Here is a 56,396-nt window from a genome sequence, read left to right as displayed (position 1 = left end):
TCGGAAGCCCCGCATCACGCCATTCGACTGCCTGCATGATCTTGTTGCCGAAAGACGAATGCTTCCATGACTCAGTCGCATATTCGCCTATGACAAGATACCCAGTCTTTTGCGTCAGCGATCCGCAGATAGCTCCCAAGGCTGATGCCGCCGCCTCGCATTCCTTGCGGGTTCCAAAGGTGAAGGTGCCAGTAAAGCATAGGCGCTTGCCCGCATGTTCCATAGTTGGAAGCGGATCGCACAGCGGAAGAGTCGAAGATTTCAGCACCTCGCCAAGTTCGAAGTCATTAAGAGTCAGGGCCTGCATAGTTGAAACGAGATCTGCACGTTCCTCGGCATCAATCACTCCATCCGCCAGCGCAGCATCCAATCGGGCCACCAGCCGAGAAACCAGAGGATTGGCCCTTGCGCTGTCGTTGGCGGCAAGCCAGCGGTGCAGGAAATTGATCTCGTCGTCGTTCAGAGATCCATCAGCCAGAAGACCGCGCGCGAGGCCCATAAGCTCATGGACCTGTTTCTCTCCCATCCGCTGGCCTAGAAACTGGCCAGATCGTGCTGCGTCGGACATGATTCCCTCCCTTTTATCCAAACGTCCTGCAGCGTTACGCAAGCAGGCTTGGAGTCAATCTACGACAGTATCGGCCGAGGAAATTGTCCGGTCCTCGAGGGAGGATGCCTGCCGCTGCTACTGGCCAGCCTTATACCGTGCCCTTGAGGATCCCCGCACCCCTCTCTCGCTTGCTGCGATCAGGGAGGATCATCGTCCCTACGGGGAGGTTGGGGATGATATGGGGTGCGGGGGCCGGTCTTGAAAAATCACGGGGTTAGGGGGCGGATGGGGAGTATAGGGAGCATGGGGAGCATAAATGCCGACCTCCGCACATGCGCGCGCGCGTCAGTAGGGGGTCAGGGGGAAAGCCTCTCATGTGCGGTGGTTGGGAATTATCATCCCTATCCTCCCTAACCATCTCAACTCTCTGATCTTTCTCCCTTTATCTTCCCTAACCATCCTCCCTCTAACCTCCCTTTATCTCTGCCATCCTCCCTATGGTCCCTGAACTGAAACGTAAGAAAACAACGGATAGAATAATGAAAGAACAGGGCCACAAGATGTTGATTTCTGCCAAGCAGTTTGAAAAGACCGAGGCCCTTCGTTTGCATGCGATCAAAGCTGCAGCGGCTATCCCGGAAGAATGCGGTCCTGACATTGCCCCTTCTCCTGCCAGGGGCGGCTTTGTCCTGCAGCGCAACATCGAACTTCTGCCGGTTGGGACGGACAAGGTTGAGGCCGTCCATCGGGGTTTCGGTGGCCGCGCCGCTATCCGGCGGGCGGATGTGTTCGACGCCATGATCGCCGCCGCTCTGCGTGCCAAGCGGCCTGTGCCCCTGACGCCGGGCCAGATCGCGGTCGGCCGGCGTTATCATGACCTTGTCGAGCTGCTGACCGCAGACGGCACAAAGCTGTCCAGCCTTCAGTCGTCGTTCGGCGGCGGGGCGGGGCGCGACTGGATGGATCGGCGCATAGAATTCTCTGCCGAGCTGGAAGGCATGCGCCGCCGCATTGGCATCGGCCCGGCGATCGTGCTCCGTCGTGTCCGGCCATCGCAGCGCCACCGTCATCTGCAGCCCGGCGAACGCGCCCCGCACATCTTCACGCGGCGCGATCTGGTCGATGCTGTGTGTCTCAAGGGCAAGACCATCAAGCAGGCGCTCGTGCTGTTCGATTGGCAGGACAATGGGCGCAACAGCAAGGCCGCACTGGAGGCTCTCAGCGGGACGCTGGATGCCATGATCGGTTATCGGGGTTAGAAAAAGTTCTTGACGCCTTAGGGCGCTCTGTGAGAACAGAATCACTATTATCCGGAATTGCGCCCGCAGGGATCAGATGCCCTCGCGGGCGCTTCCTATCTCAGGACATCGCATGGCACGGATGAAGCAGCTCGCACCGCGCGGGCGGCAACTGAAGCCGCGCGGCCAGTCTGGTCTTGGGCCGGGTAGGGCGCGGGATCGTGTTGATACCTGGCGCGCCTGGTACAAGACGGCAGAGTGGCGGGCGATCCGATGGGAAGCCCTGGTCTCGGCCTACTTCACCTGCGTCCGGTGCGGGCTGGTCTATGACAGCGCGAACCTGGTCGGGGACCACAAGCGCCCGCACCGTGGAAACCGTGAGCTATTCTTCGACCGGACTAACGTCCAGTGCATGTGCGCCGACTGCCACAACCGGCACAAGCAGCGAGAGGAGAGGGCCAATGCTTATCGCGGCGATTGAGGGTGTGACCCGCATCATCGGCAAGTCGCAGGGCTATCTGGGCCTGCCGTTGCGCGACGAGGTGATGAACTGTGCCGTCACAGGCGAGGGCACCCCGGCCATGGTGTCGGCATGGCAGCCGACGCCGGACGAACTAGCCCGCCTCAACGCGGGCGCCTCGGTGCATCTGCGGGTGATCGGTACCCAGCACCCGCCTGTGATGCTCGAAGTCGGGCAGCCGCCCGCCTGATCCCGCGGGTCGGGCGCGGCACCCCCGAAAATCCAGCGGTTCACCTCGATCCGGCCTCGAAATCGACGCGGATCGGCCTGAAATGCCCGAAAACCGGGCAGATCGGCCCCTCGGACCCCGGAAAGGGGGGGTGGGTCGAAAGTCAGAGGGCCTGTCCGGCCCGGACCCGCGTCCCCCTCAGTCGGAGATTTTTTTCCTGTGGATCACGAAAATTCCCCGGCCGGACAGGAGGTTGACCTGTTCGGCCAGCCGCTGTCGCCGATGCGGGATCGTCGCGGCCGCAAGTCGTTCAAGAAAGACAAGGAAAACCAAGCGTTTGTGTCGCGCCGTGCGGCTGACGGCTGGACGCACGAGATGATCGCTGAGGATATGGGGATCGATCCGAAGACGTTGCGCAAGCATTTTTCCCGTGAGCTGTCTTCGGGCCGGGTCTTCATGGTCGGCGAGATGCTGGACATCCTGCACCGTCGCGCCCGTGAGGGGCACGTGCCTTCGGTCAAGGTCCTTCTCGATCGCTACGAGGACACCGCGCCGACGGCGCCGCGCAATCGTGGCGCGGTCGAGGAGGACGACGACGACCCTGCGCAGGACGCTCCGCTCGGCAAGAAAGAGCAGGCCGTCCTGGAGGCGCAGAAGGTGCCCGACAATTACGGCGACATCTTCAGCCGGTTGAAGGGCCGACACTGATGCCGCTCGACGGCGTGTCCTTTGCCTGCCCGGACTGGGCCGACAAGCTGCGCCAGGGACAGACGCCTATCCCGGCTCTACCGCTTGATGATGTGGTCGCGAATGCGGCTGTCGATCTGTTCAACCTGCTGCGGGTGCCGGACATCCCGGGCCAGCCGACAATGGCGGAGGCAGGGGGCGACTGGATCCGGGATATCGTGCGGGCCGCCTTCGGCTCGATCGACCCGGTAACTGGCAAGCGCTTCGTGGGTGAGATCTTCAACCTCATCCCGAAGAAGAACTCAAAGACGACCAATGCGGCGGCCCTGGGGCTGATTGCGCTCCTGATGAATTGCCGCCCGAACATCGATGGCGTGATCATCGGGCCGACGCAGGAAGTGGCCGAGAAGTGCTTTGCGCAGGCGGCCGGTATGATCGATGCCGATCCCTACCTGCGCAAACGCTTCAAGGTCATCGAGCACAAGAAGACTATCCTCGACCTGCACAAGGACGAGGAGACCGGCGTTCGCATGAACGCCAAGCTGAAGATCAAGAGCTTCGACCCGAAGGTTGTGACCGGCTCCATCCCGGCCTTCGCGATCATTGACGAGCTGCACCTGATGGCCGAGATGAACCACGCCTCTCGCGTGATCGGGCAGATCAGGGGCGGGATGATCACTAATGATGAAAGCCTGCTGATCATCATCACCACGCAGTCGGAGATCGCGCCGGCCGGCGTGTTCAAGGCCGAGCTGCAGTATGCCCGCGGGGTGCGGGACGGCTCGATCACCAACGGCGTGCGCATGCTGCCGATCCTCTACGAGTTCCCGGAGGAGATGCAGCGGTCCGAGGCCAAGGTCTGGCGTGATCCGAAGGTCTGGCCGATGGTCCTGCCCAATCTCGGGCGGTCGGTGACTATCGACCGCCTGGTGCAGGACTACCAGGGCGCGGTTGAAAAGGGGATCGAAGAGGAAATCCGCTGGGCCTCCCAGCACCTCAACATCGAGATCGGGCTGGGGCTGCATGCCAACCGGTGGCCTGGGGCAGATCACTGGACGAAATGCGGCGACAGGACGCTGACGCTGGACGCTCTGATCGAGCGGTCCGAGGTCTGCGTCGTCGGGGTGGACGGCGGCGGCCTGGATGACCTCTTCGGCTTGGCCGTAATCGGCCGAGAGCGCGAGACGCGAAAGTGGCTTCACTGGGCGCACGTCTGGGCCTTCGACGAGGTCTTCGAGCAGCGCAAGGACATCGCGCCGCGCCTGCTGGACTTCGAGAAGGCGGGCGATCTGACACGCTGCAAGGCTGTGGGAGACGATGTCGCCGGCGCCGTTGCGATCATCGAGCGGCTTGAGGAGGCGAGCCTGCTGCCCACGGAGAGCCCAGCAATCGGGTTGGACGCTGCCGGCATCGACGAACTGCTGGACGGCCTCGATCTCGCGGGCTTCGACGAGAGCCGCTGGATCAGCATCGGGCAGGGCTGGAAGCTGCAGCAGGCAGTCGTGAGCCTGCCCCGCCGGCTTAAGGACGGCAGGATGGCGCACGGAGCCAGCGAAATGATGGCGTGGAACGTCGGCAACGCCAAAACAGAGCTCAAGGGAAGCATATACGTCGTGACAAAGCAGGTAGCCGGAAGCGCGAAGATCGACGCCCTGATGGCGACCTTCAACGCCTCGATGTTGATGTCGGGCAATCCTGAAGCCCAAGGCCCGTCCGTCTATGAGACGCGCGGGATCAGGATGGTGTGATGGGTATCCTTGGCTGGCTAGGCTTTTCGGGTCGGGATGCCGGCACCGGTGCGGTTCCGGTTGCGCAGCCGCAGGCTCTGGATCAGGGTCAACTCTTCGACGGCATCAGCGATCCCTACCTGCTGCAATTCCTGCGCGACGGAGGCGTGACGCAGAGCGGGGCCTCAGTCACGCCCGACTCGGCGTTGAAGAACACGGCGGTCTTCCGGTGCGTGTCGCTGATCTCGTACTCGATCGCCATGCTGCCGCTGCACCTGCACCGGGACGGACAGCAGCTGGAGAAGGCGACGGACCACCCGCTGTTCCGGGTGCTGCACCGCAAGCCGAATGACTGGCAGACAGCGTTCGAGTTTCGGCAGCTGATGCAGACCTGGGCGTTGACCGAGGGCGATGCCTTCGCGGCCAAGGTGCGTCGGGGCGACCAGGTGATTGGCCTCCTGCCGATGGATCCACGCCGAACGGTGGTCGAGCAGCGGGATGATCTGTCGGTCGTTTACAAGTTCACGCCCAAGAACGGTGGGCAACGGACACTGCCTGCCCGCGACGTGTTCCACCTGCGGGGGTTCACGACCGACGGGCTGCGCGGCCGGTCCCTGCTGAAACAGGCAGCCGAAGCGATCGGCTTGGCGTTGCAGATCGAGCGCGCCGCCGCCCGCCTGTTCCGAAACGGCATGATCGTCGGTGGCGAACTGCGGATGGCGCAGGGCAAGAAGCTCTCGCAGGAAGCCTATGAGCGGCTGAAGGCCAGCATGGAAGAGCGGGAGGGTGCCGCAAACGCCCACCGGTGGCTGATCACCGAGGAGGGAATGGAAGCCCATCCCTTCTCGCAGACTGCCCAAGGCAGCCAGCACCACGAGATGCGTGGCCACCAGGTAGAGGAAGTGGCGCGGGTCTTCGGTGTGCCGCGTCCGCTGCTGATGGTCGACGACACGTCCTGGGGTTCCGGCATCGACGTCCTGGGCCAGATGTTCGTCCGGTACGGTCTCAATCCTTGGTTCGAGGCCTGGGAGCAGGCGATCTGGCGCTGCCTGCTCAGCGACCGCGAACAGGACGAGTATTACGCCAAGTTCAATGCGGCGGCCCTCTTGCGGGGCAGCATGAAGGACCAGGCCGAGTTCTTCGCCAAGGGCCTGTCGGTCAACAACCAGCAGCCCTGGCTGCACCAGGACGAGGTTCGCGGCTGGATGGACCTCGCGCCGCGCGATGACCTGCCAAAGCCGATCGGAAAAGGGAACGAGAAAGATGAGCCTGCGCGAACTGCCTGAAATCCGGGCTTTCCATAGGGTCGAAGCGCTCGGCTTCGAACTGCCCTCGGAGGCCGTCCAGTCGTTTGATCCGTCCTTGGTGTCGGCGGAAGACGATGCCGACGCGGTCATCACGATCTACGGCTATATCGGCATCGATCCGATGACGGCCGTCGATAACACGGAACGCCGGATCGGCGGCGCACTGCGCGCGATCGGCCGGCGGGACGTAACGGTCAACCTGAACTCGCCCGGCGGTAACTTCTTCAACGGGCTGGCGATCTACAACCAGCTGCGCCTGCACCCGGCCAAGGTGACCGTCAACATCGTCGGCATGGCTGGCTCGGCTGCTTCGGTCATTGCCATGGCGGGCGACGAGATCCTGATGGGGGACGGCACCTCGATCATGGTGCACAACGCCTCGGCGATCGTCATCGGCAACAAGTTCGACACCCAAGAGGTCGGAGAGATCCTGGCGGAGATCGATGACGCGATGGCGGAGATCTACGCCGCCCGGGCCAAGGTCGAGAAGAAGGTGGCAGCGGACTGGATGGACCGGCACCGCGGCAACGGCACGTCCTTCTATCCCACCACGGCGATTGCCAAGGGTCTGGCGGACGGCAAGCTCGATCCGGCCAAGGTCAAGAACAGGGTCTCGGCCGACGGCCAGAAGCCCGTTGCTGCTGAGCGCGTCATCGAGCGCGCCCTGATGGCTGCCGCAGGAAAGTCCGCCACCGAGGCGAAGGCCCTGATTGCGGAAATGAAGACCGGCAAGCGCGACGCTGCCGGAAACATCATGCGCGATGCTGATGACGATTGGACCGCCCTCGCGCGGTCGCTCACCGAAACGCTCAAGCGGTAGGAGACACCTATGGGCATGATGAAGTTGAATATGTTGGCATCGAGCGCCCCCCTTCTTGCGGTGCGCGCCGATGGCGCCACCGATCCGAAGACGATCCTCGCGGACCTGCAGCGGACCTTCGAGGCGTTCAAGACCGAGCACACCGAGGAACTGAAAGCCCTCAAGAAGGGTCAGGAGGATGTGGTCAAGGCCGAGAAGGTCGAGCGCATCAACGCGGCCCTGGGTGATCTGCAGAAGGCGGTGGACGCGCAGGCCGCGCAGATGACGGCCCTTCAGCTGGGCGGGCCGGGCGTGACCGGGCCGGTAGATGCCGAGTACACTGAGGCCTTCAGCGCGCATTTCCGCAAGGGCGATGTCCAGGCCGCGCTGAACAAGGGCACCGCCGAGGAAGGCGGTTATCTGGCGCCTGTGGAATGGGACCGCACGATCACCGGCAAGCTGGTCGAAATCTCGCCCATGCGCCAGATCGCCTCGACCCAGACCATATCGACCGCCGGGTTCAAGAAGGTCTTCAACAACCGTGGCATGGGCTCCGGCTGGGTCGGCGAGACGGCAGCCCGCCCGCAGACCAACACCCCGGACTTCGGCGTGGTCAACTACGTACCGGGCGAGATTTATGCCAACCCGGCGGCCACGCAGCAGATGCTGGACGACTCCGCCGTCGATCTGGAAGCGTGGATCGGCAACGAGGTCGAGAACGAGTTTGCCTACCAGGAAGGTCTGGCCTTCGTGGCGGGCAACGGCGTCAACAAGCCCACCGGCTTCCTGACCCATGCCGAAGGCGCGGCCAATGCAGCGGCCCATCCGTTCGGGGCGATCCCGACAATCACCGCAGCGTCGGCAACGGAAGTCACCGGCGATGAGCTGATCGACCTGGTCTACAGCCTGCCCGGCTCACTGGCCCAGAACGCCCGCTTCACGCTGAACCGCACATCGCTCGCGCGCGTGCGCAAGCTGAAGGACGGCGAGGGCAACTACCTGTGGCAGCCATCCTTCAGCGCCGGTCAACCGCAGACCCTGCTGGCCTATCCGGTCACCGAAATGGCTGCCATGCCGAACGTCGCGGCGGGGGCCTATCCGATCGCGTTCGGCGACTTCAAGCGCGGCTACCTGATCGTTGACCGCACGGGTGTCCGCGTCCTGCGCGATCCGTTCACCAACAAGCCCTACGTGCACTTCTATACCACGAAGCGCGTCGGCGGCGGTCTGCTCGATCCGCAGGCTCTGCGCACCCTGCGCATGGCTGCGGCCTGATCTATCCTTGGCCTCCCTTGGGGGCCTTGGTTCATCCCTGAAACAGAGGAGCCGTCACCATGGCAAAGAAAAAGGACGAAGCGGCTAAGGCCGCTGCTGCCCCGGCAACCGGGACCAAGGCAGCGGGCGCGACTGCTGGTGAAGCCGCTGCATCCGCCCAGGGCGTGGCTGATCCTGCGCCCGCGACCGAACTGGATCAGCCGTCGGGCGCGATCATCGAGCCGGAGCTCACCAGTGCCGTTGATGTCTCGCATGAGAGCGTCGACGCCAATCCCCGTGGCGGCACGACCAGCGAGCAGAACGCGATCGACTGGAACGACGCCAAGCGCCGCCGACCGGGAGATGCGGATTTTGCGGGTCAGGGCCTCGACGAAACCGTCTATGGCAAAGGGGCAAAAGCCTGATGAGCTGGGTTCTTGTCACGCCGCCTGCAGGCCAGCTGATTGAGCTGAATGAGGCCAAGCAGCAATGCCGCGTGGACGGTGACGACGAGAACCCTGTCCTGCAGCGCGCGATCGATGCCGCAATGTCCTGGTTGGATGGATATCGTGGGGTCCTCGGGCGCTGCATCCTGACCCAATCCTGGCGCCGGACCATCCACGGCGGCGCGGGGACGGTGCGCTTCCCATTCCCAGATGTGTCCAGCATCTCGGCCGAGTTCGCCGACGAAGCGGGCGGGGATGCCACTTATGTCGTTCGTGACACCGACCGAATTGAGTTTCGCAGCGTGCAGGGCCGGCCGGTCAACGTGACGATCACCGCCGGGTTCGGCAACGTGTCGGACGTCCCTCCCGCCATCAAACAGGCCGCGCTGATGCTGGTCGATTTCTATTACAACAACCGAGGTGGCGTCTCCGACGGGCGGGGCGTGCCGCCAGAGGTGGACGCGATGATCTCGCCGTTTCGGGTGTGGCGCGTATGAAAACCGCCCGCCTGCGCGACCGCATCACGATCCAGGAGCCCATCCAGTTGAAGGACGCCAACGGCAAGATCGTGCAGCGCTATGATACGCGAGGCACGGTCTGGGCCGACATCCAGCACCGCCCGGGCAGCGAGCCCTTCCAGCAGGCCCGCATGGAAGCCAAGGACCCGGCAACCATCGCGGTCCGCGCCTCCAAGCTGACCCAACGCATGACGTCGGAATGGCGGGTCGAGACGGCGGATCGTGTCTTCGAGATCAAGGGCAATCCTTGGATGACCGATGACAGGGCGTTCGTAGTCTTTCAGGCCGAGGGGCGGCGGAAATGAGCGGCGGCGAGATCCTGCGCCAGATGATCATTGCGCGCGTCGACGATCAGGTGCCGGCCTTCGAGGGCCGCGTCTATGACCAGGCCTTGGACAGTACGCCCTATCCCTATGCCACACTTGGCGCGTCCTATGGGACGCCTGACTTGTCGCAGGACATCCGGGTGCGTGCCAGGACGGTGCAGATCGACATCTGGACCGACAGCGACAAAGGCACCTGCGAGGCCCTGACCGATGCTGTCTGGGAGGCGCTCGATGGCTGGCACGACACGACCCGGCTGAAGATGCCGCCGCTGCATGTGTCGCTGGCCCGCGTGATGGATGATCCGCACGGCTCGTTTCACGGCATCGTCCAGGTCGAGGGGCGGGTCGAAGATTAAGGTGAGGATCAGTCCGGGAGGCCAATCTCCCAGAAGACGTCCAGGCAGACCTTGTTCGTTATAGTTTCGTCTGGCTGGCGGGCGTAAAGATTGGTGCATGCTTCCTGCAGCCGGGACGCTACGGCCTCTCGGCGTCCGGCTTGCGCGGCTTCAGCTTTATCGCGGAGATCGTCGAGGAGGCGATTTTGCTCGGCTTCTGCCTCCAAGGCTGCTTTGCGTTCTTCAGCTTCAATGAGATCCTTCTCCGCCTGTTCCTCGCGGTCGGAAGGGGATAGGAAGCGCCGGCTCTGTGGATGATAGGTGTAGGCCTCGCCAGTAAAACGGGTCAGGCATTCAATGCCTGCAACCGCATCCTCCCGATTGTACCCTCTGGTCTGGCCTATCAAGCTTTTAGCCATCCGCTCGGCTGTGGCGATATCGCCAGCCTTGTAAGCCTCTGCACACCATTTCGGGAACGATGCGGCAGCGGGGAATGGCAACAAGCTCAGGCCCAATACGTATAGAACACTCTTCATCCAATAATCCTTGGTGACAGCGATGGCCCAGCTTAACCCGCGCATCGTCGCCAAGCTAAAGCAAATTCCGGATGTTGCGGTCAACGCGGCCCGGCAGGCAATGGAAGAGGGTGCCGAGGAGGTCTGCGAATACATCCGCAACCTGGTGCGCGCCACCTTCACCACGGACAGCGGGGACATGCTCCGCTCGATCGGCTGGACCTGGGGCGACCTACCGCCCGGTACCTTCATGATCGACGAGATCCGGAGCGGGCAGAACCAGGGCGAGCAGTACGCAACCCTGCGGATCAGGATTTATGCCGGCGCGGGCGACGGCTTCTATTTCCGGTTCCACGAATTCGGAACCGAACACGGCCTGCCGGCCCGTCCGACCTTCTACCCGGCCTGGAAAGCCAAGCGGGCCGAGTTCCGCAAGAAGATCCGGGACAGAGTTCGCGCTGCAATCAGAGAGGCTTGGAGGAATGGCTAAGGCTATCGTCCATCGAGTTCACGATGCAACCGATACCACCAAAGGGGTCTCGATCCGGCTTTGGCCCGACTCAAAGCCTCAGTGTCGCCCGGAGTGGGTCATTGCCAGTGCCGAAAAGGCCGGCGCCGCCACCCGGGTCGCAAGGAAGCAATCCACCTCGGCCACGGCCGACACCAGCAAGAAGGACGTCTAAACATGGCTGACGAACAGCTTCCCGAGCTGCACTACCGCGGCGATATCATTGTGATGGCCGCACTCGATCCGGAGGCGCCGACTGACTATACGAATTTCTGTGGGGCGACCTCGATCGACCTGTCGATCAATAACGCCATGTCGGAAACGACCGTCGCGCCCTGCAACGACTGGACGCTGCCGCCGCAGGTGGTTCGGGAATACGGGGCGCAGTCGGTCAGCGCGACCATCAATGCCCAGGTGGCCAAGGGCAACCGCGACAAGATCCTTCGCTGGGCCCGGGATCAGCGCAAGATCCCGCTGCGCTTCCACTTCGTCGGCGCCGAGGCGGGCGAGGTCGAATACATCGACGGGATCGCCATGCTGCCAACGCACAACATCACCGGCATCGGCAACACTGATCGCCAGCCGGTGCTGCAGTCGCTGTCGATCCAGTTCCAGAAGGGTGTCCAGTTCACGGACAAGACCTGATGGAAGCGCGTCTTATCATGTGGCCGGGCGGGGAGCATCCTTTCCGCCTCGGCATCGAGCAGCTGCGCACGCTGCAGCAGCGCACCGACTGCGGGGCGGAACACCTGGCCAACAGGATTGCTGCTGGACAGTGGATGGTGGACGATCTGCGCGAGGTTTTCCGCTGCGGCCTGATCGGTGGCGGTATGGGCAAGGTTGAGGCGGTCCAACTCGTTGATCGTGTTCTTGAAGACGGCGTCTTCATCCGCTTCAAGGCTCCCGCGCTCGAGATCCTGGGCGACTGCCTCTATGGGCCGGCGGATGATCCCGTGGGGGAGCCCATGCCGGTGAAGCCGACACCGGGGACCGAACAAACGGCAAGTGGAAGTTCAGCACCTACTACGGACTAGGGGCTGTGATGGGGTTCTCGCCTGCCCAAGTGGGCGAGATGACCCCGTGGGAATTCATGGCATGTCTGGACGGCTATGGCCGCTCGCAGGGCTGGGACACCGGCCCCAAGGACAAGCCCATGAGCATCGAGCGCTTGCGCGAATTGGGGATTGAGGGCTTCTGATGGCGACCGAACCGGACCTTGTCATATCCGCCGGGTTTTCCGACGCGCAGCTGGTCAAGGATGCCAACCGGATCGTGGCCGAGTTCCGCAAGCGCGGGGAGCAAGCGCAGAAGGCGTTCCAGGACGCAGCAGGCCGGGTGACCGATACACAGGCCGCCCGGGCCCATATGCGTGAACTGGACCGCTTGGCGCGGTCCTATGACCCCGTCTACAAGGCTGCCAAGACCTATGAGAAGGCCGTCAAGGACCTTGATCGCGCTCTCGACATCGGGGCGATCTCGCAGCAGCAGTACGTCGACCAGGTCGGTGCCGCGGCGAAGAAGTTCAACTCTGCCTCCAATCAGGTTGAAGAAGCTGGCAGGAAGTTCGCCGGCGGTGGCAACAGCGCGCAGCAGTGGGGCTGGCAGGTTGGTGACTTCGCTGTGCAGGTTCAGGCGGGCACCTCGGCCGCGCAGGCGTTCGCGCAACAGGCGCCGCAGCTGCTGGGGTCGATGGGGGCGTGGGGCGCCATAGCCGGGGCAGGCGTTGCCATTGCCGTGCCGCTTGGTGCCGCTCTCTACCGCGTGGCGACCAACAGCGAGACGCTTGAGGATCGGCTCAAGAAGCTGAACGAGACCACAGACGATTACACCGCCAAGGCCGAAGCGGCAGCTGCTCCGATCGAGGTGCTGCGGCAGCGTTATGGCGATCTGGCCGACGAGGTGCAGCGGGCAAACAGCACCCTTGCACTGATGGCGGGGATTCGCGCCCGTTCGGACGCCTTGGGCGCCGCCCGCGCGCTCGGCGGTGTCCTGGGCGCCGACCTGAACCCGGCCGCTGCGCCTGTTCAGTGGGATGGCACAGTGAACGCGGATCGCCAGCGGATGGCCCTCGAGCAGCAGGAAAGGGCCATGGACCGGCTGCGCGCCAAGACCGGCGCCACGGCCGAACAGGCCGATCGTCTGCGCATGGCGATCAACCGCACGAACAGCGCCAACAGCCTGGACGCGGTGATCCGGGACAGCGAGAACCTGCTGGCGATCCTTGGCGAGATGTCGGGCAACGCCGGCGCGGACCAGGACTTCCTGGCCGGATGGTCCCAGCAGATCCAGGCGGTCATGCAGGCCGCGCAGGATCAGCTGCGGGCCACCCGCAGCGAGATGGAGCGGGTCACCGACCAGTACCAGACCGACACCGACAAGCTGAAGGCGCTGTCGCAAGACCGCGAGGTCGCTCAGAAGGCGCTCGATGAGGCGATCCGCAGCGGCAACGGGGAGGCAGTTCGCGCCTGGAACGATCGGCTGAAGCTAATCGACGCCGAGATCGGCAAGACTCAGCAGCTGGCGCTTGCCAATGACGAGCTGTTCCAGGCGATGCAGAAGCGCCTGCAGGCGCGCTTCCCGCAGCTCTTGGACGGAGCGGTCGAGGCCGCCACGGGGACCAGCCTCACGCAGTGGGGCAAGGATCTGGCCGCATCCCAGAAGGGCATCCTGGACCTGATCGCCAGCCGGGAAAGCGGCGGAGACTACAACGCCACGCTGGACAACGGCCGCTGGACGGGCGGGCCGCAGAACCTGGTCAACATGACCCTGCGCGAGATCCAGGCGCTTCAGGCCCAGATGCGCACCCCGGAGAACCGGGCGCTGTACGGCAACGGGGCGGGATCGTCCGCGCTTGGCCGCTACCAGATCACCGGGCGGACCCTCGAAGGCCTGATGAAGGAACTGGGCCTGACAGGCGACGAACTCTTCTCGCGTGAGATGCAGGACCGCTTGGCGACCCAACTGGTGCGCCGCAGGTTGCCGCAGGGCGTCGAAGGCCTGCGCAACGAATGGGAGGGCCTGCGCGGCGTGTCGCCGGCCGTGATCCAGCAGGCGCTTGGCCAGCAGTCGATCGCGCGCCTTGATCCAGAGCTGCAGCGCGAGGCTGACCAGGCGTTGAAGGACCAGGTCCGCGAGCGCGAGCGCCTGGCAAAGCAGGCGCAGGAATATGGCGCCCAGCTGGCGCAGAACCTGCTCACGCAGCAAGAAGAGGCCAAGCTGACCGCCCGGCAGGCCGAGCAGATCGCGGCGATCAAGGCGCAGCGCCTCTCTGAGGAGGATGAAGCCCGCGCCATCGCCCAGGTGACGGCGGAAGTCGAACAGCAGCGCACGGTGATGATGCTGCTAGCGGATGCCAAGCGGCGCAACGTAGACTTGGACGCCATGCTGGCCGACGGCTCGATGAGCTATCGGCAGGCGATCGAGGCCCTGGGCGAGGCCAAGCGCGCCGACATCATCGCCACCAACGAACACGCGATTGCGGAAGGCCGGGTTGCCGAGTCGCAGCGCCTGATGGCCGACATGCAGGAGCGCACCAAGCAGGGGCTGCTTGATTCGATCGTCGCGGGCAACAGCTTCACCGACGTGCTGGCGAATGTGGCGCAGATGTTCGCCAAGGTGGCGCTCGAGGCCGCGCTCTTCAACACCGGCTCCCTCGCCACCGGTGGCAGCGGCGGCGGGATCCTCGGCGCGGCCTGGTCGGGTTTGCGCGGCCTCCTGGGCTTTCAGTCAGGCGGTTATACCGGATCGGGCAGCCCCTCGCAGATCGGCGGGTTCGTCCATAAAGGCGAATATGTCATGTCAGCTCCGGCTGTGCAGCGGATCGGCCTTCCTGCGCTGGAGGCACTTCACCGGGGCACTTCTACCCAAGGATCGGCAGGCGGCGTCCACGTCACTGTCGGCGTTACGGTGGACAGGAGCGGCAACCTGCAAGCCTACGTCAGGGACGTGGCGGATCAGTCGTCCGCACGGATGGGTGCGCAGATCAACAATTCCATGCCTGCCCGCGTCCAGAAGATCAACGCCAAGCCGAGGCACCGCTAATGGCTTTGTCGCATCCCTACGCTCTGGACTTCCTGGCAAAGTGCCTGCTTGGAGATCGCATTCCGCTGGAACTGCGGCGCTTCGATGAAATGTCCGGTTCCGGCGACGGCCGGTTCTGGGCGGCGCAGATGGCGACCCCGCTTTGGGGGGCGTCCTATGCCTTGACGGCCCACGACGCAGCCCATGCGCGGGAGATCAACGCGAAGGTCTATGCTTTGGACGGGGTCAGCAGGCCTTTCCTCTGGGCTGATCCTTATTACAAGGGGCCAGCATCGGGCGTCACCGCAGGATTGGATAACGTCGCCATCGGCGGCATCAGCCCCGAACGAGGCTCCATCAGCCTGGAAAACCTGCCCGCCGGGTTTGTTCTGTCGGCAGGAGATTATATCTCCATCCGGCATAGCAACGGGCGCATCTATTTCGGGCAATTCGCGGAAGGCGGAAGGGCCAGCGAAACGGGGTTTCTAGGCGGTCGCGAGTTGCGGCCTTATCTGCCGTTCGGCGTTGGGCCGGGATCCCCTGTCGTTTTGATACAGCCCCGTTTCCGCGCAATCGTGGCTGAATACACGCCTTTTGCCAGCTTCAAAGGCAGCTGGGGCGACGGCGCCTCCATCACCATCCTTCAGAAGCCGTAAGCTATGCAGATCCTTCACCCCAACCTGATAACCGCCCTGGCGGCGTCCCGAGACGCGGGCATTGCCCCGGTCTATTTCTTCTGGGTCCGTGGCAAAAACCGCGATACCGGCGCAACAGCAACGATGGGCCTGTGGTCCGGGGACGAGGACATCTCGCAGCAGGTTGAAAGTCCCGAGGGCGGATTTACGACGCGGCCCTACCTGGGCGGGTGCAATCTGCGGGTCGATGGCATCCAGTATGTCGCCGACCTGACGGACAACCCCGTCACCGTGAGCCTGTCGCAGATCGCAGATGCATCGCAGCAGCTCGTGCGGGGCTATGACGTGCGGCTGGCCTATTGCGAGGTCCACGCGACAAGCTGGGTGGGCGGGGCATTTGCCAGTCAGCCGCAACTTCTATGGGTGGGGGTGATCGATGACGTGCTGATCGCCACGCCGGAAGTCGGGGGAGAGGGGCAGATGGGTTTCAGCGTCCGATCGGACCTGATGGCTCAACTGACGGCGGTCAACCCGGCAAAGTCCTCGGACAGCCACCAGAAGCGCCGGCAGTCGGGCGATCGGTTCAGCGAATATTCGGGCGCGATCAAGGCCCGCAGCATCCAGTGGTATAAAGCAGAATGAAGCGTCTTGACGATTGGCGTGCGCGCCTGGCCGCAGAGATGGACCGGCAGCGCCGTGATCCGTTCGTCTGGGGTGAGCATGACTGCGCCATCGGCTTCGCTGCTGGCATCGTGCTGGCCCTGACCGGCGAGGACGTGGCCGCGCCCTATCGGGGCAGGTATCGGACTGCCAAGGGTGCCGCGAGGCTGCTGCGCGATGCCGGGGTGGAAACCTTGGGCGACTTTATGGCGCAGCAATTCCCGGAGGTCCATCCGGTGCAGGCGCGTGTCGGAGATCTTGGCGTTGTCGCCTCTGACGGGGCAGTGGGCGAGGGAGTCTGCATGTTCGATGCATCTGGCCTTGTCGTGATGACCGATCAGGGCCACGGGCGCCTGCCGCGGGATGCGGCTTATCGGGCCTTCCGGGTCGGAGACTGAGATTGAAGAAAATCCTCCTGCTCTCAGCCGCTGTTATTTCAGCGGCCAGTCCAGCCCATGCCGATCCGGTATCGGCAATCGCCACCTGGATTGCGGTCAACGCGAACATCGGCCTTGCAACGGCCTTCGCGATTGCGAACGCGGCAGTTGGCCTGGGGGCTTCTATCATTGGGCAGGTGCTGTTCCGTCCTGAGCAGCAGCGGGTGCAGGCCAACGTCAAGTTCGACGTAGAGATTGGCGACGAACTGCCCCTGCGGTTCATCGTTGGAGAGTATGTCACAGCCGGGCAGCGGAAATACATCGGCTCATGGGGGAAGAACACCCGCTTCATCACGGAAGTCATCGAGTATTCGGCGATACCTCAAGGCCTGGATGCGGTGTGGGTCAACGACGAGAAGGGGGAGTTCGTCCCTGGTCAACGGGCGTTCGTTTATCCGACACGAAGCCCCGAAACCACGACAGGTTTGAGCGAAGGCAGTTCTCTCCCCGGTGGCACAATCGATGCCGGTCGCCCTCTCTCAAACATGAGCGATGACGGCAACCGGATTTATGTCAAGGTTGTCGATGGCACGCAGACGGCGGCAGACCCATACCTGAAGTTCATCTTCGGTGACGACGAAGATTACCCCTGGACTGACGCGATGGTTGGGCGCGGCAAGTCCTATGCAATCATCACAACCCGCTACGACAGCGACTCGCTGACCAGCTACCCGCGCTATCTGTTCCAGCCCGCGCCCCTGCCGCTGTATGACTGGCGCAAGGACAGCACCAACGGCGGGGTAGGGCCTCACCGCTGGGGCAACCGCTCGAAGTATGAGGCGACCCGCAACCCGGCCGTCATCGCCTATAACATCACGCGCGGGATCTATTACGGCGCCGAGTGGGTGTTCGGCGGCAAGAACCTCGCGGCCTGGCGCCTGCCGGTAGCGGAGTGGACCGCAGCGGCAAACGAATGCGATGATACCGTCACGCTGGCTGGAGGCGGCACCCAGCCCCGCTATCGCTGCGGGATGGAGGTCGCAGCCGACATGGAGCCTGCGGGCGTACTGGAGGAACTGGGTAAGGCTGCCAACATGCGCTTCGCCGAGGTTGGCGGGCGTCTGAAACCCATCGTCGGGCTTCCCGGATCGGCGGTCCTGTCCATCACTGACGGCGACATCCTGATCTCCGAAGGTCAGTCGTTCAACCCGTTCTATCCGGTCAGCGAGACCTTCAACGCCATCAGCGCGACCTATCCCGAGCCGGGCGAGAAATGGACTGCCAAGGACGCGCCGGAATACATCGACACGGACGCGCAGGCCGAGGACGGGCAGTATCTGCCGACATCGCTTTCCTACGGCGCCGTGCCTTACGCCCGCCAGGTGCAGCGCCTGATGCGGTCGCAAATGCGGGACTTCCGCCGGATGCGCCGGCATCAGTTCCACCTGCCGCCGGACGCTTATGGCCTTGAGCCGGGCATCGACCTGATCTCCTGGACCAGCGACCGCAACGGTTACGGCAACAAGCTGTTCATGGTAGAGAGCGTCAGCAAGACGCCGGGGATGAACGTCGCTGTCAGCTTGCGGGAAGTGAACCCTGCGGATTACGACTGGTCGTCGGACTTCGAGAAGCCGGTCGTCATCACGCCGCCGAAGAACCCACGCCCGTTCGTGCAGGATGCAGAGGGGTTCAATGTCGCGCCTGCGGTCATCACCGATCAGGCGACGAAAGCACGGCGTCCTGATGTGCTGGCGACTTATACCGGAGAAGAAGCCGGCGTCACGCACATCCATATCCGGGCGCGGGTTCAAGGACAGACGGCGATTGTCGTGGACACGGAACGGGCTTGGAACGAGGCGCAGCAATGGCGTTCGTTCAATGTCCTGCCTGCCATCGCTTATGAGTTTCAGGCCCGGCTTTTCTCGAAGCTGACGCCCAAGTCGGGTTGGTCCGCATGGAAGGCCGTCACCACCCCGGATGTCGGCTTTTCGTGGGAGGATTGGGACGCCGATCTGCGCGAACAGATCGAGAGCGATCTCGCCCTGATCCCGGCGGCGCAGAAAGCTGCTGCGGATGCTCTCGACCGAGCTGATGAGGTTCGGTCAGATCACGACGCGCTTGTTGAAGGCTTCGTCGGGAAGCTGACGGATTTGACGGCGGCGGATCAGGGCATTCAGCAGCGGATGAACCTGCTGGAACTGTCCGTCAGCAACACCAGCTACATCCGCAAGACAGACGGCGCGGACAGCAGCTTGGGGGGATGGACGCCCCTGACTGGGGCACCCGCCCCTATCACCGGAACGGCCGTTCCGTCAGGCCAAACTGGGCGCAGCATCACGATCAGCGCACCGGGCGCATATGAACTGCCTGCCTACACCGGAGCAGACCTTGAAGGATCCACGTTCCGCATCCGGGGCTGGGTATGGGTCAGCACGGGCGCTACGGCCCGCATGGCGTTCGTCAGCGACACACAGGCGGTCCTGGCGCAGTCAGCCCCGATCACGGGCGGCTGGCAACAGATTGACCTCAAGTTCGAGGTGTCGGTTGCCACCGGAGACTGGGCGCCAGCTTGGCTGGTGACGACGGGCGGCACGATGAGGTTCTTCCGCGTGCGCCTGGAGGATTATTCCGCTGCCGCCGACCTTGAGGCGTCGATCTCCCTGAATGCTCAGGCGATCGTTGACGAAACCGCTGCACGGGCTGCTCAAATCGGGACGCTGACGGCGCGGGCAAACAGCCTTGCCGGCCGCATTTTCCCGTCCGATATGCGAAATCAAGCGGAGTTCTGGACGCAGAACACATCGGGAAACCCAGAGACAACAACCGGGCTGCACTCCAGCGTTTCCTACTTGACGGAGACAGGCGTCGGGGATTTTGTCCGCATTCCAACGGGCAATACCGATACGATCCGCATCATGTCCAAGGCGGTGACGGAATACACGCCCGGCAAGACGATCCGCATCACAGTCAAGATGCGCACAAATGGATCGACCCCCGGCAGCTTGCGGGCAAACTTCGCATCTGTTCGCGCTGATTGGACCGCTTCGCGCGGATTGGGGGCGACCCTGCTGACCCCCACGGCGGGCAACCAGTGGCAGACGTTGTCAGTTGACTACACCCTGCCAGCGGCGCTGTCCGATGAAGTGTGGCTGCGGGTCGGGGTCTACTCGAACCCCGCAGATCTGCCGGACAGATCAACCGATGTGGCTTTCGTCCGCATTGACGACATCACGGCAGCGAAAGGCCTGACGGGTGAACTGTCCGGTGAAATCACGTCGATCAAGGGGCTGGATGTGGACGCCCTTGCAGGCACGGCGTTCGGCGTCCTGCTGGAACAGTTGGAAGTCGGGGCAGACGGCACTTCTGCTGCGATCCGCACGCAGGGATCAGCCCTTGTGGACCTCAAGGGCAACGCAAGCGCAGGCTATCTGATCGAAGCCAAGGCCGGCGGTCAGGTGGCGCTGATTGATCTAATTGCGGCAGATGGATCGGGTAAACGCCCGACATCCATCATCAAGCTGGACGCCCGGGAGGTCATTGCCCCCGGCACGCTTTATGCAGGCGCCGTGGCTGTTGTCGGGCTTCCCACGATGGTCCCAGATCCGACATACAAGGATCTAGACAATTCATGGGTCGCCACGTCCGGCATTCTTGGAACCACCACTGCCACGACCAGCGGCATAGGCGTATCTGGCTGGGGTGGTGAGCATATCCTGACCTTGGGTGCCAACAATCAACAATACGCGCGCACTCTTACCCGCAAGGTCGCTGTTCCGCCCGGCAAGCGTGTCAAGCTTGAAGTCACGGCTCGGTCATTGACAAATGGGCGTGAGGCGGGGGCGCGACTGTTCTTCTATGAGACGGAAGGCCAAGCGGCGGGATCCCCGACCGCAACGGCGCAGACGGATTGGGTCAAAACCACCGCCACCAAACTGACCAGGGAGTTTGACGTTCCATCCGGCTGCTCATGGATGGCGCTGGAACTTGCCAACCGCCGCGTCACGACAGGCGACAATGGCGGCGCATGGTTCGGATACCCGGAACTGCGGGTGATGGATGCGGCCAATCTCGTCGTCGCGGGCGGGGCGGTCGCCGATTGGTTCAGTTCGACGGAAGTGCGGGCGATGCTGGGTCGTTTCAGCAGCTTGCAAGCGGCAAACCTGACGGTCGGCGTCGGTGAAATCACGCGCGCCAATATCAGGGAACTGGCTGTTGACAGGATCAGGATTGCAGGCGAGGCGGTCACGTCCTTCCCCAATTTCTACAGGGCATCGGCATTCCGGGTTTCCTCAACATCGTCGTGGACGAATGTCGGCACCCTTTCTTTCGTGAAAGGGCGCGGCGGGCCGATGCCAGTCTATTTCAGGGCAGACGTTGCCGCTGGAACCTTTACCGATCTGGCGGGCAAGATCCGGCTGCTGCGGGATGGCGTCCAGGCGAGGATGTACTCGCTTTACAGGCAGGCGCCGGGCGAGGAAGTTGCTGGTCCGAACGAGTTCACCTTCATTGACGTGGATACGGGCCCTGGCCCTGTCACCTTCAGGTTGCAGGTCATGCGAAACCCTGTCGCATCGGGAGAATTCATCGACCTGACCCATTGTTTCATCGGAGCGTTCAATGCCCACAAATGACGACAAGATGGTCAGTTTCGCGGTGGTGAGCGCGGAGAATGCCATTGTCATCGGGACCGGGCGCACCGATGCGGAATGTTTGGCACTTCTGGTGGGCGACGATGACGTGGTTTCTCCCGTTCCCGACTGGGTCGAAGACGAAAAATACCGATATGATTGGGCGAGCGGCGAGTGGATAGCACTGCCAGAGAAGCCTGGGCCGTGGGCCAAATGGGACGGCGGTGGGTGGATCGACCCCCGCACGCAGACTGACCTTGCCGCGGAAGTGGAAGGCGCCCAGCAGGCCCGCAGGGCAGGGGCTAGCCTGACTCGGCTGGAGTTCGCAAAACGTGTAAGCCACCCGGAAACCGGGATCATCCAGCCATCGTCGGGGATGATCCTGCTGGATGGTGACGTGCCGCCTGAATTGCAGCCTATGGTCGGAAGCCTGCCGCCGGCGGACCAGTTCGACCTCATCATGGACCTGAAAGGCGCATCGCAGTTCGATCGCCTCAACCCCTTCGTCATCGCCGCCGGCCACTACCTCGGCCTGACGGACGAGCAGATAGACGCCGTGTTCGGCATCTGAACCAAGCCACAACTAGACTTGACCCAACCCGCCGCTGGCGGGCTTTTTCATATGGAGCGACTATGCCCAGCACAGCAACGATCAGCGGCATCTTCAAGGATACCGATGGAAACGCAGTTCAGGGCGGCACAATCGTCGCCACCCTTGTCGGCACTGACGCTTGGGAGGACGGAACGCGCATCGTCACGAGCGAGGAAAGCACCACGACCGACGCAAACGGCCAGTGGTCGCTGAGCCTGATCGTGAATGGCGAAGGACGCAACGCCGCGACCACGTGGACGTTCGCGGGGTATTACCCGGGCGTGAACAAGGTCTTCGATGTGAAGGGCATCTTCATTCCTGTGGCCTTGCCCGCGTTGCTGAACGACCTGGAGGTCACGAGCGCCGATAATATCAAAGCGGCCAAGAACGCCAGCCTGGTGCGGATCATCACTGCGCCCAACTTCGAGGTCTATCTTGCCCTCCCGGCTGGGCAGCGGCGGGACAACGATCACGTTCTGATCGTTCCGGGGAGCCTCTGATATGGCGTACATCGGCACAATCAACCGTGCGCTGCTGGACAGCGCGACGGCCTATTACGTCAACGGTCAGCCCATCACTGTCCTGAACGCACAGGGCCAAGTAGTCATCGGCGCTGCTCCGCCTTCCGCGCCGTCGATCATCGGCACGATTGCGGACCGGGTCTACGAGGTCGGCAGCGGGCCTTACACGATCAACCTTTCCGAGAAGATCAGTGGCGCGGACAGCTATGTCGTGACCCCGGCCAATGCGAACCTTTCGCTGTCCGGCAACACGCTGACGATCACCCCGACCGCCACGCTGAACCAGACCACGATCAGCATCATCGGGCGAAACGGCGGCGGCGATAGCACGCCCTTGACCTTCGCTCTGACGGTCAACGCGGTGGCCCCGACTGTCACGACGCCTCTGCCTGATCGCAACTTGGCTTTCGGCGCAGCGAACGTCGTGATCCCCCTGGACGACTTCTTCGCAGGTGTTGCGTCGTATTCCGTCAGCCCTGCCGCAAACGGGGCGACGATCAGCGGGCGCAACCTCGTTCTGTCGGCGGCCCAGGTCCGCAGCCTCGACATCACCGTTACGGGCACGAACAGCACCGGGCAGTCTGTCAGCGACACGTTCCTGTTCGCTGTGGCGCAGACGACGCAAGCCCCCTCCGTCCAGACGCCCCCCGCCATCACCGGAGGCACTACGGCTGCTGATAGCTGGACCCTGAATATTGGGTCTGCAACGGGCATTCCCACCCCCGGCTCCTCTCGCCTCTGGCGCGTCAATGACGAGGTGCAGGATGGGCAAAGCGGCGGCACGTTTAGCAAGCCTGGACTGGTGGAAGGCGATCAAATCCGAGGCGGCGTCCATTGGTCGAACAGCCAAGGCGAAATCACTGTCTGGTCGGACCCGATCACGGTCACCGTTCAGCCTTCCATCACCGCCACGCCCCCCGCTCTCACCGCAGGCCAGCAGGCCAGCATTACCTTCAACGTCCTCATTGAAGCGCAAGACCTGTCGATCACCCAAAGCGGCTCTACCCTGACCGCTACCCGCGTCGGCACCACAAACGAGTGGCGCTTCACCCCCGCGACCACGCAGCCCGTCAGCATCAGCGCCACCAAGGCAGGGTGGTCCCCCTACAGCGCGGTCATCGAGAACGTGCAGCCTGCGCCGCCTGATCTGGCCGTGACACCGGAGCAGACCTATCGCATCGACAATATGACTGCCGCCACGCAGGACTTTGAAATCATCGAACCCGTGGAAGACGCGGAGACATACGCTATCGACGCGACCGCGCTTGCGGATGGGCCGAAGCCGTATATTGACCCGAAGTATACGCGCGACGGCGATGTGTTCATCATCGACCATGGCGGCTGGGCCAGCGAGATCGGCGCGGTGCAATTCAACTTCCAGCACCTGCGCAACGGGACGCCCATTCCCGGCGCTACGCTTGAGCGCTATACGAAGCAAGCTGCCGATGAAGGAACGACCCTTGCCGGTCGGATCACCGCTATTGACGGACAGAATGAGACGATCCTCACTTTGCCGGGCATGTCGGTTGCAGCCACGCAGCTTCTTCAGGGCATGACCTATCTCGCCGATTACACGAGTCCCAACCAAGGCAATGTAACCCGCGATATTCCCATTGACCTCGGAATTGCTGACCCCGGCAAGGTAATCTACGTGGCGGGCCTGCGCGCGGGGAACTTCTACGACTCCATGTCGATTATCACGGACGGCACAGAATATATTCTGAACAACCACCTAAGCAGGGGCGGGTCGGTTTCGGGCGTCGGCGCGATCCTGTCTGCCGCGATCCCGAAAGGTGGTGCCGCAACCCTTCGCATCAAGTACACGAGCAATTCTTCCGGCGCTCACCATTTCGGGATCTTCGCAGTCAAGGGCATGACGCATTTTGCGCACATGTTCTGGGGCGGTGCGGCTACCACTGCGGGCACGCCAATGACTGTCAAGGCTCTCGATACGCAGCCTGACGATCAGGTCATCCTGCTGGCGCTGATGCAGCCGGGGTCTGATGGCGACTTCGTGTCGGGTGTCTCGGGCGGTTTGACGAAGATCTTCGACAAGCGCGCATCGAACAGAACGGATATGAGCATGTGGCTTGGGGCGTTCAAGGAAACGACCGCTGCTGCGGAAAGGATCTTCGGTGTTACCCCTTCTGTGACCGGGCAGGGGGTTATGGTTATGGCGCATCTTAGAAAGAGTGCATGATGAAAACGATCTATCTGACCCCGCCCACTCGCTGGATTGGCAAGCTCACAAAGGCCCGCCTGCTGCCCAATGGTCCTGTGCGCGAGATTGCTGCGCATGGGGTGCCGCAGGAGGTTGCTGAGTTCGCGGCCTATGGGGCGCGGATTAATATCCTTGAGGCAGAGATCACCGGGCCTTCGGCGGGACGCGCAGCGCCGCGCGGCCCCGGACAGACCACCCTGAACCTGATGGACACTACTACGGCGCAGACCCTATCGGCCGCCATTGCGGGCGGGGGCCAGGCTGAAATCCACGTGCAGGCAGCAGCGCAGAAGCGCGGTCACCCCTCTGGCGAGCATATGTGGCTTCCGTTGGGGGTGGATGACCGTTTCATCTGCGAGCCGGGGGTGAAGCATCGGAAATGGTATCTGTCCAAGTCCCCGACCGCGCTGACCAAGGCGCAAATCGCCGGTGATGCCGGTGTTGCGGAAAGCGTTGTCACGGCACAATGGCTGCTGACTCGCCCTCAGTATGGCGGAACAGAGCAGACCGCCATCAATGCCAACATGCATGAAATGCTGCGAACCGGCATCGGCGTCAATGGTCGATCAGATCACTGGTTCCTTGAGCGCGGCTATGACTATACCAACCTGGACTGGGGTGGTTTTGGCGGTCAGGACGAACTTCACCCTGTCAAGGTTGCTGCATGGGGCACGGGCGCTGACCCGGTTGTCAGGATATGGAGCAACTCCGTAATGTTGCCCTACTCCGTGGTTCAGGACGTAAAGGCTGTCAGGATGTATGCCGGGAACCACCAGTCCCTGCAGGCTTGGTTTGGATACGGCGCCATCTACGACCATATCGACGTAGGCTATAGCGTCGATTTCCAATGGACGACGTTCTTCACAATAAGAGAAGCCACCATCCTTTCAGCCTATAAGGATTTTCCGCTCAAGATTGACAATGGCAAATGGCTGGCCAATGGGAACCACGTTGCCGGTGTTTATGCGTTCGAAACTGACAGCATTCTGATCGACTCCTGCGAGATTGATCATCCGGGCTGGAAAGATGGCTATGACTATAACGGTGATGCGACCATGCCGCATCCCGTCAGCAAGTATTCGCACTGCGTCTATCTTCAAACTGGCACCTTGGATGTAACCGTCCGGTATTGCCTGCTTTCTCGGGCAGCGGCGGGTGGTTTCCAAATGCGATCCGGTCTACAAGCCGAAGGCAACCTGATGGTGGACAACAATGTCCAAGCAGCCATCAACAGCTTCTCCGGCCAGGACCAGTTCAATAACTTCCTCGATAACGTCGCCTTTTCGGCGGGCTATAGGCGCGTAGCCTATGAAGAAGGCGGATTTAACTGGGGATACGACGTTAAAGGCCCACAGTCTTCAATGGTCGGGAATGTAATCGCACACCGAGCCAATCCTGACGACCCGGCAGAGATGGCGGCCAAACCGAATGGAAGCTGGGCCTATGGGGTCAACCTTGAGTTTCCTCATCTGGTTGAAGACACCCAGGCTTGGAAGTGGAGCACGTCTGTCCCTGCCCGCAATGTCGAAGGCATTGATCCTGTGGTCTTGGATCAAACGACAATCCAGCGTTTCACAGGGATCAAGCTGGGCAAGACCTTCGGCACAATCCCCGAACTGGTGGCGCACGTCGCCGCAGCGTCTAGCATCGGCAACATTGTCCGCGAGGCAGTCCGCTGGACCAAAGATCGTTTTGGAACGCCGATCCCCTCACGGACCACACCTGCCGATCTGGTCTTCTATCCTGACCCACGCATCGAAGGCTTCCGTTGGGACAACCGCTACAACTGGTCCACGAAAGACCTGCCCGGTGCCAATATCGCAGATACCGTCGATCTGGGTGGAAACTTCGTGCGGTTCGGAAACACCAATGCGGACATTGCCGCTCTGGAAAGCAATGGCGGATTGCTGGACGTGGTTTCGGGCAAGCTGGAAATCGGCGCCCTGTCTGATGCCGCCGAGATGATCATCCGCAAGGCGGGTCAGGTCTGGGTCGGCGCCTCAGATCAACCCTTGTCCGTCGAAGCGGTGGGCGGCCGGCTTGCCTTGGAAGGTGCAGCCTCCAATCTGGACCTTTACGCTGGCGGGCAGGCGCAGGCTTTGCTGGGGCCGAATTGCACCGTCCTTGTGGGCAAGTCCCTCGTCGTCAGCGGCCAGCGGGCGCGCGTCGGTTGGGACGGCACCGGCACAGCCGCCTTGACTATCGGCGGGAAGCTGGAGTTCCGGCGTGGCGTGGAGGTGACGACCTCGGACGGAGGTCAAGAAAAGATCCGCTTCGTCTATAAGCACATCGGTCAGCAAGTCACTGGCAGCATCAGCGGCTTCACAGGCCGCGTTGCAGCAGTCGAGCGGGCATCAGGACGGGCAGAGACTTACAAGGTCTGGTTTGACGATGTGGTCGGCACGCCTCAAGCAGGCGACGTTTTCACCGTCCAGCCGCTTCGGAAGCCAGATGGAACGGAGACGAAGCACAACATCACCATCGGTTCAGTCAACTCGATGGGCGTGACGCCCCTGCAACCTTTCCGGTCAGGTTCTGTTGGGGACGGCCTGACCGATCCGACCGTGACTGCCACGGTCACGCTTGCGTCCACGGCGCAGATCGTCATCCCGGCCGGCCTGCCGTCGCAAGACCTGACCGGGCCGGGCGTGACTGTGGTCAACGAGGGCGCAACCCTGCCCGGAGGGGTGACGCTGACCGGTGGCAAGCTGATCTATACAGCAGCTTGAGCCTTGCGGCGCCTTCGCGTCAATGCGACGGCGTCGGCTTTGTTAGTATGCCCTGTTGGATAGAAATATAGCAGCCTGCCAAAGTATCGTCATCCGCGTGCTTGAGGATGCCCCGGCTGATTGCTGCGGCTCTCCATGCCGCTCGCATCTGCGGCAATTTCCATCGACGCGATAGGCCATCTTTCAGTGCCTCAGCCAAAAGACGGCGCGACATCAGAAGCGACCAGAGGCGGCGATCTCTTCCTAGATTGGGACTGTGTTTACGAAGTAGGAACGCCGCGTTGCAGATCGAAAGCACAGTCTCCTGTTCGCGCTTGATGCGGCTGGCCGCGATCTCGTGGTGGTAAATCTTGGCATTGCGGGCCACGCAAATGGTGCCTATGCGGCTCAGCCTGTAGGAAATGTCGAAGTCCTCCCCCGGGGAGTAACTGCGGAACGCCGGCTCAAACGGCTCCTGCAACAGCACGCTGCGGCGCGCTGTCATGCGACAGCCAGGAAGCTGGAGTGTTGGAGCCAGATCAAGGCCACGTTCCGCAGTCCAGGAGGGTAAACGTGAACCAGCAGGCCCCGCGTATGGGACGAAATTCACTGCACGGCTCATTAGGAATAGCTCCCGCCAAAGGAACTGCATAAGGCGCGTTTGGCGAAAAGAAGCTAGCCTGCCGTGATTAGCCGAACCGACCTTTCGAGCAACGCTCAACACATCCATTGGCGACGGCCCTTCAACGCCTGCAATGCCAAGTAGCTCCCCATCCACGTCTATCTCGTAGGCCTGCATGATTATCTCAGCGCAGTCCGGGTGCATAAGGCTGTCGTCATCTATCAACATACAGATGTCCGAACTGCACGCTTTAATAGCTGTATTTCGCTGAACAGTCGAAGACCGCTCCGGCGCGGGTAGATATTGTAGAGGAACACGGCCACCGATTAGATGCGCAATTCGGGTGCGGTTCGCTTGCCAGTCTTCGCTGGCATCAACAATTACTATCTCCCTTGGAGGGCGCGTCTGGCTTAGCGCACAAGTAATGCACTTTTCCAACATGTCGATGCGGTTGAGTGTCGCGATACACAGCGCCCAAGTCAAATTACTATTGCCGATCAAAATCTCACTCACAACAAAACGACCCACCAAAAATCGCGAAGAGCCCTAATCCGTAATATACTTGACGCGTTTCCAGCCGGCCCTCAAAAACCCAATCATCATACCGTTCAGATGATCCGCCGCCGGCAGCCGCAAGAAACCCACCGAGTCTCATACTAACCTTCTCAGTGGGGATCAATCACTACCGCGTGAATAATCTGCGCATAACAGGGCTTGAGTCTCCGTGAATATGCACACCGTGCAGCAACCGGCGCGCGAAACCCTTCTCCGAACAGCACGATAGGACCGGGATGATAATGCATCGCCTAAGGACTGCACTCCGATGGATGTAGCGTCTTTCATCAAAGAGGTGGGCGGCGGATTGTCCGGCGTCGTCATCGTCGTCTCCGGCCTGTTCAACTGGATCCAGTACAAGCGCAACAGCGAGCTGCAGGACAAGATGCTCGCGATGGCTGAGACCTCGGTCAGGGAAAGCCGCGACCTGCTGACCGACACCAACAAGACCACTAGTGCTAATACCGAGATCATGCGGCGCGCCGTGCAACTGCTCGAGGACCGCCGGGACGAGCGCCGGCTATTGGAGGACCGGCGATGATGGGGCGGCTCATCAGGCAACTGACCGGCCACGGTCGACGCGAGGCCAAGGCCGAGGAAATCATGCGCGAACACCTGAAGAAGTCCGCTCCGGAAAAGCGCGCCATCAAGGCACGGGTGGCCGCCGTCGAGCGTCTCGTGCAGCAGCTGGAGAAGGAAGTATCGACATGGCACTGACCATTGGCATCATCGCTGTCATCAACGCCATCGGTTACCTCGCCGTGATCTGGGCCTTTCGTGCCAGCTTCCGGGAATTGCGCAGTGCCACCTGGTGGTTCGCCACGGGCTTCATGATCCTCGCCGGTGCGATCATCCTTCGCGGGCTCTATTGGGACGTATTCATGCCTCTGCTGAGGCTCTGGGCGCCAGACGCCGCCGCTTGGCTTGCGGACCATGTCGGCCGCTATGCGAACATCGTCTTCGGGCTGATGAAGGCGGCATCGTTCTTCTGCGCGCTGAAGTGCCGGCAGATGCTGATCCCCGAGGACGAACGGCATTATTGGCCGATCTGGAAGGCCTGGCTGCATCCCACCAAGATCCGGCTGCTGCCGTGGCGATGACAGACGCCGAATTCATGCGGCAGGTCGCCGCCCGGCCCATCACAGGCAGGACCGGGCCAATGCCGGGGTACTGAGGGGAGTTTTCCAGCCGAGCGGCGACACTCGTAAAACAACAACACTGCTGCTCGGCTGTGAGGGTCTTCTAGCCACAGTTAACGCGCACGGAAAAGAACTAATCTCGCACAGCCATTGTGCGGATTTGCAGCAAGCCATCTCGCCCGCCCAGGTCAGCACCTGCGGCGGGCTTTTTCATGGAGAAGAGCATGACGAAAGAAGCCTTCCGGTCGATCCAGACCGCGCTGCACGCGCTTGGCTACACACCGGGCCCGATCGATGGGCTCGATGGGCCGAAGACCCGCGCCGCCGCGTTGGCGTTTGGGCAGGGCGCACCGGGCAAGCCCGCTGCCGGCGTGATCAAGCCCTCGACCACGGCGACGATCTACCAGGGCGCCGCCCGGCACCCCGTGCATGAGATCATCGTGCACTGCAGCGCGACCCGGCACGACTGGATGGCCGGCCGCCCGATCGCAGAGAAGGTCGCCGAGATCCGCCGCTGGCACCTGGCCAATGGCTGGAACGACATCGGCTATCACTGGATCATCGATCGCGACGGCAAGGTTCTCGCCGGCAGGGCAGAGACGGTGATCGGCGCCCACACGGTCGGCAAGAACAGCGGCACGATCGGGATCTGCCTGATCGGCGGCCACGGCTCGGCCGAGACCGACAGCTTCAGCACGCATTTCACGCACCAGCAGGATGTCACCCTCGGTCAGATGATTGATGCGATCAGCTCGCGCACGCAGATCGAGCGAGTCAGCGGCCACAACGAATACGCCGCCAAAGCCTGCCCCGGCTTCAATGTCCCCGCATGGATGAAAGGAAATTGACCATGCTTAGTCTCGCATTGCTTACGATTGCTGTCCTAGCCCTTGTCGTCCTGGCTTTGATCCTGTGGCGGTCAGGGCTGGTCCTGGCACTGGCCTTCCTGGCAGCGGCCGCGCTGCCGGCGGCGGCGCAGACCATCACGCCGGTCGCCAACACCGTGATCGACCAAAGCCAAAGCATCCTTGTCGCCTATCTGAGCGAGATCATCGTGGCAGTCTTCTTCGGCTTCCTTGCCTGGATCGCCAAGACGCTGCGAATCAAGGTGGTAGAATACTTCAACCGGGACGCCATCCTGAAAGCCGTGACGAACTTCGGCAACGCCAACATCGATCTGCTCCAGGCGCGATACCTGAAGTCGTCGAACCCCGATCTGGGTGACCTTGTATCCGAGGGTATCAAGTACGTTCAGACGGGCAGTCCCGATGCTGTCACACAAAGTGGGATGACCAGGGATCGGCTGGCTACCATCGTCGAAGGGGCATTGCGGGCACGGGCGTCCGGGATGGTGCTACCGCTCATTGATGCAGAAGTGCAGCCACGGTGAGGCGCAAGCCTCGGTACTACCGGCGTCGCTGGTCGTTTCGACGGCGCCGAGGCAGCCGCGTTTAGGGCTCCGGGTTGTTCATCTCGAGCGTTTCCCTTAACCTTTGTTCACCACGGAACTGCAGAAGGCCCACCCTGCCAGGTGGGCCTTTATCTTTGCGGGTCGCGGCGGGCCTGCTAGCTTGGGCCTTATGCCTGCGCAACGTGTCACCATCTCCTGTTCTTGCGGCCACCGTGGGACCGTGACGCTGCCTGAGGGGCCATGGCGGCACAGGGATTGGATCCTGCCGCGCGCTAGATGCAGCGAGTGCGGCAGGAAAGGCGCAGAGTGGCTGCAGGTGGCGCAGGATGATGGATCGGTGCCAGGACCGGGCTACAGGCCAGGCAATTGATGTTGCAGTCAACTGACCGTTTGAAAACGTCTGCCGGGCTAGTCTGCGAGGTCGGTGCAGGACGCCCGAATGTCGCGGGCTTCGGCGTTGTCGCCATAGTCGCAATCGCCGCATTTGGTGCAGACATGGACAGGGACAGAACAGGCGCAGTCATCGCCGCATCCGGCATTTGCCCCGCCATGTAATTGCCAATCGTGTCCGTATTCCCTGCACGGCCCTTGCGCGATTTCACGGCGCAGGCGGGCCGCTTCCGCTTCGGCCCGTTCGATCTGGGCGAGAAGGTCTAGAAGGTTTTGCGTCATGATTTCCTCTAAGGCTTAATCAAACGGCCGTTTCTGCGGTGCATGAGGCCTTGTCTTCAGCCAGTCTAACGGCTCACACGAGCCTTGCAGCGGTTTCCAACACCTCCCGTAAGTCATTGAAAAATTATGAGCGGCAAGAGCAGCTATTTCCGATACAACGGTTTGTTTGCGATCAAAAAAGGCTGTTCTTCCGGGATCGCCAGTTTCCTGTGGTGGCAAGCCGATCAAGGCATCCGTTAGGCAGGCCGCACCAGATCCGACATCCTAGCCCGCAGGCTGTCGGTCAGAAAACCGATCACGGCACGTTCCCGGCGCATCGCCCGCACGTCGCGGTGGCAGGTCAGCCAATAGCTGCGGGTCAGCGTTACTTCCTGGGGAAGGATGATCCGCAATTCCGGATACTTGATCGCGATGTAATGCGGCAGGACCGCAATCCCCAGGTTATTGCGAACTGCCGCTAATTGATTGAAGACGCTTGAGCTTTTGATCGAGGCGCGGATGCGCGGCAGCACCTCGCCCAGATAGTCCAGGCCCGGTGCGAAGATCATCTCCTCGATATAGCCGATGATGCGGTGCTGGCGCAGGTCCTCGCGCTGCGTGACGGGCGGGTTCATCGCCAGATAGGCGTCGGTCGCGTAAAGATGCAGGGTATAGTTTGCCAGCCGTTCCGACCGATAGGGCCCGCTGGAGATCGGGTCCAGCGTCACCGTCATATCGGCCTCGCGCCGCGACAGCGACAGGATCTGCGGCATGGTGATCAGTTCCAGCGAGATATGCGGGAACCGGCCGATGAAGTCCGGCCAGAGATGCGTGGAAAACAGGCTGGCAAAGCCTTCTGGCACCGCCAGCCGCAAGGGTCCAGCCTGGCGCGACGCGGCGCCCTGTTTCACGGGAATGTCGTCCGCCGCCTCCTCCATCCGTTCGGCCGTCTCGATCAGGCGGCGTCCGGCCGGTGTCGGCTCGTAGCCGCGGGGGTTGCGTTCGAACAGCCGCGTGTTCAGCGCCTTTTCCAGCCTGTCGATCCGGCGGGATACGGTGACATGGGATGTGCCCAGCACCCGCGCGGCCCGGGATAGTTGCCCTTCGCGCGAGACGGCGAGGAAGAACTGAAGATCGTCCCAACTAAGCGGCATTGTTCGTTTCTGTGCAGAACCTGAACGAAATTAGACTGCATTGAACGCTTGTGTCAAAGTGACTTTGAGGTCATCCTTTCGTCCAACGTCGGCTTGAGGAGAGGCCGCCGTCATTATGGACAGGACATCATCCCGGCCTGCGGCATCTGCACGCAGCGCCAAAGGGTATGCCCAAGGGAGGTTGAATGCGTAAACTGTTGTTGTCGGCCGCGTCCGTCGGCCTGATGGCTGCCCCTGCCGTGGCCGAGATTTCTGACGGCATCGTCAAGATCGGCATCCTGAACGACCAGTCGGGCGTTTATTCGGATTTCGGCGGCAAGAATTCCTATGAAGCCGCCTTGATGGCGGTCGAGGATTTCGGCGGGACCGTTCTGGATGCGCCGATCGAGGTCGTGACCGCCGACCACCAGAACAAGCCCGACATCGCGTCGAACATCGCCCGCCAGTGGTATGACACCGAACAGGTGGACAGCATCATGGAACTGACCACGTCCTCGGTGGCGTTGGCCGTTCAGGCGCTGTCGAACGAGAAGAAAAAGGTCACCATGACCACGGGCGCGGCGACGACGGAACTGACCGGCGCGCAATGCTCGCCCTATGGCTTCCACTGGGCCTATGACACCCACGCCCTGGCCGTGGGCACCGGCGGCGCCCTGGTGCGTGAAGGTGGCGACAGCTGGTTTTTCCTGACTGCTGATTATGCTTTCGGCTATTCGCTGGAGGAACAGACCGGCAGCTTCGTCTCGGAAAACGGCGGAACGATCGCCGGGTCGGTGCGCCATCCGCTGGCGACGACGGATTTCTCGTCCTTCCTGCTGCAGGCGCAGGCCTCGGGTGCGAAGGTGGTCGGGCTGGCCAATGCCGGGGCCGACACGCAGAACGCCATCAAGCAGGCCGCCGAATTCGGCATCACCCAAGGCGGGCAGAAGCTGGCTGCGCTGCTGTTCACGCTGGCCGATGTCCATGGCCTGGGGGCCGAGGCCGCGCAGGGCCTGAATCTGACCGAAAGCTTCTACTGGAAGCGCGATGCCCAGTCCGAGGAATTCGGCCGCCGCTTCTTCGAACGCACCGGGTCGATGCCGAACATGATCCATGCGGGCACCTATTCCACGGTCATGTCCTATCTGAAGGCGATCGAGGCTGCCGGGACGGACGAAACCGAGGCCGTCGCCGCCAAGCTGCATGAACTGCCGGTCAACGACGTCTTCGCCCAGGACGGCAAGGTCGGTGCCAATGGCCGCCTGATCAAGGACGTCTACCTGATGGAGGTGAAGGCCCCCGCCGACATCACCGAGGAATGGGACTATTACAACGTCCTGGCCACCATTCCGGGCGACGAGGCCTATCTTGATCCGGCCGAAAGCGGCTGCCCGCTTGTCACCCAGTAAGGCACGACGATGAATGTTGCGCCTGCCATGACGCAAACCGAACCGCGGGTGGTGCTTTCCGCCCGCGGTCTCGGCAAGGATTTCGCCGGCTTCACCGCCGTCAACGATGTCGACCTGGACGTGGAACATGCGCGCATCCACGCGCTGATCGGCCCCAACGGCGCGGGCAAGACCACGGTCTTCAACCTGCTGACCAAGTTCCTGCAACCCACGCGCGGCAAGATCACGCTGCTGGGCCAGGACATCACCCAGACCAAGCCCGACAAGGTGGCGCGGATGGGGTTGGTGCGGTCCTTCCAGATCTCGGCCGTTTTCCCGCATCTGACGGTTCGCGAGAACGTCAAGGTCGCGCTTCAGCGCCCGGCCGGGCTGGCTGTCCAGTTCTGGAAGCCGCTGTCCTCGCTGGACCGGCTAAACGCCCGCGCCGATCAACTGATCGACCACCTGGGCCTGACGCCCTATCGCGACCACCGTGCCGCCGACCTGTCCTATGGCCGCAAGCGCGTGCTGGAGATCGCCACCACCCTGGCACTGGAGCCAGAGGTGCTGCTGCTGGACGAACCAATGGCCGGCATGGGTCAGGAAGATGTCCGCATGGTGGCCGAGATCATCCGCGACGTGGCGCAGTCCCGTGCCGTGCTGATGGTCGAGCATAACCTGAACGTGGTCGCCGATATCTGCCACCACGTCACGGTGCTGCAACGAGGCGAGATCATCGCGACGGGCGACTATGCCACCGTCTCGGCCGATCCGCGCGTCCGCACCGCCTATATGGGAACCGAATGATGGCGGCTCCGCTTCTGGAAACTGCCGGGCTTCAGGCCTGGTATGGCGAAAGCCATGTGCTGCACGGCGTGGACCTGCACGTCAACGAAGGCGAGATGATCTGCATCCTGGGCCGCAACGGCATGGGAAAGACCACGACCCTGCGCACGATCATGGGCATCCTGCGCAAGCGCACGGGCCGCATCACCTTCGCGGGCCAGGACATGATGTCCGTGCCGCTGCACAAGACCGCCCGCGCCGGCCTGGGCTTCGTCCCCGAGGAACGCGGCATCTTCGCGACCCTGTCGGTCGAGGAAAACCTGATGCTGCCGCCCAAGGTCGCCGATGGCGGCATGTCGGTGGCCGAGATCTATGACTTGTTCCCGAACCTGCAGGAACGCAGGAACAGCCCCGGGACAAAGCTGTCGGGCGGCGAACAGCAGATGCTGGCCATGGCGCGCATCCTGCGGACGGGGGCGCGGTGCCTGTTGCTGGACGAGCCGACCGAGGGGCTGGCCCCGGTCATCATCAATGCCATCGGCGATGTCCTGCGCCAATTGAAACAGCGCGGCATGACCGTGGTGCTGGTGGAACAGAACTTCCGCTTCGCCGCCAAGGTCGCGGACCGCTTCTACCTGATGGACCATGGCACGATGACCGCCGAGTTTCCGGTATCGGACCTGCCGAACCAGATGGACCTGCTGCATCGGGAACTGGGGGTGTGACATGACCATGATCTTCGGAATTCCCGTTGCCGCCCTGATGGGCCAGCTTCTGGTCGGGCTGATCAACGGATCATTCTATGCGCTGCTGTCGCTGGGCCTGGCCGTCATCTTCGGCCTGCTGCGCGTGATCAACTTCGCGCATGGCGCGCAATACATGCTGGGTGCCTTCACGGCGCTGCTGCTGCTGACGGTGGGCGGCGTCAACTATTGGCTGGCGCTGATCGCGGCGCCGCTGATCGTGGGCCTGTTCGGCGCGATCATCGAACGCACCATGCTGTCGCGGCTGTATCAGCTGGACCACCTGTATGGCCTCTTGTTCACCTTTGGCCTGGCCCTGGCGATCGAGGGGACGTTCCGGTATTTCTACGGCGCGTCGGGAATGCCCTATGCGGCACCGGCGGCGCTGACCGGGGCCGTGAACCTGGGCTTCATGTTCCTGCCGATCTATCGTGGCTGGGTCGTGATCGCCTCGCTGATCGCCTGCCTTGCCGTCTGGTTCATGATCGAGAAGACGAAGCTGGGCGCCTATCTGCGGGCGGCCACGGAAAACCCGACCCTCGTGCAAAGCTTCGGCGTGAACGTGCCCTTGCTGCTGACGCTGACCTATGCGCTTGGCGCGGGGCTTGCGGCATTCGCGGGCGTGCTGGCTGCGCCGGTCTATCAGGTCAGCCCGCTGATGGGGTCGAACCTGATCATCATCGTCTTTGCGGTCGTGGTGGTTGGCGGCATGGGGTCCATCCTCGGGGCGATCATCACCGGCTATATGCTGGGCGTTGTCGAGGGATTGACCAAGGTCTTCTACCCCGAAGCGTCCAACATCGTGATCTTCGTCATCATGGCGATCGTCTTGATCCTGCGGCCCGCGGGCCTTTTCGGAAAGGATGCCTGACATGTCCGGCAAGTCCGAACCCATCGCCTCTGAACATATCGCCATCCACCCGAAAGCGGGGACCATCCAGCTTGCGCTGCTGGCGGTCATCCTGGCCGGGCTGCTGCTGGCGCCGCAGTTCCTGTATCCGATCTTCCTGATGAAGCTGCTGGCCTTCGGGCTGTTTGCCGCAGCCTTCAACCTGCTGCTGGGATATACGGGCCTTCTGTCCTTCGGCCATGCGACCTTCTTCGGCGGCGCGGCCTATTTCACGGCCCATGCGGTCAAGGTCTGGGGCTGGCCGCCCGAGGCCGGAATCCTGCTGGGCGTCCTGGGCGCCGCCGCCCTGGGCCTGGTCATGGGCGCCATCGCCATCCGCCGCCAGGGCATCTATTTCGCCATGATCACCCTGGCCCTGTCGCAGATGTTCTTCTTCTTCTGCCTGCAGGCGGGCTTCACCCATGGCGAGGACGGCATCCAGTCGGTGCCGCGCGGCACCCTGTTCGGCATCTTCGACCTGAGCCAGCCGATGACCATGTATTACTTCGTCCTGGCCGTGTTCATCCTGGGAATGCTGATCATCTGGCGCTTCGTTAATTCGCCCTTCGGGATGATCCTCAAGTCGATCCGGGAAAACGAACAGCGCGCGATCTCGCTGGGCTATTCGGTCAGCCGCTACAAGCTGGGGGCATTCGTCATGTCGGCAGCCCTTGCCGGTCTGGCGGGGGGCGTCAAGGCGCTGATCTTCCAGTTCGCCACGCTGACGGACGTGGCCTGGCAGATGTCGGGCGAGGTGATCCTGATGACGCTTCTGGGCGGCATCGGCACCCTGGCCGGACCTGTGGTGGGCGCTGGACTGGTGGTGACGCTGCAGAACTACCTCGCCACCTCCGACTTTCCGGTGACGATCATCACGGGGGTCGTCTTCATGGTCTGCGTGCTGGTCTTCCGGCGCGGCCTGATCGGAGAGTTCTTCGCCTCGAAACTGGGCCGCAGGCTGGGCTTCCGGTCCGAAAGCTGATCCCCGACGGCCCCCATGCGGGGCCGTCCTTCGGAGATTGCCATGGAAAGCTACGACTATATCGTCATCGGCGCGGGCAGCGCCGGATGCGTGCTTGCCAACCGCCTGTCCGCCGATCCCAAGGCCCGTGTCCTGCTGCTGGAGGCGGGGGGCCGCGACAATTACCACTGGATCCACATCCCGGTCGGCTATCTCTACTGCATCGGCAATCCGCGCACCGATTGGGGCTTCAAGACCCAGGCCGAGGCAGGGCTGAACGGGCGGTCGCTGCTGTATCCGCGCGGGCGCGTGCTGGGGGGATGTTCGTCGATCAACGGCATGATCTACATGCGCGGGCAGGCGGCCGATTACGACCACTGGCGCCAGCTTGGCTGCACCGGCTGGGGCTGGGACGACATCCTGCCGCTGTTCAAGGCGCAAGAGGATTTCTATCGCGGCGCCGACGACGCCCATGGCGCCGGCGGCGAATTGCGGGTGGAAACCGCGCGCGTGCGTTGGGCCGTCCTTGACGCCTTCATGGAGGCTGCGGAACAGGCGGGCATCCCGCGCACGACCGACTTCAACCGGGGCGACAACGAGGGCAGCGGCTATTTCGACGTGACCCAACGCGCCGGCTGGCGGTGGAGCGCGGCCAAGGCCTTCCTGCGCCCCGTCCTCAAGCGCCCCAACCTGCGCGTCCTGACCGGCGCCGAGGTCGAGCGCCTGGTCATCGAGGGGGGCGAGGTGCAGGGCGTCGTCTTCCATCACCAGGGCCGCCGCCAGCAGGTCCGCGCCGCGCGCGAGACGGTCCTGTCCGCAGGGGCCATCGGATCGGTCCAGATCCTTGAAAACTCGGGGATCGGACAGGGAGAGGTTCTTCAGGCAGCAGGCATCGCCCCGCAGGTCGAGGTGCCGTCGCTGGGCGAGAACCTTCAGGACCACCTGCAACTGCGGCTGGTCTACAAGGTGCGGGGCGTGCCGACGCTGAACGAGAAGGCATCGCGCCTGATGGGCAGGGCGTCAATCGGGCTTGAATACCTGCTGAAGCGGTCGGGACCCATGTCTATGGCGCCCAGCCAGCTTGGCATCTTCGCGAAATCCCGTCCCGACAAGGCGACGGCGGACCTGGAATTCCACGTCCAGCCGGTCAGCCTGGACAAGTTCGGCGATCCGGTCCACCCGTTCCCGGCCATGACCGCCAGCGTCTGCAACCTGCGCCCGGAAAGCCGCGGCTCGGTCCATGTAACCGGCCCCGATTTCCGCGCGCATCCGGCGATCCGGCCGAATTACCTATCGACCCCCGGCGACCGGGACGTGGCGGTGCGGGCCATCCGCCTGACCCGCAAGATTGCCGCGCAACCGGCCTTCACCCGCTATGACCCCAGCGAACATGTGCCCGGCATCGCCTTCCAGACCGACGACGACCTGGTCAAGGCGGCAGGCGCGGTGGGCACCACCATCTTCCACCCCGTCGGCACCTGCCGGATGGGCACGGATGACGGCGCCGTCGTGGACACCCGGCTGCGGATGCGGGCGTTGGGGCGGTTGCGGATCGCGGATGCCTCGATCATGCCGACGATCACCAGCGGCAACACGAACGCCCCGGTGATGATGATCGCCGAGAAGGCCGCGCGGATGATGCTGGAGGATGCGCGGGCTTGATCCCGCCATCCGCAGCGGCCAAGCTGGCCGTGAACAGCGGAACCCCGGTATGACCCTTTCCTTCACCTGCGAGAAAAGCCCCGCCTCCGGCTCGCGGGGGGTGGTGGTCGCGAATGCGCCGCTTGGCGCGACGGCCGGGTCCGAGGTGCTGGCCATAGGCGGCAACGCCGTGGACGCCGCTGTAGCCGCGCTGCTGACGCTGACGGTCGTCGAGCCGATGATGGTCGGCATCGCGGGCGGCGGCATCGCGCATCTGCGGCTGGCGGACGGGCGCCATGTGGTGATCGACGCGCTGTCGGCGGCCGGGCAGGGCGCGCGACCCGACATGTTCACCCCCGTATCCGACAAGCCCGACGCCTATATGGAGACCGAGGGGCGGCGGAACCGTGTCGGACCCTCGGCGGTGGCGGTACCCGGCAACCTTCGCGGCTGGTTCCTGATGCAGCGGCGATACGGGCGGCTGCCCTGGGCCGATGTCGTCGAGCCCGCAATCCGCGCCGCCGCCCGTGGCTTCGCCGTCAGCCCTTATCTGCATGGCGCGATCCTGGAACACCGCGACGACCTGGCGGCGGATCCCGAAATGGCGCGCGTCTTCCTGCCCGGCGGAACACCGCTGCAACCGGGCGCGCGGCTGGTCATGGGCGATTACGCCGAAAGCCTGCGCCTGATCCAGTCCCAGGGCGACGCTGCCCTGCATGGTGGCGATCTGGGCCGCGCCTTGGCGGACAGGCTGGCGGCAGGCGGCGGCCATGTCACGCTGGACGACCTGACGGCGGCCCGCGCCGTTCAGCGGCAGGCAATCTTCGGGACCTATCGCGGCCACACCATCGCAGGACCGCCGCCGCCCGCGTCGTCGGGCGTTCATGTCGTCCAGATGCTGAACATGCTGGAACCCTACGACCTGCGCGGCATGGGCTTCGGCAATCCTGACACGATGGATTTGATGACCCGGGCCGTTGCCCTGGCCTTCGAGGATCGGCGTCAGGCCTCGGGCGATCCGGACTTCGTGGATGTGCCGGTGGACCGCTTCACGTCCAAGGACTACGCCCGGCAGCGGATGCCCTATGAAAGCCGCGACACCACCCATGTCACCGTGGCCGACGCGGATGGCAACATCGTCAGCGCGACCCATACGATCAACGGGCTGTGGGGCGCCTGCTTCATGGTGCCGGGGACGGGGATCATCCCGAACAACTACATGCTGAACTACGACCCGCGGCCCGGGCTGGCCCTGTCGGTCGCGCCGGGCAAGCGGGTGCCGACCTCGATGGCGCCGATGATCGTGCTGCGGGACGGCCAGCCGGCCTTTGGGCTTGGCCTGCCCGGCGGGGTGCGGATCTTCCCCTCGGCCATGCAGGCGATCGTGAACCTGATCGACCATGGAATGACCCTGCAACAGGCGGTCGAGGCACCGCGACTTTGGACCGAGGGGCATCATCTGGAACTGGAACCGGCCTATGCCGCACAGGCCGGCACGATGCGTGCGCGCGGGCACGACGTGCGGCTGGTCAAGACCATCGGCGGCGGCATGAATGCCATCGCCTTCGCGCCCGACGGCGTCATGACGGGCGCAGCCTGCTGGCGCGCCGACGGCACCGTCATCGCCCAGGGCGGCGGACTGGCACGTCCCGGTATCCGTTTCGTGATCTGAGGATTCCATGACCAAGGTTGTTCTTCTTGACCCCGCGGCCCCCGAACGGCTGGACCGCATCCGTCCGCATTTGCCCCAGGGCTGGACGTTGGTCGCGGCGGCTTCGCGGGATCCGGCGGACCAGATCGCCGCGCTGCGCGGCGCCGATTTCGCGATCACCGGCGACGCGCCGGTCACGGCGCCGATGATGGCGGTGCCGGGGCTGCGGGCGGTCCACAAATGGGGCGTGGGCTATGACGGGATCGACCTGGATGCGGCGCGGCTGCACGGGGTGCGCGTCTTCCGCACCACGGGCATCAATGCGGTGGCAGTGGCGGAAACGACGCTGGGCCTGATCCTGGCCGTCAACCGGAACATCGTGCGCGGCCATGTCGGGATCCGCGACGGCGGCTGGCCCAAGGGGCAGGTCAGCGCCAGTTGCACGACCCTGTCGGGCAAGACGGTGGGCATCGTCGGCATGGGGCATATCGGGCAGGCGCTTGCCCGGCTGCTGGCAGGGTTCGGCTGCCGGATCCTTTATGCCAAGCGCACCCCGCTGTCAGCGGCCCAGGAAGCCGAACTGCACGCGTCCCACGCCCCGCTGGAGGAGCTGCTAGCCTCGGCCGACGTGGTCACGCTGAACTGCGATCTGAACGACAGCACCCGCAACCTGATCGACCGCGACCGGCTGGCGCTGATGAAGCCCGGTGCGATCCTGATCAACGCGGCCCGGGGTGGCGTCCTGGTCGAACCTGACCTGGCCCAGGCCCTGCGCGCAGGCAGGCTGCGCGGCGCAGGCATCGACGTTTTCTCGGTGGAGCCGATCCAGCCCGACAACCCGCTGCTGGCGCTGGATAACGTCGTCCTGACCCCGCATATCAGCGGCCTGGATGCGGAAGGCTTTGCCCCCTCGATCCGTCGCATGGCGGCAAACCTGCAAGCGATCCAGGACGAAGGCGAGCCGAACCCGACCGACATCTTGGTCTGACGACATGGAAAAAGGGCACCGCATCGCTGCGGTGCCCTTGATCTTGATGTGTCGGCTGGATCAGTCCGCGTTGCGTTCGCCCAGCTGCAGGCCCGCGGGGGCCAGGGTCAGGCCTGCGACCGGGACGTCCAGACCCTCTGGCTCTCGTCCGCCAAGGGCGGCGTCGAAGGCCTCGCGGTCAAGGGCGCCGTGCCAGCGGCTCACGACCACGGTTGCGACCGCGTTGCCGATGAAGTTGGTGATCGACCGGCATTCCGACATGAAGCGGTCGACGCCCAGGATCAGCGCCATGCCCGCGACCGGAACGGTCGGCACGACGGACAGGGTGGCGGCCAGGGTGATGAAGCCCGCACCGGTGACGCCCGCAGCACCCTTGGACGACAGCATCGCGACCAGCAGCAGCAGCACCTGCTGTTGTAGCGACAGGTCGGTGTTTGTGGCCTGGGCGATGAACAGCGCGGCCAGCGTCATGTAGATGTTGGTGCCGTCAAGGTTGAAGCTGTAGCCGGTCGGAACCACCAGGCCCACCACCGGACGGGCGCAGCCCGCCTTCTCCATCTTCTCCATCAGCGAAGGCAGCGCGCTTTCCGACGACGAGGTGCCCAGAACCAGCAGGATTTCCGCCTTCAGATACGAGATCAGCTTGAAGATCGAGAAGCCGTTGGCCATGCACACCGCACCCAGGATCACGATCACGAACATGGCCGAGGTCAGGTAGAACGTCCCCACCAGCATCGCCAGGTTCGCGATGGAGGCGATGCCGTATTTGCCGATGGTAAAGGCGAAGGCACCAAAGGCACCGATGGGGGCGGCCTTCATCAGGATGTCCACGACGCGGAAGATCGCGTAGCTGGCCGATTCCAGGACGTTCAGGATTGGCTTGCCCTTTTCGCCGACCATGATCAGGCCGATGCCGAACAGGATCGCCACGAACAGGACCTGCAGGATGTTGCCTTCCACGAAGGCCGACACCAGCGTGGTGGGAATCACATCCATCACGAAGCCGGTCAGCGACGTTTCATGGGCTTTCTCGGCATAGCCGGTGACGGTCGATGCATCCAGGCTGGCGGGATCGATGTTCATGCCCGCGCCGGGCTGGATGACGTTCGCGACGATCAGGCCCACGATCAGCGCCAGGGTCGAGAAGGTCAGGAAATAGGCGAAGGCCTTGCCCACCACGGAACCGACGCCCCGCAGCGATCCCATGCCGGCCAGGCCGGTCACGATCGTCAGGAAGATCACCGGCGCGATGATCATCTTGACCAGCTTGATGAAGCCGTCCCCCAGGGGCTTCAGCGCCTCGCCTGTCTGGGGATAGAAATGGCCCAGCAGGGCGCCCGCCGCGATGGCGATGATCACCTGGAAATACAGGTGGCGATAGAACGGGCGCTTCTCATGGGCGACGGGATGGGCGGATGTGTCCAGCTGCACGGAAGGTCTCCTCCAACCTTGTGGTGTATGTCACTGCGATGACGGTCATCCTAAGCCCACGGCAGCGCAGCCCGAAAAACTTGCAGCATGGCTGCAATGCGCTGAAATCATGGCTGTTTTCGCCCGCAGAGCCTGTAAATGTGTGTGGTTTTCCGCACAGGCCAAAGCTGCTAGTGTGAAAGTCGAAACACTTGGCGGGAATGTGTCGCGTGCAGCAGATCAACGACATCGCGCCGCCAGCCCGCGATTCGCAGGCGGTGCCGCGCGTGGCGGGCTGGCTTCTGGCCGTCGCGGCCCTGGCTTTGCTGGTCGTGGTTCCCCTGGCCACCTATTGGGGGGTCCGCGCCGGTGCTCTTGAAGGGCTGCGAAACGAAGGGCTGGCCGCTGCGCAGTCGCGGGCGCTGACGCTGGAAAGCATGCTGGACCGGCAGCGCGCAGTGGTTGCGATCCTGGCCGATGACGACCGCGTCAAGGACGCTCTGCGTGCCGGAACCCAGCAGTCGCGGGACGAGGTTTCGGCCAAGCTGGAACGGCTGCGGTCCGAGACGCAAAGCGCGGTCATCTACCTGATGCGCGGGGACGGCTACACCATCGCGGCATCCAACTGGGACCAGCCCGACAGCTTCGTCGGGCACGACTACAGCTTCCGCGAATATTTCCGCGGCGCGCTTGTCCAGCCCACCGCGATGGAATTCGCCCTGGGCACGGTCAGCGGCAAGCCTGGGCTTTATCTGTCCCATGACGTGCGGGACGGCGATGACCTGCTGGGCGTGGTGGTCGTCAAGGTCGAGTTCGAGGCGCTTGAGGCCGCCTGGTCGCGAAGCCCCAACGCCACGCACGTGACCGAGGCTGACGGCCGCGTCATCATCACGACCCAGCGGCAGAACCGCTTCAAGCCTCGGCCCCCGGTTGCCGAGGGAAGCCTGCCCATTGTCCTGCCAGTGCGCGGCACGTCCTGGCATGTCACGATGCAGGTGCCCATGCGCGACGCAAGCCAGACGGCGGCCTATGCCGCGGGCGCGGCGGGCCTGGCGATGGCCCTGCTCATCGCCCTGGCGGAACAGGCCCGCCGGTCGCGCGGCCGGGCCGTCCGCAAGGCCGCCGCCGATCGTGCCTATCGTGCCGAACTGGAACAAGCCGTAGCCGAACGCACCCGCGACCTGTCCGAGGAGATCCGCGAACGCCAGGCGGCCCAATTGCGGCTGTCGCAGATGCAGGCCGATCTTGTCCAGGCCAACAAGCTGGCGACGATGGGCCAGATCACCGCCGGCGTCGCACACGAGATCAACCAGCCCCTGGCCACGATCCGCCTGCTGGCCGAAAACGGGCAGGCGATGGATCCCGGCGGTCCGGCGGGGGACAACCTGGCCCGGATCACCCGGATGACCGACCGGATCGGCCAGATCACCGACCAGTTGCGCGGCTTTGCCCGCAAGGCCACGGGACAGGTCGGGGCGGTCGCCCTGCGCGACGTGATCGAGACATCGCTGATGCTGACCGCCAGCCGCCGCAAGGCTAGCGACATTCCTGTGCGCCTGCCTGACATCCCCCCGGGGCTGGCCGTGGTAGGCGAACAGGTCCGGGTCGAGCAGATCCTGGTGAACCTGCTGACCAATGCCTTTGAAGCGCAGGAAGACGTGGCGGATCCCTGGATCCGCATCGGCCTTGAACACCGAGGGGACCGGGTGGTGCTGACCGTCACCGACAACGGCCCGGGCCTTCAGCCGGGCCAGATGGCGCAGTTGTTCGCGCCCTTCGCGACGGGCAAGGCGCAGGGCTTGGGATTGGGGCTTGTGATCTCTCGGGATATCGCCCGCGATTTCGGAGGAGAGCTTTCGGCGGACGATCCCGTCTCGGGCCAGGGTGCGACCTTCCGCCTGACGCTGAGGAAAGCCGCATGACCCGGCTGGTTCGCCTTGTCGACGATGACGACGACCTGCGCGCAGCACAGGTGCAGACCTTGCAGATGGCGGGCTGGCAGGTCGAGGACTATGCCCAGGCGGCACAGGCGCTGAAGGGCATCACCCGCGACTATCCGGGCGTGGTGCTGTCCGACGTCCGGATGCCGGGGATGGACGGCTTCCAGTTCTTCGAGCATTTGCACAAGATTGACCCCGATCTGCCGGTCATCCTTCTGACCGGCCATGGCGACGTGCCGATGGCGGTTGCCGCGCTGAAGGCGGGGGCCTATGATTTCCTCACAAAGCCAGTGGGCCGCGACGTGCTGCTGGCTGCGCTGAACCGCGCCTGTTCGGCCCGCCAGCTCGTGCTGGAGAACCGCGACCTGCGGCAGGTCCGCCATGACGCGGCCGATGATTTTCCCGAACTGGCAGGCGGCAGCGAGGTGATGATCCATCTGCGGGCGGCCCTGGACAGGGTGGCCGAAGCTGGGGGCAGCGCGCTGCTGACCGGGCCGGACGGGGCGGGCAAGCTGGTCGTGGCGCGCGCGATCCACCGCCGCGGCCCGCGCCGTGCCCGCAGCTTCGTGCATCTGGCCTGCGACGCGATGGATGACGCGCGGTTCGAGGCGGACCTTCTGGGCAGCGAGACGCCCGGCCCGCGCGGCACCCGCCAGACCGGCCAGTTGGAACGGGCGCAGCGGGGCGTGCTGTTTCTTGACCGCGTGGACGCGCTGTCGCCGGGGATGCAGGCGCGGTTGGCGGCGATCCTGGAAGCGGGCGAGTTCTGGCCCGCGGGCGCCGCAGCGCCACGCGCGATGGACGTGCAGTTGCTGGCCTCGACGGCCACGGATCCGCTGCGGCTGGCGGGGGATGGGCATTTCGACGCCCGGCTGTTCTATCGCCTGTCCGGCACGATCCTGGCCGTCCCCTCGCTGGCGGAACGGCGCGAGGATATTCCTGCGCTTTACCGGCATTTCCTGTTGGCGGCCTGCGCCCGGCTGGATCGGCCCGCGCCGCCGATGACGGGGGCGGTCAGGGCGCGGCTGGCGGGGCATGGCTGGCCCGGAAACCTGCCGGAACTGCGCGGCCTGGCCGAAAGCCAGGCGGTGGGTGTCACGCCATTCGACGCCACCGGAACCGCGGATCGGCCCGGCCTCTCCGATCTGGTCGCCACCTATGAAGCCGAACTGATCCGCGACGCCTTGCGGATCGAGGGGGGCAATGCCACCGCCGCGATGGGCCGCCTGCAACTGCCGCGCAAGACCTTCTATGACAAGCTTGCACGGCATGGCATCAGGCCCGCCGACTTTCGCCGCTGATCAGCGGGTCCGCCCCTCGATCACCGTCTTCACGACCAGCACCATCAGGGCGATCAGCGTCAGCGTCGTCGCGGCGGCAAAGGCGCCGACGGTGTTGAGGTCGTTGAACAGAAGCTCGATCTGCAGGGGCAGGGTGTTGGTCTGCCCCCGGATCGCGCCCGACACCACCGAGACCGCGCCGAATTCGCCCACCGCGCGCGCCGTCGCCAGCACCGCGCCGTATAGCAGGGCCCAGCGGATGTTTGGCAGCGTCACCAGCCGGAAGATCTGCCAGCCCGAGGCGCCAAGCGTCAACGCAGCCTGTTCCTGTTCCGACCCCTGCGCCTGCATCAGGGGCAGGACTTCGCGCGCGACAAAGGGGCTTGTCACGAACAGCGTCACCATCACGATGCCCGGCAGCGCGAACAGGATCTTGACGTCGCCGGCTGCCAGCACCGGCCCCAGCAGCCCCTGGCGCCCGTAGAGCAGCAGGTAGCAGACGCCCGCGATGATCGGAGAGATCGAGAAGGGCAATTCGATGATCGTCAGCAGCAGCTTGCGGCCGGGAAAGGTAAAGCGGGCAATCAGCCAGGCGGCGGCGATGCCGATAGCCAGGTTGACCGGCAGCGTGATGACCGCCACGACCGAGGTCAGCCAGATCGCGTGCAGCGTGTCGGGGGCCAGGATGTTCTGGGCGAAGACGCCAAGCCCCTCGGACAGGGCGCGCCAGAAGATATAGATCAGCGGCACCACGACGATGAACATGGTCAGTGCGACGGCCAGCCCCACCAGCAGCCACTGGGCGCGGCGGTCGGGACGGGGCGCAAGCGCTGCGGGGGCGGTCGCGGGCGTCATGCGGGAACCCTCCGCCGGGTCAGGCGCGATTGCAGCCAGTTGGACAGGACCAGCAGCACCAGGGCTATGGCCACCAGCGTCAGGGCGATCGCGGCGGCACCGTTGTAGTCGTATTCCTCAAGCCGGATCACGGCCAGAAGCGAGGCGATCTCGGTCTTCATGGGCAGGTTGCCGGCGATGAAGATCACAGCGCCGAACTCGCCCAGGGACCGGGCAAAGCCGATGGTCGTGCCAATCAGGAAGGCGGGCAGGATCGCCGGAAAGATCACCTTGGCAAAGATCTGGAAGGGCGAGGCGCCCAGCGTCCTTGCGGCTTCCTCCAGGCCAGGATCCAGATCCTCGAGGATCGGCTGCACGGTGCGGACGACAAAGGGGATCGAGGTGAAGGACATGGCGATCGCCACGCCCCAGATCGTGTAGACGACCGAGACACCGGCAGGGGCCAGCAATTGCCCATACCAGCCGTTCTGGGAAAACAGGGCGGTCAAAGCAAGCCCCGCGACGGCGGTCGGCAGGGCAAAGGGAATGTCCATCATCGCGTCCAGCAGCCTGCGGCCGGGAAAGCGGTAACGGACCAGCACCCAGGCCATCAACAACCCGTAGAGGGCATTGAACGCAGTTGCCAGGGCGGCGGCGGCGACGGTCAGCCGCAGCGCGGCAAGGGTGCGGGGGGCGGTCACGATTTCCCAGAACCGAACGGGGCCGATCTCGGCCCCCTTCAGGAACAGGGCGATGACGGGCAGCAGGACGATGATGCCGACATAGGTCAGCGTCACGCCCATGGTCAGGCCAAAGCCGGGCAGGACCCGCCTTTGCCGCCCGGCGGGTGCGTCGATGACCGCCGCAACGCTCATTGGTTCACGAACACGGAATCGAGAATCCCGCCTTCCGCGAAATGTTCTTCCTGCACCTTGTCCCAGCCTCCGAAGACATCCTCGACCGTGACCAGCTTCACTTCGGGGAAGTTCGCGGCATATTCGGCGCTGATCGCCTCGTCATGCACGCGGTTGAAATTCTGGGCCAGGATGCGCTGCGCGTCAGGCGAATAAAGGAAGTCCAGATAAGCCTTCGAAACTTCGGCGCTGCCCTTGTCCTCGGCATTCTCGGTCACGACGGCGACCGGGAACTCGGCCAGCAGCGACAGCGAGGGCGTGACGCGTTCCAGCTTGGCATCCGCATATTGCTGGGCGATGCCGCCGGTTTCCGCCTCGAAGGTGATCAGCACGTCACCCAGGCCGCGTTCGGCGAATGTCGCGGTGGCCGCGCGCCCGCCCTGGTCGAAGACCGGGACATTGGCGAAGATCTTCTTCACGAACTCCTGCGCGGCAGCCTGGTCGCCGTTGTTCTTGTCAAGCGCATAGGCATAGGCCGCCAGATAGGTATATCGCGCGTTGCCGCTGGTCTTGGGGTTCGGGAAGATAACCTGCACGCCCTCCTGCGCCAGGTCGTCCCAGTCGTCGATCCCCTTGGGGTTGCCTTCGCGCACCAGGAAGGCAGGCAGCGAGTAATAGGGCGAGGCCTGATTCGGAAAGGCGTCGCGCCAGTTTTCATCCACCAGCCCGCCTTCGGCCAGCACGTCGATGTCGGTGACCTGGTTGAAGGTGACCACATCGGCGGGCAGCCCTTCCAGAATGGCGCGGGCCTGCTTGGACGATCCGCCATGCGACTGGTCGATGCTGACGGTGCGGCCGGTCTGTTCCTGCCATTTCTGGGCAAAGACGGGGTTCAGTTCGGCGAAGAGCTCACGTGCGATGTCATAGGACACGTTCAGGATCGCATCCTGCGCGGCTGCGGGCGATGCGAGGCCCAGCACAAGGGCAAGGGCGGTGGTCAGGCGGGTCTTCACGGGCGGGCCTCCTTGAGGGTCATCGGGGTCTGGATCGGGACGGCGGCGGTTTGCGGGCCGCCGGGAAAAATCTGTCCCGCGGCAGGGCGCAGGGCGACGGGCTGGCCTTTCCGCAAATCGCGGCCCTCGCGGCGCGGCACTTCGGCCTCGATCCGGCAGCCGGCATCGTCCTGCGCCACGACACGCAGCAGCGCCCCGGTCGAGGCGATCTCGGTCACGCGGAAGGGCGCTTGCGGATCGGGCACCGGCAGGATGTCGGCGGGGCGCAGGAAAAGCGTGGCCGGTCCATCGGCCATGGCGCGGCGGGGCAGGGCGGACAGGTCAAGGCCCGCCGCCTGCGCGCGGCCCGCCCGCATTGTCACCGGAACCTCGACCGTCAGGCCCAGGAAGCGGGCGACGAAGGGCGTGGCGGGATGGTCATAGATCTCGTCGGGGTGGCCGGTCTGTTCGATCACGCCGCCGTTCATCACCACCACGCGGTCGGCCAGTTCGAAGGCCTCTTCCTGGTCATGTGTGACGAAGATCGAGGTCGTGCCGGCGCTGTCGTGGACGCCGCGCAGCCAGCGGCGCAGGTCGCGGCGGACCTGGGCGTCAAGCGCCCCGAAAGGCTCGTCCAGCAGCAGGACGCGCGGGTTGATCGCCATCGCGCGGCCCAAGGCAACCCGCTGGCGCTGCCCGCCCGACAATTCGGCGGGGTAACGGTCGGCAAGGCCTTCGATCTGCAGGAAGGACAGCAGCCCGTCCACGGTCGACGCGATCTGCGCCTTGGCGGGGCGGTCGCTGCGCGGCAGGACGGACAGGCCGAAGGCGATGTTGTCGCGGACGGTCATGTGCGGGAACAGGGCATAATGCTGGAACACGAAGCCGATGCGGCGTTCGGCCGCCGACTTCGCCAGCCAGTCCGCGCCGTCGAAGGACAGCCCGCCGGCATCCGGCCAGTCCAGGCCCGCGATGATGCGCAGAAGCGTTGTCTTGCCCGAACCCGACGGCCCCAGCAGCGCGATCAGTTCGCCCTGATCGACCGTCAGGTCGATGCCGCGAAGGACCTGGGTCGCGCCGAAGCGTCGGGCAAGATGCGAGATGACAAGCGACATGGGCAGCCTTCCTGTTTGCCGCAAACAGTTAGCAACCCCCTGTGCCCTTGCCAAGGAAGCCCCGCACGCAGGCCGCGTCCCTGCCGCAGGAGATTGTTCCACCAACGTCCGCAAAGGCAGCACCCGTGGTCTCGGCCCTGCTGCAAATGCCCCACGTCCTTTGCCAGCTCCGCCGACAGGCGCGATTTTTTCCTTTTTCCCCGTCGGTTCCGGCGATAGCGTGCGTCCAGACCGAAGTCGGGTATGTCGTGATCCGCCAGAACCTTGCCATCCTGTCCGGCCGCGCCATCGCGCTGTTCGCCCGGCTTGTCACGGCGGTGCAGGCTGTCTGGCGCGGCGCCGATCCGGGGGACATGCGCCAGCGCATCTATTTTGCCAATCACGTCAGCCACGGAGACTTCATCCTTGTCTGGACCGTGCTGGCCGATCCGCTGCGGCGTCGGACCCGCCCCGTGGCAGGCGCTGACTACTGGGGTTCGGGCTTGCGCCGCTTCATCGGGCGCGATGTCTTCAATGCCGTGCTGATCGACCGGACGCGGACGGACGCGGCCAGCGACCCCGTAGGCCAGATGGCGCAGGCGCTGCGGCAGGGTTCATCGCTGATCCTGTTCCCGGAAGGAACCCGCAACCTGACCGACGCGGACCTGCTGCCCTTCCGCAGCGGGCTTTACCATCTGGCCCGCGCCTGTCCCGAGGTGGACCTGGTGCCGGTCTGGATCGACAACCTGAACCGCGTGCTGCCCAAGGGCGCCTTTATCCCCGTGCCGCTGATGTGCAAGGTGATCTTTGGCGCCCCGATGCGGCTTGATCCGGCCGAGGGCAAGGACGCCTTCCTGACCCGTGCCCGCGACGCGCTGCTGGCGCTGCGTCCCAACCGCGAGGCTGCCGCATGAGCGTGCAATCCGATCTTCTGGTGGTGCTGGCCGGCGTCGGCGGCGTGCTGGTCGTCGCCTCGGCCATCGGCTGGGTGCTGGGCCGCAAGCTGTCGCCGGATGGCCGGAACGAGGCGATCGAGAACCTGAACGACCGGATCCGCGCCTGGTGGGTGATGGTGTTGGCGCTTGGCCTGGCCTTCCTGGGCGGCAAGACCGGCGTTCTGGTGCTGTTCGCCATCTGCTCGTTCGCCGCGCTGCGCGAGTTCATGACGCTGACGAACGCCACCCGGGCGGATCACTGGACACTTGTAGGGGCGTTCTTCGTCGTGCTGCCGGTCCAGTATGCGCTGATCTGGCACCAGCAATACGGCATCTTCGCGGTCTTCATCCCGGTCTATGTCTTCCTGCTGCTGCCCATCGTCTCGGCCCTGCGGGGCGAGGTGCGCAACTTCCTGGTGCGCATCGCCGAGATGCAATGGGCGCTGATGATCTGCGTCTATTGTGCGTCCCACGTGCCCGCGCTGCTGAACCTGCGCATTCCGGGATACGAGGGGCGCAACGTCCTGCTGATCGCGTTCCTGGTCATTGTGGTGCAGATCAGCGACGTGCTGCAATATGTCTGGGGCAAGCTGATCGGCCGGCACAAGATTGCCCCTCTGCTGTCGCCGTCGAAGACGGTCGAAGGGTTTGTCGGCGGGGCGCTGTCGGCCACGCTGATCGCGGCGGGACTGTGGTGGATGACCCCCTTCTCGCCCGGGCACACGGCCCTGATGGGTGCGATCATCACGGTCATGGGCTTTCTGGGCGGGCTGGTGATGTCCGCGATCAAGCGCGACCGGGGCGTCAAGGACTGGGGCCACGCCATCGCGGGGCATGGCGGCTTCATCGACCGGCTGGATTCGGTCGTCTTCTCGGCGCCGATCTTCTTTCACCTCACGCGATATTTCTGGGCCACGGGATGATCGACACGTCGAAACGCAGGCCGCTTGCCAGCAGGCAGACCCGATGGGCCAATCGCGCCGCGCGTCTGCTGGCCGATGCGGGGGTGACGCCCAACCAGATCTCGGCCGCGGGAATGGTCGCGGCAATGGTTGCGGGGATGTGCTTCGTGTTGGTCCCGCAAGCAGGTCCGTGGAGCAGGCCGGCCTTGCTGCTGCTGGCCGCTCTGTTCTGCCAGTTGCGGCTGGTTTGCAACCTGTTGGACGGCATGGTCGCGGTCGAGGGCGGCAAGGGCGCGCCCGACGGTCCTTTCTGGAACGAGTTTCCGGATCGGGTGTCGGACATCCTGATCCTGGCCGGTGCCGGAATCGCAGCGGGGCTTCCTGCGCTTGGCTGGGCCGCGGCGGCCTTGGCGGTGCTGACGGCCTATGTGCGCGAACTGGGCGTGACCTGCGGCGCGCCGGCCGATTTCAGCGGGCCGATGGCCAAGCAGCACCGGATGGCGGTCATCACCGGCGCGGCTGTCCTGTCGACGGCGGAACCGCTGTGGGACGGTGGGGGCGGGGTGCTGCGGCTGGCGCTGTGGACGGTGGCGGTGCTGGCGGGGCTGACCGCGGTGCGGCGGTCGGCCCGGCTGATCGGTTTTTTGAAACGGCGCTAGGTTTCAGCGCCGCCAGATCCAGCTTTGGCCGGCAAGGCTGCCCTGGACCTTTGCCAACAGGCGCAGCGCCGGCGGGCGGGGACTGATCCCGTCCCGCAGCCTGTCCACCGCAACTTCGGCCGGGCAGGGAAGGCCGCTGACCGGGTCGCGATAGCGTGGATAGGCGATCAGGCAGGCGTGGACCAGGGCCGCCAGTTCGGGACGCGCGGTGCGGCGGGCAGGTATCGGCCCCAGGTCGCGGGTCAGGCCCCAGCCGGCAGAAGGGCGCCCCCAGCGTGGTCACGGGGACGCCGCGCAACATCGCCTCGAACCCCAGGGTCGAGGTGATCGTCCAGACCTCATCGACATGGCCGAGCAGGGTTGCCGGATCGGTGGCGGTCACCACCTCATCCGCGAACCTGCCCGCGCAGATGGCGCCGGGGCGCAGGCCAGCCTCGACATCGGGATGGGGCTTGAAGATCACGTGGGCGTCCGGATTTTTCGCCCGGACCCGCCGCAGCAGATCCAGGTTCGTCCTTTCCCGCCCCGCGCCCAGCCTGATCGAGGCGTCATCCTCGACCTGCCCCGGCACGAGGATCCGCCTGCGGCCTGTCGGGGTCGGGCGGTAGCTGCCGGCGGCAAGGTTGTATTTGGACAAACCGGCGGACCGGATCGCTGCCATCAGCCTTTCGGCGCGGTCCACGCCTCCGGGCGGCGGGCCTTCGGCAATCAGCCTTTCAAGCCGGCTTTCGCGCAAAGGGTCGTAGTAGATGCCCAGGTCGTCTGCCACCAGGGAAAGGGGCGGCGTCAGAGCCGCGCCCAAACCCCGCGACCGCAGGAATCCGTCCTCGACTCGCGCCGCACCTGGAACCTCGTCCGCCTTGCCGGCCCAGGCCAGCGTCACGGTTGTTGCAGGCTTGTCTGTGAAGCGCACTCCGGCGCCGTCGCCGAAGGCCCGGGCGATGGCGGGCCGCTTCCACAGCCGCATCCCATAGGCCAGATGGCCGTCGCGGTCCTGGCGGAAGGCCTTCACCTCGGCCTCCAACTGGTTCAGGGCGCCATCGAAATCCGTTAGCCGGTCGCGGCAGGGATCGTACCAGACAGGCGCCAGAAGATGGCTGGCGGCAAACAGCGCCTCGATCGAGGCGTGGCCGCGGCGGCCGCCCGGCAGGGGCATCTCGTCATCCGACAGGCCCCAGCCGGCATAGAAGGGCTGGCCGAACAGCCGGGGGCGGTGGCCCGCCAGCATCGCCTCGTATCCCAGTTGTGAACTGACGGCATAGACGGCATGGGCGTTGTCCAGCAGCCGCCAGGGCGAAATTTCCGCGTCGCAAAGGACGTCGCCGGGCCGCAGGTCCTGTGCGTCCAGATGGCCCGGACGCAGGCCCAGACTGGTTTCCGGGTGGCTGCGCAGCAGGATCGGTCGGCCCGGATGTTCGCGGCGCGCGGCATCCAGCATGGTCAGGAACCGCTTGCGTCCGGCCCCCATCAGCGAGGCGTCGCCCCGCGTCTGGTCGATCACCAGCACATAGCCCGCATCGGGCGCGGGCAGGTCGGGGCGGTGGGCGTTGTATTTCGACAGGTCGACGGCGCGAAGGCGGGCGATGCCCTGGCGTGCCGGGCCTTCCTGTCCGGCGGTCGCGCCGCTTGTGACAAGGCTTTCGATCAGCGACGGGCGGGCCGGATCGAAATGCAGCCCCAGCGGATCGATCAGAAGCCCGACGGGCCCACGCCGGGCGACACGACCCTTGGCGCGGCCGGGGAGAACAGACCGCAGGAAGGCATCCTCGACCGTGACAAGGCCCGCGCCGCGCTGTCCCGCCACGGAACGGCCGCGCCAGGCGGTCGGGCTGCCGCCCCAGACGGCAACCTGGTCGCCCGGACCGGGAAGCCCCAGCCGCAAATCCCATCCCGCCAGTTCCAGGATCCGCCGCAGGCGCGGATTGCGCCAGAAGCCCGCGTTGAGCGCGAAAAGCCGCCGGATTTGCGCCCCGGCGGCCTTTAGGTCTTCCCCCATCAGCCGGTCACTGCGACAGGTTCTGGAGCGAGTTCGCAGAGTTGATCGGCCCGATCAGCGCGGCCAGCCGCTTCTGCCACTGAACATAGGGTGCCTCGGTCACATAGACCGTATCCTCGTCCCGGATCAGGAAGTCGCGGGCCAGGAACAGCCCGTTGGGCCGGGTCAGATCCAGAACATAGGCGATGCGCTGCGATCCCTGCACCGTCTTGCCCAGCACGCGCGAGGCGACCTGTTCGGGTTCGTCGCGCAGGATGAACACGCCCGTCGGATCGGCCAAGTTCGAATTGAGACCGCCGACCATCGCCACGGCCTCGACTGCGTTGATCATCTCGTTACCCAGGGGCACGCGGGTCTGTCCGCCAAGGGCGCCAAGGGCGGTGAAGCTGCGCTGATCCTCCTCGACCAGGATCACGTCGCCGGGGCGCAGGGCGATGTCGTTGCTGGCGTTCGAGTAAAGGTCGGTCAGCCAGACCTTGCCATTGCTGTTGCCGCGCTTGACCGTGACCACGGCAATCTCGGGCTCGATCGAGACGCCGCCCGCGCGGGCCAGCATCGCCCCCAGCGTCCGGGTCGGGCGTTCGATCGGATAGACGCCCTGCGCCGTGACCTTGCCCATGACCGACACCGTGGCCCCGTCGCCCGCGACGCGGGCCACGGTGACCTGCGGATCCGGTGTCTGGGTCGCCAGGCGTTCCGTGATGATCTGGCGCAGCTGGTCAGGGGTATTGCCCGCGGCCTGGACCCGGCCCGCATAGGGCACGAAGATATAGCCGCCGCTGTCCACCTGGATTTCCTGAAGCGCGGTCGAACTGGCCCCCAGCGAAGACAGCAGGCCGTCATCGACGTTTTCCCAGATCGACAGGCCCAGCACGTCGCCTGCCCGGATCTCGTCCGCGCCGACCTGGCCTGCCCGCAGGAAGCTGTTCGAGAAGCCATAGGACGGCGTGAAGTTCGTCTCGCGCGCGACGTGGTCGTTCACATAGATCACATGGGTGTTGCCGCCCTTTTCGACGGCGCCCGAATAGATCTCGTTCTTGCTGGGGCCGGATCGCGGCAGGCTGCAGGCCGCCAGCAGCGTCATCGCGGCGATCAGGGTCAGGCGCATCGCCAGGGCCGCCACCGGACGGGTGGGGGAAAGCTTCACTGTCACCTCTCGAAACTCCTGTTCCTTGGCCCGGACTTGCCGTCCGGTTGTGCGCGCAATCTAGACCGAGGCGCTGCGGGATGCCACACCTTCCTGACCGTCAGTCCAGAACTTCGCCGATCTGCTGGCGACGTTGGAAGCGTCCACCCGCAAGCGCCTGATAGGGATCCTCGGGCGCCAGGATCAGGTCGGCTACCACGCGCAGCGCATGGGCACGCGATCGCCGGGAATAGAACCCGCCGGGAACCTGGCTTGTCTGAAGCAGGTAGTCGCGAAAGACGCGATAGGACGCGGCGTCGGGCAGGCAGGGGTTAGCCATGAAATCAGCCAGCGTCTGGTCCGACACCAACCCCGGCTTGCAATAAACGGCACGGCCCAGGGCCTTGACCGGCAGCCCGCGCCACAGCGCCTGTTGCCCCGCGGTCGAATTCACGGTGACGACCGCCCGGGCATGGGCCAGCATCTCGGCCAGCTTGCCGCCGCGGAAATAATGCACCCGGTCCGTCACGCCGTGCCGGGCTGCGGCTTCGCGGA

At 64.2% G+C, this 56,396-nt stretch carries 54 protein-coding genes and 1 pseudogene (2 of these 55 running past the window's edge); 42 read left to right on the top strand and 13 right to left on the bottom strand.

All coding sequences use genetic code 11. The features are described 5' to 3' along the window. Positions 1-568, bottom strand: the 5' portion of a protein-coding gene (locus FIU66_RS07285; protein ID WP_167622078.1) for a BRCT domain-containing protein. The gene continues 44 nt to the left of window position 1, outside the view; the window shows 568 of its 612 coding nt (coding positions 1-568); its start codon is at positions 566-568; the stop codon falls past the left edge of the window. Positions 569-1,089: 521 nt separating this feature from the next. On the opposite strand from FIU66_RS07285, the gene FIU66_RS07280 reads away from it, so the two are divergent. The 12 genes from FIU66_RS07280 to FIU66_RS07225 all read left to right on the top strand — a co-directional run bounded on the left by FIU66_RS07280 (position 1,090) and on the right by FIU66_RS07225 (position 9,897). Further along, complete coding sequence (locus FIU66_RS07280) at positions 1,090-1,809, top strand: hypothetical protein (RefSeq protein ID WP_167622077.1); 720 nt, start codon at positions 1,090-1,092, stop codon at positions 1,807-1,809. A gap of 121 nt (positions 1,810-1,930) precedes the next feature. After that, on the top strand, positions 1,931-2,269 hold the full coding sequence (locus tag FIU66_RS07275; RefSeq protein ID WP_167622076.1) for an HNH endonuclease: 339 nt from the start codon (positions 1,931-1,933) through the stop codon (positions 2,267-2,269). Next, on the top strand, positions 2,250-2,498 hold the full coding sequence (locus FIU66_RS07270) for a hypothetical protein (protein WP_167622075.1): 249 nt from the start codon (positions 2,250-2,252) through the stop codon (positions 2,496-2,498). The genes FIU66_RS07275 and FIU66_RS07270 overlap by 20 nt, the downstream gene beginning before the upstream one ends. Positions 2,499-2,696: 198 nt before the next feature. Further along, on the top strand, positions 2,697-3,185 hold the full coding sequence (locus FIU66_RS07265) for a hypothetical protein (RefSeq protein ID WP_167622074.1): 489 nt from the start codon (positions 2,697-2,699) through the stop codon (positions 3,183-3,185). Next, positions 3,185-4,912, top strand: a complete 1,728-nt coding sequence (locus tag FIU66_RS07260) for a terminase large subunit domain-containing protein (protein WP_167622073.1) — start codon at positions 3,185-3,187, stop codon at positions 4,910-4,912. The genes FIU66_RS07265 and FIU66_RS07260 overlap by 1 nt, the downstream gene beginning before the upstream one ends. Further along, complete coding sequence (locus FIU66_RS07255; protein ID WP_167622072.1) at positions 4,912-6,177, top strand: phage portal protein; 1,266 nt, start codon at positions 4,912-4,914, stop codon at positions 6,175-6,177. The genes FIU66_RS07260 and FIU66_RS07255 overlap by 1 nt, the downstream gene beginning before the upstream one ends. Further along, positions 6,155-7,018: a head maturation protease, ClpP-related gene (locus FIU66_RS07250; protein WP_167622071.1), complete on the top strand. Its 864-nt coding sequence runs from the start codon at positions 6,155-6,157 to the stop codon at positions 7,016-7,018. Before FIU66_RS07255 ends, FIU66_RS07250 begins: the two co-directional genes overlap by 23 nt. 9 nt (positions 7,019-7,027) lie before the next feature. Further along, on the top strand, positions 7,028-8,272 hold the full coding sequence (locus FIU66_RS07245; protein ID WP_240544633.1) for a phage major capsid protein: 1,245 nt from the start codon (positions 7,028-7,030) through the stop codon (positions 8,270-8,272). Positions 8,273-8,331: 59 nt separating this feature from the next. Beyond that, positions 8,332-8,676: a hypothetical protein gene (locus tag FIU66_RS07240; RefSeq protein WP_167622070.1), complete on the top strand. Its 345-nt coding sequence runs from the start codon at positions 8,332-8,334 to the stop codon at positions 8,674-8,676. Then, entirely contained in the window at positions 8,676-9,194 is a 519-nt protein-coding gene (locus FIU66_RS07235) for a head-tail connector protein (protein WP_167622069.1), read from the top strand. The genes FIU66_RS07240 and FIU66_RS07235 overlap by 1 nt, the downstream gene beginning before the upstream one ends. Further along, positions 9,191-9,520 carry a phage head closure protein gene (locus FIU66_RS07230; protein ID WP_167622068.1) on the top strand — a complete coding sequence of 110 codons (330 nt, stop codon included), beginning with the start codon at positions 9,191-9,193 and terminating at the stop codon, positions 9,518-9,520. The genes FIU66_RS07235 and FIU66_RS07230 overlap by 4 nt, the downstream gene beginning before the upstream one ends. Beyond that, a complete protein-coding gene (locus tag FIU66_RS07225) occupies positions 9,517-9,897 on the top strand; it encodes a DUF3168 domain-containing protein (RefSeq protein ID WP_167622067.1) in 381 nt (126 codons plus the stop codon). Before FIU66_RS07230 ends, FIU66_RS07225 begins: the two co-directional genes overlap by 4 nt. An 8-nt stretch (positions 9,898-9,905) precedes the next feature. Here FIU66_RS07225 and FIU66_RS07220 read toward each other — a convergent pair whose 3' ends face one another. Further along, positions 9,906-10,412 carry a hypothetical protein gene (locus tag FIU66_RS07220; RefSeq protein WP_167622066.1) on the bottom strand — a complete coding sequence of 169 codons (507 nt, stop codon included), beginning with the start codon at positions 10,410-10,412 and terminating at the stop codon, positions 9,906-9,908. A gap of 22 nt (positions 10,413-10,434) precedes the next feature. Here FIU66_RS07220 and FIU66_RS07215 point away from each other — a divergent pair, with 22 nt between their 5' ends. The 12 genes from FIU66_RS07215 (at position 10,435) to FIU66_RS07160 (ending at position 27,282) form a co-directional block, all read left to right on the top strand. After that, positions 10,435-10,881, top strand: coding sequence for an HK97 gp10 family phage protein (locus FIU66_RS07215; protein ID WP_167622065.1), 447 nt, complete (start codon positions 10,435-10,437; stop codon positions 10,879-10,881). A gap of 195 nt (positions 10,882-11,076) precedes the next feature. Continuing rightward, entirely contained in the window at positions 11,077-11,544 is a 468-nt protein-coding gene (locus FIU66_RS07210; protein WP_167622064.1) for a hypothetical protein, read from the top strand. Then, entirely contained in the window at positions 11,544-11,933 is a 390-nt protein-coding gene (locus FIU66_RS07205) for a gene transfer agent family protein (protein ID WP_167622063.1), read from the top strand. Before FIU66_RS07210 ends, FIU66_RS07205 begins: the two co-directional genes overlap by 1 nt. Positions 11,934-12,096: 163 nt before the next feature. Next, positions 12,097-14,940, top strand: coding sequence for a hypothetical protein (locus tag FIU66_RS07200; protein WP_167622062.1), 2,844 nt, complete (start codon positions 12,097-12,099; stop codon positions 14,938-14,940). After that, positions 14,940-15,575 (top strand): hypothetical protein, encoded by a 636-nt coding sequence (locus FIU66_RS07195; RefSeq protein WP_210254087.1) that lies wholly within the window; start codon positions 14,940-14,942, stop codon positions 15,573-15,575. The genes FIU66_RS07200 and FIU66_RS07195 overlap by 1 nt, the downstream gene beginning before the upstream one ends. A 3-nt stretch (positions 15,576-15,578) precedes the next feature. Further along, positions 15,579-16,196: a hypothetical protein gene (locus tag FIU66_RS07190; RefSeq protein WP_167622060.1), complete on the top strand. Its 618-nt coding sequence runs from the start codon at positions 15,579-15,581 to the stop codon at positions 16,194-16,196. Beyond that, complete coding sequence (locus FIU66_RS07185) at positions 16,193-16,612, top strand: hypothetical protein (RefSeq protein WP_167622059.1); 420 nt, start codon at positions 16,193-16,195, stop codon at positions 16,610-16,612. Before FIU66_RS07190 ends, FIU66_RS07185 begins: the two co-directional genes overlap by 4 nt. A gap of 2 nt (positions 16,613-16,614) precedes the next feature. Then, positions 16,615-21,222, top strand: coding sequence for a phage tail protein (locus tag FIU66_RS07180; protein WP_167622058.1), 4,608 nt, complete (start codon positions 16,615-16,617; stop codon positions 21,220-21,222). Positions 21,223-21,229: 7 nt separating this feature from the next. Beyond that, the gene (locus FIU66_RS07175; RefSeq protein WP_167622057.1) at positions 21,230-21,790 is read left to right on the top strand and encodes a hypothetical protein; all 561 of its coding nucleotides are present in this window, start codon (positions 21,230-21,232) and stop codon (positions 21,788-21,790) included. A gap of 62 nt (positions 21,791-21,852) precedes the next feature. Then, positions 21,853-22,311, top strand: coding sequence for a carboxypeptidase regulatory-like domain-containing protein (locus tag FIU66_RS07170; protein ID WP_167622056.1), 459 nt, complete (start codon positions 21,853-21,855; stop codon positions 22,309-22,311). Position 22,312: 1 nt separating this feature from the next. Beyond that, complete coding sequence (locus tag FIU66_RS07165) at positions 22,313-24,532, top strand: hypothetical protein (RefSeq protein WP_167622055.1); 2,220 nt, start codon at positions 22,313-22,315, stop codon at positions 24,530-24,532. Beyond that, positions 24,529-27,282, top strand: a complete 2,754-nt coding sequence (locus tag FIU66_RS07160) for a hypothetical protein (protein ID WP_167622054.1) — start codon at positions 24,529-24,531, stop codon at positions 27,280-27,282. The genes FIU66_RS07165 and FIU66_RS07160 overlap by 4 nt, the downstream gene beginning before the upstream one ends. A 19-nt stretch (positions 27,283-27,301) precedes the next feature. Here the strand turns inward: FIU66_RS07160 and FIU66_RS07155 are convergent, their stop codons facing one another. Beyond that, on the bottom strand, positions 27,302-28,396 hold the full coding sequence (locus FIU66_RS07155) for a glycosyltransferase family A protein (RefSeq protein WP_255432383.1): 1,095 nt from the start codon (positions 28,394-28,396) through the stop codon (positions 27,302-27,304). A 310-nt stretch (positions 28,397-28,706) separates the two neighbouring features. Here FIU66_RS07155 and FIU66_RS07150 point away from each other — a divergent pair, with 310 nt between their 5' ends. The 5 genes from FIU66_RS07150 to FIU66_RS07130 all read left to right on the top strand — a co-directional run bounded on the left by FIU66_RS07150 (position 28,707) and on the right by FIU66_RS07130 (position 30,967). Continuing rightward, the gene (locus tag FIU66_RS07150; protein WP_167622052.1) at positions 28,707-28,979 is read left to right on the top strand and encodes a hypothetical protein; all 273 of its coding nucleotides are present in this window, start codon (positions 28,707-28,709) and stop codon (positions 28,977-28,979) included. Further along, positions 28,976-29,155 carry a hypothetical protein gene (locus FIU66_RS07145; RefSeq protein ID WP_167622051.1) on the top strand — a complete coding sequence of 60 codons (180 nt, stop codon included), beginning with the start codon at positions 28,976-28,978 and terminating at the stop codon, positions 29,153-29,155. Before FIU66_RS07150 ends, FIU66_RS07145 begins: the two co-directional genes overlap by 4 nt. Then, positions 29,146-29,538 (top strand): hypothetical protein, encoded by a 393-nt coding sequence (locus FIU66_RS07140; RefSeq protein WP_167622050.1) that lies wholly within the window; start codon positions 29,146-29,148, stop codon positions 29,536-29,538. The genes FIU66_RS07145 and FIU66_RS07140 overlap by 10 nt, the downstream gene beginning before the upstream one ends. 263 nt (positions 29,539-29,801) lie before the next feature. Continuing rightward, positions 29,802-30,425 (top strand): N-acetylmuramoyl-L-alanine amidase, encoded by a 624-nt coding sequence (locus FIU66_RS07135; protein WP_167622049.1) that lies wholly within the window; start codon positions 29,802-29,804, stop codon positions 30,423-30,425. Continuing rightward, the gene (locus FIU66_RS07130; protein WP_167622048.1) at positions 30,407-30,967 is read left to right on the top strand and encodes a hypothetical protein; all 561 of its coding nucleotides are present in this window, start codon (positions 30,407-30,409) and stop codon (positions 30,965-30,967) included. The genes FIU66_RS07135 and FIU66_RS07130 overlap by 19 nt, the downstream gene beginning before the upstream one ends. Before the next feature lie 429 nt (positions 30,968-31,396). Here FIU66_RS07130 and FIU66_RS07125 read toward each other — a convergent pair whose 3' ends face one another. Together FIU66_RS07125 and FIU66_RS07120 are read right to left on the bottom strand one after the other, a co-directional pair. Continuing rightward, positions 31,397-31,660 carry a hypothetical protein gene (locus FIU66_RS07125; RefSeq protein ID WP_167622047.1) on the bottom strand — a complete coding sequence of 88 codons (264 nt, stop codon included), beginning with the start codon at positions 31,658-31,660 and terminating at the stop codon, positions 31,397-31,399. Positions 31,661-31,896: 236 nt separating this feature from the next. Next, entirely contained in the window at positions 31,897-32,793 is an 897-nt protein-coding gene (locus FIU66_RS07120; protein WP_167622046.1) for a LysR family transcriptional regulator, read from the bottom strand. Between the two features lie 185 nt (positions 32,794-32,978). On the opposite strand from FIU66_RS07120, the gene FIU66_RS07115 reads away from it, so the two are divergent. The 8 genes from FIU66_RS07115 to FIU66_RS07080 are packed head-to-tail and all read left to right on the top strand — an operon-like array spanning position 32,979 to position 41,819. After that, positions 32,979-34,181 carry an ABC transporter substrate-binding protein gene (locus FIU66_RS07115; RefSeq protein WP_167622045.1) on the top strand — a complete coding sequence of 401 codons (1,203 nt, stop codon included), beginning with the start codon at positions 32,979-32,981 and terminating at the stop codon, positions 34,179-34,181. 27 nt (positions 34,182-34,208) lie between these two features. After that, entirely contained in the window at positions 34,209-34,967 is a 759-nt protein-coding gene (locus tag FIU66_RS07110) for an ABC transporter ATP-binding protein (protein ID WP_370528905.1), read from the top strand. Further along, on the top strand, positions 34,967-35,671 hold the full coding sequence (locus tag FIU66_RS07105) for an ABC transporter ATP-binding protein (RefSeq protein ID WP_167623426.1): 705 nt from the start codon (positions 34,967-34,969) through the stop codon (positions 35,669-35,671). The genes FIU66_RS07110 and FIU66_RS07105 overlap by 1 nt, the downstream gene beginning before the upstream one ends. A gap of 1 nt (position 35,672) precedes the next feature. Then, the gene (locus FIU66_RS07100) at positions 35,673-36,560 is read left to right on the top strand and encodes a branched-chain amino acid ABC transporter permease (RefSeq protein WP_167622043.1); all 888 of its coding nucleotides are present in this window, start codon (positions 35,673-35,675) and stop codon (positions 36,558-36,560) included. Between the two features lies 1 nt (position 36,561). After that, a complete protein-coding gene (locus FIU66_RS07095) occupies positions 36,562-37,560 on the top strand; it encodes a branched-chain amino acid ABC transporter permease (RefSeq protein ID WP_167622042.1) in 999 nt (332 codons plus the stop codon). A 42-nt stretch (positions 37,561-37,602) separates the two neighbouring features. Continuing rightward, on the top strand, positions 37,603-39,201 hold the full coding sequence (locus tag FIU66_RS07090) for a GMC family oxidoreductase (RefSeq protein WP_167623425.1): 1,599 nt from the start codon (positions 37,603-37,605) through the stop codon (positions 39,199-39,201). A 49-nt stretch (positions 39,202-39,250) separates the two neighbouring features. Continuing rightward, positions 39,251-40,852: a gamma-glutamyltransferase gene (gene ggt / locus FIU66_RS07085; RefSeq protein ID WP_167622041.1), complete on the top strand. Its 1,602-nt coding sequence runs from the start codon at positions 39,251-39,253 to the stop codon at positions 40,850-40,852. Positions 40,853-40,859: 7 nt separating this feature from the next. Continuing rightward, positions 40,860-41,819: a 2-hydroxyacid dehydrogenase gene (locus FIU66_RS07080; RefSeq protein ID WP_167622040.1), complete on the top strand. Its 960-nt coding sequence runs from the start codon at positions 40,860-40,862 to the stop codon at positions 41,817-41,819. Positions 41,820-41,879: 60 nt separating this feature from the next. On the opposite strand, the gene FIU66_RS07075 is transcribed toward FIU66_RS07080, so the two are convergent. After that, a complete protein-coding gene (locus tag FIU66_RS07075) occupies positions 41,880-43,250 on the bottom strand; it encodes a dicarboxylate/amino acid:cation symporter (RefSeq protein ID WP_167622039.1) in 1,371 nt (456 codons plus the stop codon). A 209-nt stretch (positions 43,251-43,459) separates the two neighbouring features. Here FIU66_RS07075 and FIU66_RS07070 point away from each other — a divergent pair, with 209 nt between their 5' ends. Then, positions 43,460-45,151, top strand: a complete 1,692-nt coding sequence (locus FIU66_RS07070) for an ATP-binding protein (RefSeq protein WP_240544632.1) — start codon at positions 43,460-43,462, stop codon at positions 45,149-45,151. Then, complete coding sequence (locus tag FIU66_RS07065; RefSeq protein WP_167622037.1) at positions 45,148-46,470, top strand: sigma-54 dependent transcriptional regulator; 1,323 nt, start codon at positions 45,148-45,150, stop codon at positions 46,468-46,470. The genes FIU66_RS07070 and FIU66_RS07065 overlap by 4 nt, the downstream gene beginning before the upstream one ends. On the opposite strand, the gene cysW is transcribed toward FIU66_RS07065, so the two are convergent. The 4 genes from cysW to FIU66_RS07045 are packed head-to-tail and all read right to left on the bottom strand — an operon-like array spanning position 46,471 to position 50,244. After that, positions 46,471-47,304 (bottom strand): sulfate ABC transporter permease subunit CysW, encoded by an 834-nt coding sequence (gene cysW, locus FIU66_RS07060; protein WP_167622036.1) that lies wholly within the window; start codon positions 47,302-47,304, stop codon positions 46,471-46,473. Further along, complete coding sequence (gene cysT, locus FIU66_RS07055) at positions 47,301-48,158, bottom strand: sulfate ABC transporter permease subunit CysT (protein WP_167622035.1); 858 nt, start codon at positions 48,156-48,158, stop codon at positions 47,301-47,303. The genes cysW and cysT overlap by 4 nt, the downstream gene beginning before the upstream one ends. Then, positions 48,155-49,150, bottom strand: a complete 996-nt coding sequence (locus FIU66_RS07050) for a sulfate ABC transporter substrate-binding protein (protein WP_167622034.1) — start codon at positions 49,148-49,150, stop codon at positions 48,155-48,157. Before FIU66_RS07050 ends, cysT begins: the two co-directional genes overlap by 4 nt. Continuing rightward, positions 49,147-50,244, bottom strand: coding sequence for a sulfate/molybdate ABC transporter ATP-binding protein (locus tag FIU66_RS07045; RefSeq protein WP_167622033.1), 1,098 nt, complete (start codon positions 50,242-50,244; stop codon positions 49,147-49,149). Before FIU66_RS07045 ends, FIU66_RS07050 begins: the two co-directional genes overlap by 4 nt. Positions 50,245-50,495: 251 nt before the next feature. Between FIU66_RS07045 and FIU66_RS07040 the strand changes: the two genes are divergently transcribed. From FIU66_RS07040 to FIU66_RS07030, 3 genes are read left to right on the top strand one after another with little or no spacing between them, the layout of a single operon-like run. Continuing rightward, positions 50,496-51,137, top strand: coding sequence for a lysophospholipid acyltransferase family protein (locus tag FIU66_RS07040; RefSeq protein WP_370528957.1), 642 nt, complete (start codon positions 50,496-50,498; stop codon positions 51,135-51,137). Then, positions 51,134-52,081 carry a phosphatidate cytidylyltransferase gene (locus tag FIU66_RS07035; RefSeq protein ID WP_167622031.1) on the top strand — a complete coding sequence of 316 codons (948 nt, stop codon included), beginning with the start codon at positions 51,134-51,136 and terminating at the stop codon, positions 52,079-52,081. Before FIU66_RS07040 ends, FIU66_RS07035 begins: the two co-directional genes overlap by 4 nt. Beyond that, positions 52,078-52,719, top strand: coding sequence for a CDP-alcohol phosphatidyltransferase family protein (locus tag FIU66_RS07030; protein WP_167622030.1), 642 nt, complete (start codon positions 52,078-52,080; stop codon positions 52,717-52,719). Before FIU66_RS07035 ends, FIU66_RS07030 begins: the two co-directional genes overlap by 4 nt. A 3-nt stretch (positions 52,720-52,722) precedes the next feature. Here the strand turns inward: FIU66_RS07030 and FIU66_RS07025 are convergent. The 3 genes and pseudogenes from FIU66_RS07025 to FIU66_RS07015 all read right to left on the bottom strand — a co-directional run. Continuing rightward, a pseudogene (locus FIU66_RS07025) lies at positions 52,723-54,715 on the bottom strand (capsular polysaccharide biosynthesis protein). Between the two features lie 7 nt (positions 54,716-54,722). Continuing rightward, on the bottom strand, positions 54,723-55,799 hold the full coding sequence (locus FIU66_RS07020) for a polysaccharide biosynthesis/export family protein (protein WP_167623424.1): 1,077 nt from the start codon (positions 55,797-55,799) through the stop codon (positions 54,723-54,725). Positions 55,800-55,962: 163 nt separating this feature from the next. Beyond that, a protein-coding gene (locus tag FIU66_RS07015; RefSeq protein ID WP_167622029.1) for a capsule biosynthesis protein crosses the window boundary here: on the bottom strand, positions 55,963-56,396 show its 3' end. The gene runs 856 nt beyond the window's last position; 434 of the gene's 1,290 nt are visible here — the last part of the coding sequence; the start codon falls outside the window, past its right edge; it ends in the stop codon at positions 55,963-55,965.

The organism is Paracoccus sp. AK26 (assembly GCF_011801365.1).
In the GTDB taxonomy this organism is placed as follows: Bacteria; Pseudomonadota; Alphaproteobacteria; order Rhodobacterales; family Rhodobacteraceae; genus Paracoccus; species Paracoccus aerius.
Note: the sequence above shows the minus strand (reverse complement) of the source record. Positions and strands in the feature narration are given on the sequence as shown.

Bases quoted from the DNA above. Each gene is read 5' to 3' on its own strand.
- FIU66_RS07280 (WP_167622077.1), top strand. From the start codon at position 1,090: ATGAAAGAACAGGGCCACAAGATGTTGATTTCTGCCAAGCAGTTTGAA.
- FIU66_RS07275 (WP_167622076.1), top strand. From the start codon at position 1,931: ATGAAGCAGCTCGCACCGCGCGGGCGGCAACTGAAGCCGCGCGGCCAG.
- FIU66_RS07270 (WP_167622075.1), top strand. From the start codon at position 2,250: ATGCTTATCGCGGCGATTGAGGGTGTGACCCGCATCATCGGCAAGTCG.
- FIU66_RS07260 (WP_167622073.1), top strand. From the start codon at position 3,185: ATGCCGCTCGACGGCGTGTCCTTTGCCTGCCCGGACTGGGCCGACAAG.
- FIU66_RS07255 (WP_167622072.1), top strand. From the start codon at position 4,912: ATGGGTATCCTTGGCTGGCTAGGCTTTTCGGGTCGGGATGCCGGCACC.
- FIU66_RS07250 (WP_167622071.1), top strand. From the start codon at position 6,155: ATGAGCCTGCGCGAACTGCCTGAAATCCGGGCTTTCCATAGGGTCGAA.
- FIU66_RS07245 (WP_240544633.1), top strand. From the start codon at position 7,028: ATGGGCATGATGAAGTTGAATATGTTGGCATCGAGCGCCCCCCTTCTT.
- FIU66_RS07240 (WP_167622070.1), top strand. From the start codon at position 8,332: ATGGCAAAGAAAAAGGACGAAGCGGCTAAGGCCGCTGCTGCCCCGGCA.
- FIU66_RS07235 (WP_167622069.1), top strand. From the start codon at position 8,676: ATGAGCTGGGTTCTTGTCACGCCGCCTGCAGGCCAGCTGATTGAGCTG.
- FIU66_RS07230 (WP_167622068.1), top strand. From the start codon at position 9,191: ATGAAAACCGCCCGCCTGCGCGACCGCATCACGATCCAGGAGCCCATC.
- FIU66_RS07225 (WP_167622067.1), top strand. From the start codon at position 9,517: ATGAGCGGCGGCGAGATCCTGCGCCAGATGATCATTGCGCGCGTCGAC.
- FIU66_RS07220 (WP_167622066.1), bottom strand. From the start codon at position 10,412: ATGAAGAGTGTTCTATACGTATTGGGCCTGAGCTTGTTGCCATTCCCC.
- FIU66_RS07215 (WP_167622065.1), top strand. From the start codon at position 10,435: ATGGCCCAGCTTAACCCGCGCATCGTCGCCAAGCTAAAGCAAATTCCG.
- FIU66_RS07210 (WP_167622064.1), top strand. From the start codon at position 11,077: ATGGCTGACGAACAGCTTCCCGAGCTGCACTACCGCGGCGATATCATT.
- FIU66_RS07205 (WP_167622063.1), top strand. From the start codon at position 11,544: ATGGAAGCGCGTCTTATCATGTGGCCGGGCGGGGAGCATCCTTTCCGC.
- FIU66_RS07200 (WP_167622062.1), top strand. From the start codon at position 12,097: ATGGCGACCGAACCGGACCTTGTCATATCCGCCGGGTTTTCCGACGCG.
- FIU66_RS07195 (WP_210254087.1), top strand. From the start codon at position 14,940: ATGGCTTTGTCGCATCCCTACGCTCTGGACTTCCTGGCAAAGTGCCTG.
- FIU66_RS07190 (WP_167622060.1), top strand. From the start codon at position 15,579: ATGCAGATCCTTCACCCCAACCTGATAACCGCCCTGGCGGCGTCCCGA.
- FIU66_RS07185 (WP_167622059.1), top strand. From the start codon at position 16,193: ATGAAGCGTCTTGACGATTGGCGTGCGCGCCTGGCCGCAGAGATGGAC.
- FIU66_RS07175 (WP_167622057.1), top strand. From the start codon at position 21,230: ATGGTCAGTTTCGCGGTGGTGAGCGCGGAGAATGCCATTGTCATCGGG.
- FIU66_RS07170 (WP_167622056.1), top strand. From the start codon at position 21,853: ATGCCCAGCACAGCAACGATCAGCGGCATCTTCAAGGATACCGATGGA.
- FIU66_RS07165 (WP_167622055.1), top strand. From the start codon at position 22,313: ATGGCGTACATCGGCACAATCAACCGTGCGCTGCTGGACAGCGCGACG.
- FIU66_RS07160 (WP_167622054.1), top strand. From the start codon at position 24,529: ATGATGAAAACGATCTATCTGACCCCGCCCACTCGCTGGATTGGCAAG.
- FIU66_RS07150 (WP_167622052.1), top strand. From the start codon at position 28,707: ATGGATGTAGCGTCTTTCATCAAAGAGGTGGGCGGCGGATTGTCCGGC.
- FIU66_RS07145 (WP_167622051.1), top strand. From the start codon at position 28,976: ATGATGGGGCGGCTCATCAGGCAACTGACCGGCCACGGTCGACGCGAG.
- FIU66_RS07140 (WP_167622050.1), top strand. From the start codon at position 29,146: ATGGCACTGACCATTGGCATCATCGCTGTCATCAACGCCATCGGTTAC.
- FIU66_RS07135 (WP_167622049.1), top strand. From the start codon at position 29,802: ATGACGAAAGAAGCCTTCCGGTCGATCCAGACCGCGCTGCACGCGCTT.
- FIU66_RS07130 (WP_167622048.1), top strand. From the start codon at position 30,407: ATGGATGAAAGGAAATTGACCATGCTTAGTCTCGCATTGCTTACGATT.
- FIU66_RS07125 (WP_167622047.1), bottom strand. From the start codon at position 31,660: ATGACGCAAAACCTTCTAGACCTTCTCGCCCAGATCGAACGGGCCGAA.
- FIU66_RS07120 (WP_167622046.1), bottom strand. From the start codon at position 32,793: ATGCCGCTTAGTTGGGACGATCTTCAGTTCTTCCTCGCCGTCTCGCGC.
- FIU66_RS07115 (WP_167622045.1), top strand. From the start codon at position 32,979: ATGCGTAAACTGTTGTTGTCGGCCGCGTCCGTCGGCCTGATGGCTGCC.
- FIU66_RS07110 (WP_370528905.1), top strand. From the start codon at position 34,209: ATGACGCAAACCGAACCGCGGGTGGTGCTTTCCGCCCGCGGTCTCGGC.
- FIU66_RS07105 (WP_167623426.1), top strand. From the start codon at position 34,967: ATGGCGGCTCCGCTTCTGGAAACTGCCGGGCTTCAGGCCTGGTATGGC.
- FIU66_RS07100 (WP_167622043.1), top strand. From the start codon at position 35,673: ATGACCATGATCTTCGGAATTCCCGTTGCCGCCCTGATGGGCCAGCTT.
- FIU66_RS07095 (WP_167622042.1), top strand. From the start codon at position 36,562: ATGTCCGGCAAGTCCGAACCCATCGCCTCTGAACATATCGCCATCCAC.
- FIU66_RS07090 (WP_167623425.1), top strand. From the start codon at position 37,603: ATGGAAAGCTACGACTATATCGTCATCGGCGCGGGCAGCGCCGGATGC.
- ggt (WP_167622041.1), top strand. From the start codon at position 39,251: ATGACCCTTTCCTTCACCTGCGAGAAAAGCCCCGCCTCCGGCTCGCGG.
- FIU66_RS07080 (WP_167622040.1), top strand. From the start codon at position 40,860: ATGACCAAGGTTGTTCTTCTTGACCCCGCGGCCCCCGAACGGCTGGAC.
- FIU66_RS07065 (WP_167622037.1), top strand. From the start codon at position 45,148: ATGACCCGGCTGGTTCGCCTTGTCGACGATGACGACGACCTGCGCGCA.
- cysW (WP_167622036.1), bottom strand. From the start codon at position 47,304: ATGACGCCCGCGACCGCCCCCGCAGCGCTTGCGCCCCGTCCCGACCGC.
- cysT (WP_167622035.1), bottom strand. From the start codon at position 48,158: ATGAGCGTTGCGGCGGTCATCGACGCACCCGCCGGGCGGCAAAGGCGG.
- FIU66_RS07045 (WP_167622033.1), bottom strand. From the start codon at position 50,244: ATGTCGCTTGTCATCTCGCATCTTGCCCGACGCTTCGGCGCGACCCAG.
- FIU66_RS07035 (WP_167622031.1), top strand. From the start codon at position 51,134: ATGAGCGTGCAATCCGATCTTCTGGTGGTGCTGGCCGGCGTCGGCGGC.
- FIU66_RS07030 (WP_167622030.1), top strand. From the start codon at position 52,078: ATGATCGACACGTCGAAACGCAGGCCGCTTGCCAGCAGGCAGACCCGA.
- FIU66_RS07020 (WP_167623424.1), bottom strand. From the start codon at position 55,799: ATGACGCTGCTGGCGGCCTGCAGCCTGCCGCGATCCGGCCCCAGCAAG.